Source organism: Paraburkholderia terricola, from assembly GCF_003330825.1.
GTDB classification, from domain to species: domain Bacteria; phylum Pseudomonadota; class Gammaproteobacteria; order Burkholderiales; family Burkholderiaceae; genus Paraburkholderia; species Paraburkholderia terricola.
Map to the genome: position 1 here is coordinate 1489160 of NZ_CP024941.1, position 55843 is coordinate 1545002.

Annotated in this window: 55 protein-coding genes and 1 tRNA gene (1 of these 56 only partly in view); 25 read left to right on the forward strand and 31 right to left on the reverse strand. The window is 62.9% G+C overall.

Features of this window, described 5'->3' with window-relative positions:
* Positions 1-181: 181 nt before the first annotated feature.
* The 3 genes from CUJ90_RS06655 to CUJ90_RS06665 are packed head-to-tail and all read left to right on the forward strand — an operon-like array spanning position 182 to position 2167.
* Positions 182-811, forward strand: coding sequence for a LemA family protein (locus CUJ90_RS06655; RefSeq protein ID WP_073427627.1), 630 nt, complete (start codon positions 182-184; stop codon positions 809-811).
* Complete coding sequence (locus CUJ90_RS06660; RefSeq protein WP_244219984.1) at positions 808-1668, forward strand: TPM domain-containing protein; 861 nt, start codon at positions 808-810, stop codon at positions 1666-1668. Before CUJ90_RS06655 ends, CUJ90_RS06660 begins: the two co-directional genes overlap by 4 nt.
* Before the next feature lies 1 nt (position 1669).
* Positions 1670-2167: a TPM domain-containing protein gene (locus tag CUJ90_RS06665; protein ID WP_114162244.1), complete on the forward strand. Its 498-nt coding sequence runs from the start codon at positions 1670-1672 to the stop codon at positions 2165-2167.
* Positions 2168-2251: 84 nt separating this feature from the next.
* Here CUJ90_RS06665 and CUJ90_RS06670 read toward each other — a convergent pair whose 3' ends face one another.
* Genes CUJ90_RS06670 through hyfB form a run of 7 tightly spaced genes read right to left on the reverse strand, consistent with a single transcriptional unit; the run spans position 2252 to position 9814 of the window.
* A complete protein-coding gene (locus CUJ90_RS06670) occupies positions 2252-2584 on the reverse strand; it encodes a hypothetical protein (protein ID WP_073427629.1) in 333 nt (110 codons plus the stop codon).
* Between the two features lie 55 nt (positions 2585-2639).
* Entirely contained in the window at positions 2640-3167 is a 528-nt protein-coding gene (locus CUJ90_RS06675; protein WP_114162245.1) for an NADH-quinone oxidoreductase subunit B family protein, read from the reverse strand.
* Positions 3167-4729, reverse strand: a complete 1563-nt coding sequence (locus CUJ90_RS06680; RefSeq protein WP_114162246.1) for a hydrogenase large subunit — start codon at positions 4727-4729, stop codon at positions 3167-3169. Before CUJ90_RS06680 ends, CUJ90_RS06675 begins: the two co-directional genes overlap by 1 nt.
* 4 nt (positions 4730-4733) lie before the next feature.
* On the reverse strand, positions 4734-6194 hold the full coding sequence (locus tag CUJ90_RS06685; protein WP_073427632.1) for a hydrogenase 4 subunit F: 1461 nt from the start codon (positions 6192-6194) through the stop codon (positions 4734-4736).
* Positions 6187-6846, reverse strand: a complete 660-nt coding sequence (locus CUJ90_RS06690; RefSeq protein WP_073427633.1) for a formate hydrogenlyase — start codon at positions 6844-6846, stop codon at positions 6187-6189. The genes CUJ90_RS06685 and CUJ90_RS06690 overlap by 8 nt, the downstream gene beginning before the upstream one ends.
* Positions 6846-7796, reverse strand: coding sequence for a respiratory chain complex I subunit 1 family protein (locus tag CUJ90_RS06695; RefSeq protein WP_114162247.1), 951 nt, complete (start codon positions 7794-7796; stop codon positions 6846-6848). The genes CUJ90_RS06690 and CUJ90_RS06695 overlap by 1 nt, the downstream gene beginning before the upstream one ends.
* The gene (gene hyfB / locus CUJ90_RS06700) at positions 7793-9814 is read right to left on the reverse strand and encodes a hydrogenase 4 subunit B (RefSeq protein WP_114162248.1); all 2022 of its coding nucleotides are present in this window, start codon (positions 9812-9814) and stop codon (positions 7793-7795) included. The genes CUJ90_RS06695 and hyfB overlap by 4 nt, the downstream gene beginning before the upstream one ends.
* A 418-nt stretch (positions 9815-10232) precedes the next feature.
* Between hyfB and CUJ90_RS06705 the strand changes: the two genes are divergently transcribed.
* The 7 genes from CUJ90_RS06705 to CUJ90_RS06735 all read left to right on the forward strand — a co-directional run bounded on the left by CUJ90_RS06705 (position 10233) and on the right by CUJ90_RS06735 (position 14044).
* Positions 10233-10994, forward strand: a complete 762-nt coding sequence (locus CUJ90_RS06705) for a YoaK family protein (RefSeq protein WP_083083399.1) — start codon at positions 10233-10235, stop codon at positions 10992-10994.
* A 215-nt stretch (positions 10995-11209) separates the two neighbouring features.
* Complete coding sequence (locus tag CUJ90_RS06710; RefSeq protein ID WP_208645250.1) at positions 11210-11656, forward strand: hypothetical protein; 447 nt, start codon at positions 11210-11212, stop codon at positions 11654-11656.
* A gap of 75 nt (positions 11657-11731) precedes the next feature.
* A complete protein-coding gene (locus tag CUJ90_RS06715; RefSeq protein ID WP_073427637.1) occupies positions 11732-11995 on the forward strand; it encodes an HPr family phosphocarrier protein in 264 nt (87 codons plus the stop codon).
* A 66-nt stretch (positions 11996-12061) separates the two neighbouring features.
* Positions 12062-12829: a fused MFS/spermidine synthase gene (locus tag CUJ90_RS06720; RefSeq protein WP_114162249.1), complete on the forward strand. Its 768-nt coding sequence runs from the start codon at positions 12062-12064 to the stop codon at positions 12827-12829.
* 82 nt (positions 12830-12911) lie between these two features.
* Positions 12912-13139, forward strand: coding sequence for a hypothetical protein (locus CUJ90_RS06725; protein ID WP_073427639.1), 228 nt, complete (start codon positions 12912-12914; stop codon positions 13137-13139).
* Between the two features lie 176 nt (positions 13140-13315).
* Positions 13316-13513 carry a ribbon-helix-helix protein, CopG family gene (locus tag CUJ90_RS06730; protein ID WP_073427640.1) on the forward strand — a complete coding sequence of 66 codons (198 nt, stop codon included), beginning with the start codon at positions 13316-13318 and terminating at the stop codon, positions 13511-13513.
* 183 nt (positions 13514-13696) lie between these two features.
* Positions 13697-14044 carry a hypothetical protein gene (locus tag CUJ90_RS06735; protein WP_083083401.1) on the forward strand — a complete coding sequence of 116 codons (348 nt, stop codon included), beginning with the start codon at positions 13697-13699 and terminating at the stop codon, positions 14042-14044.
* 126 nt (positions 14045-14170) lie between these two features.
* Here the strand turns inward: CUJ90_RS06735 and fabI are convergent, their stop codons facing one another.
* Positions 14171-14962 carry an enoyl-ACP reductase FabI gene (gene fabI, locus CUJ90_RS06740; RefSeq protein WP_073427642.1) on the reverse strand — a complete coding sequence of 264 codons (792 nt, stop codon included), beginning with the start codon at positions 14960-14962 and terminating at the stop codon, positions 14171-14173.
* Positions 14963-15088: 126 nt separating this feature from the next.
* Here fabI and CUJ90_RS06745 point away from each other — a divergent pair, with 126 nt between their 5' ends.
* The 5 genes from CUJ90_RS06745 (at position 15089) to CUJ90_RS06765 (ending at position 21686) form a co-directional block, all read left to right on the forward strand.
* Complete coding sequence (locus tag CUJ90_RS06745) at positions 15089-17053, forward strand: extracellular solute-binding protein (protein ID WP_114162250.1); 1965 nt, start codon at positions 15089-15091, stop codon at positions 17051-17053.
* Between the two features lie 56 nt (positions 17054-17109).
* Complete coding sequence (locus tag CUJ90_RS06750) at positions 17110-18147, forward strand: microcin C ABC transporter permease YejB (protein ID WP_073427643.1); 1038 nt, start codon at positions 17110-17112, stop codon at positions 18145-18147.
* Complete coding sequence (locus tag CUJ90_RS06755; RefSeq protein WP_073427644.1) at positions 18147-19253, forward strand: ABC transporter permease; 1107 nt, start codon at positions 18147-18149, stop codon at positions 19251-19253. The genes CUJ90_RS06750 and CUJ90_RS06755 overlap by 1 nt, the downstream gene beginning before the upstream one ends.
* Entirely contained in the window at positions 19250-20884 is a 1635-nt protein-coding gene (locus CUJ90_RS06760) for an ABC transporter ATP-binding protein (RefSeq protein ID WP_073427645.1), read from the forward strand. Before CUJ90_RS06755 ends, CUJ90_RS06760 begins: the two co-directional genes overlap by 4 nt.
* A 136-nt stretch (positions 20885-21020) precedes the next feature.
* A complete protein-coding gene (locus CUJ90_RS06765; protein WP_073427646.1) occupies positions 21021-21686 on the forward strand; it encodes a C40 family peptidase in 666 nt (221 codons plus the stop codon).
* A 183-nt stretch (positions 21687-21869) separates the two neighbouring features.
* Here CUJ90_RS06765 and CUJ90_RS06770 read toward each other — a convergent pair whose 3' ends face one another.
* Entirely contained in the window at positions 21870-22817 is a 948-nt protein-coding gene (locus tag CUJ90_RS06770) for a patatin-like phospholipase family protein (RefSeq protein ID WP_114163470.1), read from the reverse strand.
* Between the two features lie 426 nt (positions 22818-23243).
* Between CUJ90_RS06770 and gltX the strand changes: the two genes are divergently transcribed.
* Entirely contained in the window at positions 23244-24653 is a 1410-nt protein-coding gene (gltX, locus tag CUJ90_RS06775) for a glutamate--tRNA ligase (RefSeq protein ID WP_083083405.1), read from the forward strand.
* A 123-nt stretch (positions 24654-24776) separates the two neighbouring features.
* A tRNA-Ala gene (locus tag CUJ90_RS06780) sits at positions 24777-24852 on the forward strand.
* Between the two features lie 304 nt (positions 24853-25156).
* Here CUJ90_RS06780 and CUJ90_RS06785 read toward each other — a convergent pair.
* The 15 genes from CUJ90_RS06785 to CUJ90_RS06855 form a co-directional block, all read right to left on the reverse strand.
* Positions 25157-26371, reverse strand: a complete 1215-nt coding sequence (locus CUJ90_RS06785; RefSeq protein WP_416448082.1) for a M24 family metallopeptidase — start codon at positions 26369-26371, stop codon at positions 25157-25159.
* 95 nt (positions 26372-26466) lie between these two features.
* Entirely contained in the window at positions 26467-27621 is a 1155-nt protein-coding gene (locus tag CUJ90_RS06790; RefSeq protein ID WP_114162252.1) for an FAD-binding oxidoreductase, read from the reverse strand.
* A 14-nt stretch (positions 27622-27635) separates the two neighbouring features.
* Positions 27636-28892, reverse strand: coding sequence for an aromatic ring-hydroxylating oxygenase subunit alpha (locus tag CUJ90_RS06795; protein WP_114162253.1), 1257 nt, complete (start codon positions 28890-28892; stop codon positions 27636-27638).
* A gap of 108 nt (positions 28893-29000) precedes the next feature.
* On the reverse strand, positions 29001-29960 hold the full coding sequence (locus CUJ90_RS06800) for a LysR substrate-binding domain-containing protein (protein WP_114162254.1): 960 nt from the start codon (positions 29958-29960) through the stop codon (positions 29001-29003).
* A gap of 128 nt (positions 29961-30088) precedes the next feature.
* On the reverse strand, positions 30089-30508 hold the full coding sequence (locus CUJ90_RS06805; RefSeq protein WP_114162255.1) for a cupin domain-containing protein: 420 nt from the start codon (positions 30506-30508) through the stop codon (positions 30089-30091).
* Positions 30509-30624: 116 nt separating this feature from the next.
* A complete protein-coding gene (locus tag CUJ90_RS06810) occupies positions 30625-31653 on the reverse strand; it encodes a GlxA family transcriptional regulator (protein ID WP_114162256.1) in 1029 nt (342 codons plus the stop codon).
* A gap of 113 nt (positions 31654-31766) precedes the next feature.
* The gene (locus CUJ90_RS06815; protein ID WP_073427714.1) at positions 31767-32768 is read right to left on the reverse strand and encodes a LysR substrate-binding domain-containing protein; all 1002 of its coding nucleotides are present in this window, start codon (positions 32766-32768) and stop codon (positions 31767-31769) included.
* Positions 32769-33003: 235 nt separating this feature from the next.
* Positions 33004-33774: a pyrroline-5-carboxylate reductase gene (locus CUJ90_RS06820; protein ID WP_114162257.1), complete on the reverse strand. Its 771-nt coding sequence runs from the start codon at positions 33772-33774 to the stop codon at positions 33004-33006.
* A gap of 105 nt (positions 33775-33879) precedes the next feature.
* Positions 33880-35373 carry an aldehyde dehydrogenase gene (locus tag CUJ90_RS06825; RefSeq protein ID WP_114162258.1) on the reverse strand — a complete coding sequence of 498 codons (1494 nt, stop codon included), beginning with the start codon at positions 35371-35373 and terminating at the stop codon, positions 33880-33882.
* 17 nt (positions 35374-35390) lie between these two features.
* Positions 35391-36722, reverse strand: coding sequence for an NAD(P)/FAD-dependent oxidoreductase (locus CUJ90_RS06830; RefSeq protein ID WP_114162259.1), 1332 nt, complete (start codon positions 36720-36722; stop codon positions 35391-35393).
* A gap of 4 nt (positions 36723-36726) precedes the next feature.
* On the reverse strand, positions 36727-37614 hold the full coding sequence (locus CUJ90_RS06835; RefSeq protein ID WP_114162260.1) for a dihydrodipicolinate synthase family protein: 888 nt from the start codon (positions 37612-37614) through the stop codon (positions 36727-36729).
* Positions 37615-37692: 78 nt separating this feature from the next.
* Positions 37693-38988 (reverse strand): serine hydroxymethyltransferase, encoded by a 1296-nt coding sequence (glyA, locus tag CUJ90_RS06840; protein WP_114162261.1) that lies wholly within the window; start codon positions 38986-38988, stop codon positions 37693-37695.
* A gap of 91 nt (positions 38989-39079) precedes the next feature.
* Positions 39080-39961, reverse strand: coding sequence for a glycine betaine ABC transporter substrate-binding protein (locus CUJ90_RS06845; RefSeq protein ID WP_114162262.1), 882 nt, complete (start codon positions 39959-39961; stop codon positions 39080-39082).
* A gap of 139 nt (positions 39962-40100) precedes the next feature.
* Positions 40101-40994 carry an ABC transporter permease gene (locus CUJ90_RS06850; protein ID WP_073427660.1) on the reverse strand — a complete coding sequence of 298 codons (894 nt, stop codon included), beginning with the start codon at positions 40992-40994 and terminating at the stop codon, positions 40101-40103.
* Entirely contained in the window at positions 40991-42280 is a 1290-nt protein-coding gene (locus CUJ90_RS06855) for a quaternary amine ABC transporter ATP-binding protein (RefSeq protein WP_073427661.1), read from the reverse strand. The genes CUJ90_RS06850 and CUJ90_RS06855 overlap by 4 nt, the downstream gene beginning before the upstream one ends.
* A gap of 92 nt (positions 42281-42372) precedes the next feature.
* Between CUJ90_RS06855 and CUJ90_RS32320 the strand changes: the two genes are divergently transcribed.
* Positions 42373-42612 carry a hypothetical protein gene (locus CUJ90_RS32320; RefSeq protein WP_152035334.1) on the forward strand — a complete coding sequence of 80 codons (240 nt, stop codon included), beginning with the start codon at positions 42373-42375 and terminating at the stop codon, positions 42610-42612.
* Between the two features lie 163 nt (positions 42613-42775).
* On the opposite strand, the gene CUJ90_RS06860 is transcribed toward CUJ90_RS32320, so the two are convergent.
* Positions 42776-43414, reverse strand: a complete 639-nt coding sequence (locus CUJ90_RS06860) for an FMN-binding negative transcriptional regulator (protein WP_073427662.1) — start codon at positions 43412-43414, stop codon at positions 42776-42778.
* Positions 43415-43539: 125 nt separating this feature from the next.
* Here CUJ90_RS06860 and pdxR point away from each other — a divergent pair, with 125 nt between their 5' ends.
* A complete protein-coding gene (gene pdxR / locus CUJ90_RS06865) occupies positions 43540-45087 on the forward strand; it encodes a MocR-like pyridoxine biosynthesis transcription factor PdxR (RefSeq protein ID WP_114162263.1) in 1548 nt (515 codons plus the stop codon).
* A gap of 112 nt (positions 45088-45199) precedes the next feature.
* On the opposite strand, the gene ppnP is transcribed toward pdxR, so the two are convergent.
* From ppnP to CUJ90_RS06890, 5 genes are all read right to left on the reverse strand, one after another.
* A complete protein-coding gene (ppnP, locus tag CUJ90_RS06870) occupies positions 45200-45520 on the reverse strand; it encodes a pyrimidine/purine nucleoside phosphorylase (protein WP_073427715.1) in 321 nt (106 codons plus the stop codon).
* A gap of 96 nt (positions 45521-45616) precedes the next feature.
* Positions 45617-46321, reverse strand: coding sequence for a hypothetical protein (locus tag CUJ90_RS06875; RefSeq protein ID WP_114162264.1), 705 nt, complete (start codon positions 46319-46321; stop codon positions 45617-45619).
* Positions 46322-46493: 172 nt separating this feature from the next.
* A complete protein-coding gene (locus CUJ90_RS06880) occupies positions 46494-47738 on the reverse strand; it encodes an MFS transporter (protein WP_114162265.1) in 1245 nt (414 codons plus the stop codon).
* A 153-nt stretch (positions 47739-47891) separates the two neighbouring features.
* Positions 47892-48767 carry a 3,5-dioxohexanoate:acetyl-CoA acetone transferase gene (gene kce, locus CUJ90_RS06885; RefSeq protein ID WP_244220012.1) on the reverse strand — a complete coding sequence of 292 codons (876 nt, stop codon included), beginning with the start codon at positions 48765-48767 and terminating at the stop codon, positions 47892-47894.
* Positions 48768-48817: 50 nt separating this feature from the next.
* Positions 48818-49387 (reverse strand): cupin domain-containing protein, encoded by a 570-nt coding sequence (locus CUJ90_RS06890; RefSeq protein WP_114162266.1) that lies wholly within the window; start codon positions 49385-49387, stop codon positions 48818-48820.
* Positions 49388-49552: 165 nt separating this feature from the next.
* On the opposite strand from CUJ90_RS06890, the gene CUJ90_RS06895 reads away from it, so the two are divergent.
* From CUJ90_RS06895 to CUJ90_RS06905, 3 genes are all read left to right on the forward strand, one after another.
* Positions 49553-50413 (forward strand): ABC transporter substrate-binding protein, encoded by an 861-nt coding sequence (locus CUJ90_RS06895; protein ID WP_114162267.1) that lies wholly within the window; start codon positions 49553-49555, stop codon positions 50411-50413.
* 71 nt (positions 50414-50484) lie between these two features.
* Positions 50485-51405, forward strand: a complete 921-nt coding sequence (locus CUJ90_RS06900) for a fumarylacetoacetate hydrolase family protein (RefSeq protein WP_244219985.1) — start codon at positions 50485-50487, stop codon at positions 51403-51405.
* The gene (locus CUJ90_RS06905) at positions 51398-51874 is read left to right on the forward strand and encodes a PaaI family thioesterase (protein WP_073427669.1); all 477 of its coding nucleotides are present in this window, start codon (positions 51398-51400) and stop codon (positions 51872-51874) included. The genes CUJ90_RS06900 and CUJ90_RS06905 overlap by 8 nt, the downstream gene beginning before the upstream one ends.
* Before the next feature lie 2 nt (positions 51875-51876).
* Here CUJ90_RS06905 and CUJ90_RS06910 read toward each other — a convergent pair whose 3' ends face one another.
* Positions 51877-52809, reverse strand: a complete 933-nt coding sequence (locus tag CUJ90_RS06910) for a LysR family transcriptional regulator (protein WP_083084239.1) — start codon at positions 52807-52809, stop codon at positions 51877-51879.
* 109 nt (positions 52810-52918) lie between these two features.
* Between CUJ90_RS06910 and CUJ90_RS06915 the strand changes: the two genes are divergently transcribed.
* The 3 genes in view from CUJ90_RS06915 to CUJ90_RS06925 are tightly spaced (at most 3 nt apart) and all read left to right on the forward strand, a layout consistent with a single transcriptional unit that may run on beyond the window.
* Positions 52919-53971, forward strand: a complete 1053-nt coding sequence (locus CUJ90_RS06915; protein ID WP_114162269.1) for an aromatic ring-hydroxylating dioxygenase subunit alpha — start codon at positions 52919-52921, stop codon at positions 53969-53971.
* Positions 53968-54918 carry a PDR/VanB family oxidoreductase gene (locus CUJ90_RS06920; RefSeq protein WP_114162270.1) on the forward strand — a complete coding sequence of 317 codons (951 nt, stop codon included), beginning with the start codon at positions 53968-53970 and terminating at the stop codon, positions 54916-54918. Before CUJ90_RS06915 ends, CUJ90_RS06920 begins: the two co-directional genes overlap by 4 nt.
* 3 nt (positions 54919-54921) lie before the next feature.
* Positions 54922-55843 carry the 5' portion of an MFS transporter gene (locus CUJ90_RS06925; protein ID WP_114162271.1) on the forward strand. It continues 266 nt past the right edge of the window, so only the first 922 of its 1188 coding nucleotides appear in the window; the start codon lies at positions 54922-54924; the stop codon falls past the right edge of the window.

Here is a 55843-nt window from a genome sequence, read left to right on the forward strand (position 1 = left end):
GCGCAACGGGATGATCCCGGCGGCGCGGCACTGACAATTCGTTGAGCCAGGTCAAATTGCGCAGGCGGGGGCGATCGCAGCATGGAGGGTGCAAGCATCGGCCAACGCACGGCATATCCAAACCGCATGCCCCACTGTTTGGTCTATCATCGAAATGCCGACAGAACACTGGAGAGACAGAATGCGCAAGGTATGGCGGGTCCTGGCTGCGCTGCTTGCGCTAAGCCTCGCGGGTTGCGGCTACAACACGCTGCAAGTTCAGGATGAACAGATCAAGGCGAGCTGGTCGGAAGTCGTCAATCAGTATCAACGGCGTGCGGACCTGGTGCCGAATCTGGTGAACACGGTCAAGGGCTACGCGGCCCAGGAACGGGACGTGCTCATCCAGGTGACTGAAGCACGGGCTCGCGTCGGCTCGGTTCAAGCCACCGCCGAGGTGCTCAACAATCCCGAGGAATTCGCGAAATTCCAGGCCGCCCAGGGGCAACTCACTTCATCGCTCTCGCGGCTGCTGGTTGTCTCGGAGAACTATCCCCAACTGAAATCGGACGCGAATTTCCGCGATCTGCAAGCGCAACTGGAGGGCACGGAGAACCGCATCACCGTCGCCCGCAACCGGTACATCCAGGCGGTCCAGGCCTATAACGTCACCATTCGGTCGTTCCCCTCCAATCTCACGGCGAAGGCGTTCGGCTATCAGGAGAAGCCGAACTTTTCGGTCGCCAACGAGCAGGAAATCGCCAGGCCGCCGCGGGTCGACTTCAGCGCCGCGCCGGGTAAGGCTCAGCCGGCGTCGGGAGCCGCCAATTGAATGCGCTCAAAGCCCTCATGGCGTTGCTGATCGGCGTCGCGCTGTGGGGCGCCTCGGGGGCGATGGCCGAGGTCGCGGTGCCGCCCTTGACGGCACGCGTCACCGACCAGACCGGCACGCTCACCCGCGAGCAGGCAGGCGCGCTCGAACAGACATTGCAGGCCTTCGAAAGTAGAAAGGGCACGCAGATCGCGGTGCTGATCGTGCCCACCACCGAACCGGAGACCATCGAGCAATATTCGATGCGCGTGGTCGAGCAATGGAAGCTCGGGCGCAAGAAGGTGGACGACGGCGCGTTGCTGATCGTCGCGAAGAATGACCGCGCGCTGCGCATCGAGGTGGGTTATGGACTCGAAGGCGCGCTCAACGACGCGGTCAGCAATCGGATCATCAATGAAATCATCGTGCCGCGATTCCGCCAGGGCGACTTCTACGGCGGCATCAACGCGGGAGTCGATCAGATGATCCGGGTGGCCGACGGCGAGTCGTTGCCGCCCCCGCAATCCCGCAACGCGGGTGAGCCGCCCAACATCTGGCGCTATGCGCCGGTTATCTTCATGGTGGCGATCGTGTTCGGCGGCGTGCTGCGCGCCATGTTCGGACGCTTGCCCGGCGCCGCGGTCGCGGGCGTCGGCGTGGCGGTGATCGCCTGGCTGTTGGCGGCCGGCCTTCTCGCGACGATCGCGGCCGGCGTGATCGCCTTCGTGTTGACGCTCACCAGCGGCGGGATCGGAAGCTACGTCGGCGCATACGGTCTCGGGCGTCGTGGCGGCGGGTCGGGGCGCGGCGGACGCGGCGGCGGATTCGGCGGCGGCGGCGGCGGTTTTGGCGGCGGTGGCGCGTCGGGCAGGTGGTGAGATGAACATCCAGCGAACCCTCAAGCATCTCTTGACCACCCATGCGAAGGTCAACGCGGCGTTTTCTCGTGACACGCTGGCCGCGATCGAAGAGGCGATCAAGGCATGCGATGCGCAACACGCCGGCGAGGTCTGCTTCGCCATCGAAGGCGCGCTGCCGAGCCTCGCGCTCTTCAACGGGCAATCGGCGCGGGACCGTGCCGTGGAAGTGTTCTCGCAATTGCGCGTCTGGGATACCGAGCACAACAACGGCGTGTTGATTTACGTGCTGCTTGCCGACCGCGACGTCGAGATCGTCGCCGATCGCGGCGTGCATGCGAAGGTCGGTGAAGTGCAATGGCAGGCGGTTTGCCACACGATGGAAGAGGCTTTCCGCCAGGGAGCCTACCGCGACGGAGCGATCGGCGGGATTCAGGCGATCGCGCAGCTTCTGAAGCAGCACTTTCCCGCGCAGCGCGACTTCATAAACGAATTGCCGGACACGCCCGCGATATTGTGATCGCGCTGTCGCTGTCGCTGTCGCTGTCGCTGTCCCTCGCGCGGTAACGATCGGCCGCCGGCGCGGGCAGCCCGAATCAGAAAATCAGAACCGGTCGGCGCGCACCAGCGCAGCGAGCCTCGCTCGTTCCTGCGCCACGTCGGCCGTCTGCTGTTGCGGCCAGTCGAGCACCACGCCGTCGTCGAGCGATTCGCGCACCAGCGACGAATAATCCCATTTGTGCAGCTTCCCGGATTTCATTGCATCGGCGACGTCATGCCTGAGTGGCACAGGGAAGCTCGCGTAGGCCGCCGAGAGCGCCGCGTATTGACGCGCGTCGATTTCGGCGGATGAATGAAACAAGGCCCAGCTCACGACGGCGATGATCGCCATCAACGGCACTACGGTGTAACGCAGGATGAATTTGATAGGTGTCATGCGGTGATGTGTTGCGAAGCTACGGGGAAGCGACGATGTCCGACGTGCGCCTCGATCACGGCGGAACAGGCGCGCGTTGGGCACGAAGCGCAGTGAGGATGCCCCTCAGAATGTCGATGGGCGGCGGCGGACAGCCGGGGATCGTCACGTCGACGGGAAGAAGCTTCGAGAGCGGCCCGCACACCGCGTAGCTGTCCTTGAACATGCCGCCCGTGCACGCGCATTCGCCGACGGCAACGACCAGTTTCGGATGAGGCGTCGCCTCGTAGGCCTGCCATACCGCTTCCTTCATGTTGAGCGTGAGCGGACCGGTGACGAGCAGCATGTCCGCATGACGCGGGCTTGCGACGAAGCGAATGCCCAGGCCCTCGACGTTGTAATAGGGATTGTTGAGCGCGTGGATTTCGAGCTCGCAGCCGTTGCAGGAACCCGCATCGATCTCGCGGATGCACAGCGCCCGGCCGAGCACGTCGAGGATGTCCTGCTGAAGCCGCCGGCTTTCCGTGCGCCACGCGTCGTCGCCTTCGGGCACGCGCAGCGTTGGCGTGTCGGTTCTCGCCATCTGTTTGATGAGTTGCCACATTACAGGTCGTGCCCCGCGTAGTTCAGATTGAACGACTTGTTGATCAACGGGAAATCGGGAACGATGTTGCCGATGATCGCATGCTCCAGCGCGGGCCAGTTCTGCCACGACGGGTCATGGCAATGGCAGCGCGCGATGGTGCCGTCGCCGGCGGTTTCGAGTGCGACGAACACGTCGCCGCGCCAGCCTTCTATCCAGCCCACGCCACGCGCCGGCGCGGCCTCGGGTTCACATGTCGCTGCAATCTCTCCGCCCGGCAGATCGGCGAGCAGCGCATGGATGAGCCGGATCGACTCATGGATCTCGCCGAAGCGGACCATGACGCGGGCGGCCACGTCACCCGGTTCGTCGCTGATCACGCGCACCTGAACTTCATGATAGGGCGCATAGGGATGATCGGCCCGCACGTCGATCTTCCGTCCGCTGGCACGCGCGGCGAGTCCGCAGACGCTGAAGTGCTCCGCCACTTTCGCGGCAAGGATTCCCGCGCCCGCGAAGCGATCCTGCAGTCCCGATTGATCGTCGTAGATGCGCTGCATCACGCGGACCTGCGCGTCGATCTGATCGCACTGCGTTTGCAGCGCCGCGACGGCGCGTGCATCGATTTGCGCCGCGATGCCGCCGGGGACGATCTGGTCCATCAGATAGCGGTGCCCGAAGACGCGGTGGTTCAGCCGCAGCCAGTCTTCCTTCAAACGGGAGAACTGCGCGAGGCCGTATGCGAATCCGGCGTCGTTGCCGAGCGCGCCGAGATCGCCCAGATGATTGGCGATGCGCTCGCGTTCGAGCAGCAGCGCACGCAGCCATTGCGCGCGCGGCGGAATCAGCACGCCGAGCGCCCGTTCCACCGCCATGCAATACGCCCATGAGAACGCGACAGTCGAGTCGCCGGCGATCCGGCCCGCGAGACGATGCCCGAGCAACAGAGGCGTTTGCTGGAATAAACGTTCGATGCCTCGGTGCGCGTAACTCAGGCGCTCCTCCAGTCGCAGCACTTTCTCGCCGACCACGGAAAAACGGAAGTGCCCCGGCTCGATCACGCCCGCGTGGATCGGACCCACGGCGATCTCATGCACGCCGTCGCCCGCGACCGCCACGAACGGATAGTCCGCTTCGCGCGACTCGAACCGTTCGGTCCCGGAATGCAGCTTCCGCAGCGGATGATAATCGGCGGGCCAGTTGCCATGATTGAGCCACGGCCTCGCGTCCCCGGCGTTTATCGCACGCAGTCCCAGCAGATCGTGCACGGCGCGTTGCATGCGCACCGCGCACGGAAAGATCGGCGAAAGGTCCGGGTAGCCGCCCTCGATGCCGGGCGTCGATGGAAGCGGCAGTTGAACCCACAGGAGGCCGTCTTCCACTGCATAGGCCGCGGAGATCGCGAACGAGCCCGCCGCCTCCTCGGCGCCCCACAACGAAATCAGACGGCCGCCCGTTGCGCGCGCCGTCGTGGCGGTGCGGGTCCACGTGTCGGCGTCGACGCGCGCGAGAAACGCCGACGACTTGCCCGCGAACCCGGCCAGTCGGACGAGATTGGCAAGACCGAATGCCTCGATGCGCATGTGTTCACCCCGCGATCATGGCCGCCGCCTGCCGATACCACGTCGCAAGATAAGGCGGAATGTAGAGTCCCAGCATCAAGCTCATGCCGAGATGGACGAACACCGGCAGCAGCGCCGGCGGATGTTCAAGCACCTTGGCCGTGGTGTCGCCGAACACCATGCCCTGCACGCGCACGAAGATGGCCGCGAACGCCACGGCCAGTCCGAGCAGCAGGAAGGGCGTGGCCCACGGCAGCGTGCGCATCGCCGTGGTGAGAATCAGGAACTCGCTCGCGAACACGCCGAACGGCGGCATGCCGAGAATCGCGAGCGTGCCGAGCATCATGCCCCAGCCGACAGTCGGGCTCACGCGCAACAAGCCGCGGATGTCGTCGATCGCCTGGGTGCCGGCCTTTTGCGCCGCGTGTCCGACGGTAAAGAAGATCGCGGACTTCACGAGCGAATGCACCGTCATGTGCAGCAGGCCCGCGAACGTTGCGATAGGACCGCCGAGCCCGAATGCGAACGCCATCAAGCCCATGTGCTCGATCGACGAATACGAAAAGAGCCGCTTGACGTCTTTCTGCCGGAACAGCGAAAAAGCGGCGATCAGCACCGAGACCAACCCGAAGCCGACCAGCAGATGTCCCGGCAGGCCGTTCTGCAATGCGCCATCGGCCAGCACCTTGCAGCGCAGCACCGCATACAGCGCGACGTTGAGCAGCAGCCCCGACAGCACGGCCGAAATCGGCGTGGGTCCTTCGGCGTGCGCGTCGGGCAGCCAGTTGTGCATGGGCACGAGGCCGACCTTGGTGCCGTAGCCGATCAGCAGGAACACGAACGCGAGCGAAATGATGGTCGGGTCGAGACTGCTCTTGACCGCGTTCAGACTGGTCCAGAGCAGCGCGTCGCCGCCGCCCAGTTGCCGGCTCGCGGCGAGGTAGAGCAGGATCGTGCCGAACAGCGCCTGCGCGATGCCGACGCCGCACAGAATGAAGTACTTCCACGCGGCCTCGAGGCTTGCCGCGGTGCGATAGACGCTCACCAGCAGGACCGTCGCGAGCGTGGCCGCTTCCATCGCGACCCACAGAATGCCCATGTTGTTGGTGAGCAGCGCGAGCAGCATCGCGAAGATGAACAGCTGATACATGCTGTGATAAAGACGCATGCGCGGGGCCGTCATCTTGCCGCGGTCGCGCTCGATGCGCATGTACGGCCGTGAAAAGATCGACGTGGTCCAGCCGACGAAGGCCGTCAGCGCGACGAGGAACACGTTGAGCGGATCGACGAAGAACAGCTTGCCCAGCGCGAACGCCGGCCCGTGCGCCACGGTTTTCGCGGCGAGCAGCGCGGCCGCCGCGAACGTGAGGAAACTGAAGCCGACGTTGAGTTCCGCCGCGACATGATGCTGGCCCACGAGCGCAAGACAGACGCCCGCCAGAAGCGGGATGGCGAAAACCAGCAGCAGGACCCAGGCTTCAGTCATCTTTTAGTTTTTCGAGGTGGTGAATGTCCAGGCTGTCGAACTGCTCGCGAATCTGGAACATGAACACGCCGAGGATCAGGATGCCCACCAGCACGTCGAGTCCGATGCCGAGTTCGACGATCATCGGCATGCCGTTGGTCGCCGCGGCGGCGGCAAAGAACAGGCCGTTCTCCATCGATAGAAAGCCGATCACCTGAGGAATCGCCTTCGCCCGCGTGATCATCATCATGAACGACAGCAGCACGCAGGCGAGCGCGATGCCGAGCGTGCCGCGCGCCACCGACGAGGCGAGCTGGCTGACCGGCGAGGCGACGTTGAACGCGACGATCACGAGCACGATGCCGATCAGCAGCGTGGCGGGAATGTTGAGGAGCGACTCCACGTCCGTCCTGACGTTCAGGCGCTGCACGAGCCGATAGAGTATCCAGGGGATCAGGCCGACCTTGAGCACGAGCGTGAGCGCCGCGGAGATGTAGAGGTGCACGTCGGCGGTCACGTATCCGAGGATCATGTTCGCCGACACGAGCGTCACGCCCTGCAGCGTGTAGAGGTGAATCAGCGACAGGATGCGGCGTTGGCTGAGCATCGCGAACGACAGCAGCAACAGGATCGCGGCCAGGAAATTGATGATCTGCGTGGCGAATCCGTGCATCACGCCCCCAGCAGAAAGTGAACCAGCATGCCGATGACGGCCAGCAGGAACGCCGTGGCGAGAAACTCCGGCACGCGGAAAATGCGCATCTTGGCGTTGGTCGTCTCCACGATCGCGAGTGCCGCGCCGCCTATCGACAGCTTGAAGAAGAGCGTCGGTATCGCGAGCAGCAGCGCCAGCGGACTGCCGGCTTCCGCGATGCCCCAGGGAACGAACAACGCGAGGCCGATGCACGAGTACGCGAACAGCTTGAGGCTCGCGGCCCACTCCATCAGCGCGAGATGCCGGCCGGAATATTCGAGGATCAGCGCCTCGTGGATCATCGTGAGTTCGAGGTGGGTGGTCGGATTGTCGACCGGCAGGCGCGCGTTCTCCGCGAGCGACACCATCGTGAACGCGATGCCCGCGAACGCGAGGCTCGGATAGATCGCCAGTTCGCGATGGCTGAGCGTGGCGACGATGCGGGTCAGCAAGGTCGACTGCGTGATCAGCGACGCCGAGAACAGCACCATCAGCAGGGCCGGCTCGGCCAGAAAGCCGACCAGCATCTCGCGGCGCGCGCCGAGCGTGCCGAACGCGGTGCCGATGTCCATCGCCGCGAGCGAGATCGCGACGCGCGCCAGCGCGAACAGGCCCACCAGGGCGATCGCATCTGCGGCGGGCGAGAGCGGCAGATCGGTGGAAAGCGTCGGCACGATCGCGCAGGCGAGCGTCATGCAGGCCCAGACGACATACGGCGCGCCGCGGAAAATCGGGCTCGCATGTTCGGCGACGACCGACTCCTTGTTGAACAGCTTGTGAAGCATCCGGTAAGGCTGCCAGATGCTCGGCGCACGGCGGTTCTGCAAGCGCGCGCGGCAGATGTTGATCCACCCGGTCAACAGCGGCGCTGCGGCGAGCGCGAGCAGGATTTCGAGGCCCTGGGAGAGCAATCCGGAGAGCGTGATCATCGTCTCACCAGCATCAGCAGGACGATCAGCACGAGAAAGCTGTGCATCAGATAGACGGCGATGCGGCCCGTCTGAAGCAAGCCGGCCAGCGCCGCGATGCGCTTGATCAGCCGTTCGAGCGGCTCGTAAATCAGCGCCCACGCTCGATCGGTCACGCTCACGCTGTATATCGGCTGGCTGTCGAATGGCGAAGGCAGCCGCCGTTCGATCCTGAAGAGCGGCGCGAAGATTTCGCGGATCGGCTGCCCGAAGCCTTCCGCCGTGTCCTGCATGCGCGCGGTCCCGAACGGATAGCCGCAGGCCCAGGGCGCGGCCCGCCGCAGGCGCCCATGGTAGAGACGCCGCACCAGCAGCCACGCGAGCGCGCAACAGGCAAGGAAGAACAGCAGGAACACCGCCGGCATGTAGCTGGCCCGGTCCACGCTAGTGGGCGCGAGCAGCAGCCAGCCATTGCGTGCGACGGCCGGCCCGATGCCGGCGTCCACCAGCATCCGCGTGACGCGGTCCAGAACGGCCACGAATTGCACCGGCAGCAGTCCGAGCAGCACGCATATCGCGGCCAGCCATGCAAAGCCGACCCGCTCCCACGGCGTGGCGTCGCGGGCCTCGCTCAGCTTCGCCTCGCGCGGCTGGCCGAGAAAGACGATGCCGAAGAACTTGACCATGGTGTAGCCCGCGAGCGCGGCCACGAGCGCGATCAGCGCGGCGACGAGCGGCACCACCATGTTCAGGAACGGGTCCGGCAAACCCGGCGTGAACAGGAAGCTTTGCAGCAACAGCCATTCGGAGACGAAGCCGCTCAACGGCGGCAGCCCCGCGCTGGAAAGCGCGCCGACGAGGGCGGCCCATGCGGTCCAGGGCATGAAACGGATCAGGCCGCCGAGGCGCCCGAGATTGCGCTCGCCCGTGGCATGAAGCACGGAACCGGTGCCGAGAAACAGCAGACTCTTGAAGGCGGCGTGGCTCGCGATCTGATAGAGCAGGGCTGTCAACGATAAGGCGGCGAGCGCCGTCATTCCGTACGCGCGAAACAGGATCGCGAGCCCCATGCTGACGAACATCAGGCCGATGTTGTCGATCGACGAGTACGCCAGCAGGCGCTTCATGTCCGTCTGAATCGCGCTGAACACGACGCCGAAGAACGCGGAGAAGAGCCCGAGTATCAGCATGAGCACGCCCCACCAGGCAATCTGCACGTGCAGCAGATCGAACACCGTGCGCAGCACGCCGTACAGCCCCGCCTTGAGGACGAACCCGCTGAGCAGCGCCGAGACCGGCGAGGGCGCGGCCGGATGCGCCTCGGGCAGCCAGACGTGCAGCGGGACAATGCCCGCCTTCGTGCCGAAGCCGAACAGCGCCAGCACAAACGCGACCGACGCCCAGAACACGTCCAGATGCTGCGCGCGCATGTTGGCGAACGTGTAGTCGCCGGTATCGGCTTGCAACAGGCCGAAGCACAGCAGCAGCGCGAGCGCGCCGACGTGCGAGATCAGGAAGTAGAGCCAGGCCGCCCGGCGGATGTCGGCGAAGCGGTGATTGGTCATGACGAGGAAGGTGGCCGATACCGTCATGGTTTCCCATGCCACCATGAAGCAATAGGCGTCGTCGGCGAGCAGGAGGAGCGCCATGCTCGCGAGGCACACGTGATATTCGAAGCACAGCAGGCCCGGCGGCGTGCCCTCGCCCTTGCGGAAGTAGCCGGCGGAGAAGGCGCTCACGCCCGTGCTCACCACGCCGAGCACGCACAGGAAATAGGCGGACAGGCCGTCGAGCCGAAGATGGAAGGGCAGGTCCGGCAGCCCGAGCGGCAGGACGATCTGCCGGGGACCGGCAAAGACGCCCGCGAGGCCGAGCCCGCATAGCAGCAGCCCGAACACCGCGCCGGCTGGAAACAGCCCGTGCGCCACCACGCGGGTGCGGCGCAGGCTTGCCAGCCCCGCGACCCCGATGACGAGCCAGCCCGCGATCACGAGCAGCACGTAGTGGATGACCAGCGGGGTGAACTGCGCGTGTTCCATCGACGTTGTCTCCAATACCGTCAAAGGTTCTGTTCAGCGGGCAGCGTGTCTGATGAAGAGTATCCCGAAACCGCCTCCAGCCGGTGACGATCTTCCATTTCGTTGACATGGCGGCATGGCGAGCGGCTCGTGATGCGGCGCGCTGTTCACCGTCAGTGGCGCTGTTTCGCTGGAGGACATCGGGTTAGCAGTTGATGATAATTGCGTTATCATCCTAGCAGTTTTATCGTTCCAGTTCCACGCGCGATGACCCGTCGGTGCGCGCATAAAGTGCGCCGCGAGTGCGCCGCGTCGGTTCCGCGCATTGGCAATGCGACCTTGCCGCGCGCGTGGAATGTCAGAAGCTCCAGCTTGCCGCGCCGGTCCGTCTCACGCCCAATGCGCGGTTCGGACGGGCGAATCTTCGAATCGATACCCAATGCCAGCACACTATTTCCGCGCTCTGACGGGAAAGGACCGCAGCGCCGAGGCCAACAGGCAGCTCGGCTTCTCGCTCGCGTTCGTGGCTGGCGCGACCAATGCCGGTGGTTTTCTCGCGGTGAAGCAGTACACGTCGCATATGAGCGGCGTGATATCCGCGATCGCCGACCAGGCCGCGCTGGGCGACCTGTCGCTGGCGCTGGCGGGTGTCGGATCGCTGCTCTCGTTCCTGCTGGGCGCCGCCTCGTCGTCCGTGCTCGTCAATTGGGGGCGGCGCAGGCGGCTGAACAGCCAGTACGCGTCGCCCTTGCTGATCGAAGCCGTTCTGCTGTTGTGCTTCGGGCTGCTCGGCAGCCATCTGGCCGTATGGGAAACCCTGTTCGTGCCCGCGGCCGTCGTGCTGCTGTGCTTCATCATGGGGCTGCAGAACGCGATGATCACCAAGCTCTCCGGCGCGGAAATCCGCACCACTCACATGACGGGCATCGTGACGGATATCGGCATCGAGCTCGGCAAGCTGTTCTACTGGAATTCGTCGAAGGCAGGGCCGGCGGAGCCGGTCGTGCTCGCCAATCGCGCCAGGCTGAAGGTGCATCTGACCATGCTTGCGATGTTTTTTGCCGGCGGCGTGACCGGGGCGATGGGCTTCAAGCACATTGGATACGCATCCACCGTGCCGCTCGCGGGCATGCTGATCGTGCTCGCCATCGTTCCTTTCATCGACGACCTGCGCGAGCGCGTTTATCGCCTCGACCGGTAGGCGGGGCGCCGGGGGAAGCGGCGCTTTTCGTGCGCAAACGCCCTCGGAACCGCCAGCCGGCACCGGCGGACAAGCCATCGTTTCATGATAATTCCGTTATCATTGACTTATCCTGGTATGGTAACAATAATGCGACTTCGGGCGAGAGCCTTGTCGGTCCCGTTTCGGGTTTAGGTGAGACGAGGCAAATGCCTGCGTACGGCATGGGGGTGAACGTGATTAATGCAGGTGTTCCGCTGCTGTCGCACGACTACACGCATCTCTATCTGCGGGACGTCATGGGGCAGCGCGGGCTGATCGTCGTCGGCGTGGGCAAGGCCGGCGAACGTGGATTCCAGATGCTGTACCGCTTCTCCGATATCTGCGACCGCCTCGAGCAATGCGGGATCAATGTGATCTTCGTTTATCAGAAGGAGTCGGCCCGTCACGTGCAGGACGCGACTTCACTGTTCGGCGCCCGCTACCGGCAAAGACCGTGTCTGTTTCTGGACGACGACGGCAAGTTTTTTGTCGGCCCGCCGCGTCCAAAATCGCTTCGCGCGATCTATCTGGATCGGGAAATGAAGCGGCTCGGCGCGGCCGAGTTCGCGCTGCGGGACGAAACGTGGGACGCGCTACTGCAGGCGTTCTTCGCGCAGGCGGCGGCAGGGTCGATGCATTGAGCGAGGGCTTGCGGCAAGCGCGCGCCCTGGCGGCACGACACGACGCGGGTTGGAATCACATACGAGGGGGGCGGAGTGGTCGAAGCATCGGTTCAGGTAGACGGGCGCTGGGGTTTGAACGCGCACCAGTCGGCGCGGCTTGCCGTCAATGCCGCACGATTCGCCTGCGATATCGTCTGCATGGCGAACGGCCGGTCCGTCAATGCCAAGGACGTCATGTCGGTCATGTCGCTGCGGGTCAAACGGGGCGCGCATGTGCGCATTCTGGCGACGGGGCCCGATGAGATCGTCGCGCTCGAGACGCTGTCGGCCATCGTGCAGTCGCAGCAATCCTGCTGAGCGGCCGATGCAAAAGAGCGCACGCATCCCCGCCGAATGCCGCCGCGGCGAATTCCGTCCACAGTCATGAACAGAAAGAGAAAGGCCAGCAAGCCGCTGGTCATACAGAACGATCGGATCGTTTCACTGTACTTCGATGCGCGCGGCGTGCAGAGCACGATGTTTCGGCATGACCCCTATGCGCTCGCGCTCGGCTACACGCGCACCATGATGGGTTTTCTCCTGTTGCGGCCGGCCCCGCGCCGCATTTCGATGATCGGTCTGGGTGGCGGATCGCTGGCGAAATATTGCTACCGTCATTTGCCGGAGACGGCCATCACTGCCGTCGAAATCAATCCGGAGGTGATCGCGCTGCGCGACCGGTTTCATCTGCCGCCCGATGACGAACGGTTTCGCGTGGTATGTGCGGATGGCGCGCAGTTCGTCACCGGAACGGATCACCGGCCGGACGTTCTGCTGGTCGACGCTTTCAACGCCGACGGTTTGCCCGCCGAACTGGGCAGTACGACGTTCTACGAGGCCTGCCGTCGCCGTTTGAGCGATGACGGCATGATGGTGGCGAATCTCGTGACGGACGAGCCGGACTTCCAGCGCTATCTGCGCGCTCTGAGGGAAGTCTTCGCGAACGCGCTGGCTCTCGCGCCGTCGGAGGGTAGCCAACATAACGTCACCGTGTTTGCATGGAAAGGAGCCGGGCAGGTTCCATCTCTTGCCGCGATGCTCGAACGGGCGCGCGTACTCGAGCCGCGACATGCGGTCAATCTGCATGCCACGGCCACGCGCATCGAATACGGCAAGAGGTTTGACTGGAATCGATACGGGCAGCCGCGTTGAGCGTGTTCGTCCGCGAGGCTTCAACGATCGGCTCCGCTTCAATGCCCGCGTTATCGAACGGGCGCATTCTCAAGGAAAGAAGATGACAGCAGAAAGCGATAATCAAAGCAGCACCCTGACTCATGCCGCCAGTTGGGCGCTCGAGCGGCTTGCGCGGCAGCGATATGGCCGCGACGCGCCGGCGCTGAACTGGTCGGTTGCACAGGAATTGCGTAACGCGGGATATGTGTCGGTGCCGGCGAACGGGCGGGGCGCCGTGTCGATTACCGAGGCCGGCCAGAACTACCTGCGTGCCAGGGCCGTGCGCTAGCAGCGCGCAGTTTGTTTTCTCGAAGTGCTTCACGGCCGCATGATGACGGCGTATGAGCGAGTGGCCTGAGAAGCCGGCGGCGCGTGTGGCGTTGATGAGGCTTCGATGGTGGTGACTCGCATCGCGCCGTGTATTATAATCAAATTAACATATCTGAACTGGACGCCGCTCTCATCATGGAAACGAAAAGCGCTCGACTCACGATTCTGATCGACCCGGTGAAGAAGGAAGCGTTCGAGAAATTGTGTGCCGCGCAGGACCTCACGCCCTCGCAAGTGGTGCGGCAATTGATTCGCGAATACCTCGAACAGCATGGCGTGACCTACAAGACGAAGAGTGTCATCGGCGCTCGCCCACGGCGAAAGAGCGAATGAACCGGAAGGTCTCATTGCGTAATACGCGCCCCGTTCTTCACTGAAATTCTCCTGCTTGTAAGCAGACGTAACCCAGCAGGCGGCACTGCGATCTCGTGCATCAGTTATTACAAACTTGAAATACGCGGACTGCCGCCTTGCGCTATATTTCGCCCAACAACACATTCGTCAAAAGGGTGATCGATGAAGTCCGTTCGTCTTGTTCCGCTTCTGATCGGGGTTTTCGCATTGGGCGCATCGGGTGCTGCAATGGCTGGTGGGGTCAACATCGGCGTCAATATCGGCATTCCCGCTCCGGTTTATGTCGCGCCGGCTCCCGTCTACGCACCGCCGCCACCCCCGCCGCCGCCCGTCGTGTATCAGCCGGCGCCGGTGTATTACGGCGCTCCGGCGGTCGTGATCGGCTGGCATGGCGACCGCTACTGGGACGGCCGCCGCTACTGGGCACGGAACGACTGGTATCGCCATCATCCTCCGGGCCGTTACGATTATGGCCGCAACCACTACGACAATCGGCGCGGCTGGCATTGAGCGTTCAGACCGCGGTCGATGTCGCCGCGGAATCAGAAAACCGCCCGGAGCGAATCTCGCACCGGGCGGTTTTTTTTGCGCGAGCAATACCTTCGGCCATGCGCCCATGCGGCACAAGCAACAGAGTTATTCGGCCACGGCGGCCATTCCGCCCACCACCGCGCTAAAGCCGCTGTCCACGTGAACGATCTCCGCCGTCACGCCCGCCGCGAGATCCGACAGCAGGAAGGCCGCGGTATTGCCGACCTGTTCGATCGTCACGTTGCGCTTGAGCGGCGCGTTCTGCTCGACGAATTCGAGAATCTTGCCGAAGCCCTTGATGCCGCTCGCGGCCAGCGTCTTGATCGGGCCCGCTGAAATGCCGTTCACGCGCACGCCCTTCGCGCCGAGCGACACCGCCAGATAACGCACACTCGCTTCGAGCGACGCCTTGGCGAGACCCATCGTGTTGTAGTTCGGAATCGCGCGTTCGGCGCCGAGGTAGCTCAGTGTGAGCAGCGACGCATCGGGCGTGAACATGGATTGCGCGGCCTTGGCGAGCGCCGGAAAGCTGTATGCGGAGATGTCGTGCGCGATGCGGAAGTTCTCGCGCGTCATGCCGTCGAGAAAGTCGCCCGCGATCGCTTCGCGCGGTGCAAAGCCGATCGAATGGACGAGGCCGTCGAGGCCGTCCCAGCGCTCTTTCAGCGAGGCGAAGAGGGCGTCGATCTGCGCGTCGTCGGCGACGTCGCAGGGGAACACCAGGTCGCTGCCGAATTCGGTGGCGAACTCGGTGATGCGGTCCTTGAAGCGCTCGCCGACATAGGTGAACGCCAGTTCGGCGCCTTCGCGCTTGCAGGCTTGCGCGATGCCGTATGCAATCGAACGGTTCGACAGCAGGCCGGTCAGCAGGATACGTTTGCCAGCGAGGAAGCCCATGAATTCTCCTGATAAGGTCTGCGCTTCGCGCACGCGAACGTGTTGCGTTCGGAACGTGCGGATAGCGCGGGTTTATTAGGTAGAATTCTCTCACATTGCTCTTGCCCACTGACCAACAAGGCCCCTATGACAACTGGCTCGCGACGGGTTCAAACGCCTCACGCGCTTCGGCGCAGCGTGATTCACAGACTCTCGCGTGTCGGTCTACCGGTTGTGCCGCGTTTGCGGAATTCGTGGCGCGCGGCATGTGCCGTAGCGCTATCCGGCGCGTTGGCGGTAGCTGGGCTGCTTGTGGCGCCGCGGGCGCAGGCCGTTCATGCGATCGCGCAATACGGCGAGCCGAAATATCCGGCGAACTTCAAGCACTTCGACTACGTCAATCCCGATGCGCCCAAGGGCGGCACGCTCGTGCTCGCCAATCCGAGCCGGCTCACGAGCTTCGATAAATTCAATCCGTTCACGTTGCGCGGCAACACCGCGCCTGGCGTGAACGCGATGTTCGAAAGCCTGACCACCGGCAGCAGCGACGAAGTGGCGTCCGCGTACGGGCTGCTTGCAGACGATATCAACGTTGCGCCGGACGGCCTGTCCGCCACCTTTCACATCAACCCGAAAGCGCGCTTTTCGAACGGCGATCCGGTGACCGCCGAGGACGTCAAATTCTCGCTCGACACGCTGAAAAGCCCGCAAGCCGCGCCGCAATTCGCGTCGATTTTCGGCGAGATCACGCGCGCGGTGGTGGTCGATCCGCATACGATCCGCTTCGAGTTCCATCAGCGCAATCGCGAGTTACCGTTGCTCGCCGGCGGCGTGCCGGTGTTCTCGCGCAAGTGGGGCATGAAGCCCGACGGCAGCCGTATTCCATTCGATCAACTGGCGTTCGAAAAGCCGATCGGCAGCGGCCCTTATCTGATCGAACGGTACGACAACGGGCGCACGATCACGTACCGGCGCGACCCGAACTACTGGGGCGCGGCGCTGCCGGTGCGGGTCGGCACGAACAACTTCGATCGCATCGTCTACAAGCTGTATTCGGATAGCACCGTGCGGCTCGAGGCGTTCAAGGCGGGCGAGTACGACGCGATGGTCGAGTACATCGCGCGCAATTGGGTGCGGCGCGACGTCGGCAAAAAATTCGACAGCGGTGAACTGATCAAGCGCGAATTTCCGCAACATAACGGCACGGGCATGCAAGGCTTCATGCTGAACACGCGGCGCCCTTTGTTTCAGGATGTGCGCGTGCGCAAGGCGCTCGACCTCGCGCTCGACTTTCAGTGGCTGAACCGTCAACTGTTCTACAACCAGTACACGCGCATCGACAGTTTCTTTGCCAACACGGATTTGCAGGCCAAGGGGCCGCCTTCGCCGGGCGAGCTGGCGCTGCTCGAACCGTGGCGCGCGAAGCTCGATCCGGCCGTGTTCGGCCCGCCGCCGAAGCAGCCGGACACCGATCCGCCAGGCTCGCTGCGCGCCAATCTGCTGCAGGCGCGGGCGCTGCTGCAACAGGCGGGGTGGACCTATCGCGACGGCGCATTGCGCAACGAGAAGGGCGAGCCGTTCCGTTTCGAGATTCTCGACGACTCCGGTTCGTCCGCGCAAATGGAGCCGATCATCGCCACTTTCATCCGCAATCTGCGGAAGCTGGGCATCACCGCCACGTTTCGCGTATCCGATTTCGCCGTCTATCAGAAGCGTCTGGACGCATTCGATTTCGACACCACCACCATCCGCATGCCGGACGTGCAGGTGCCGGGTTCCGAGCAGATCGACCGTTTCGGCAGCAAAGCCGCGGATACCCACGGGTCGGACAACATGACCGGGCTGAAGTCGCCGGCGGTCGATGCGATTCTCAACGCGCTCGTGCATGCGCAGACGCGCGAGCAACTGGTCGACGCGACGCACGCACTCGACCGCGTGCTAATGCATGGCTACTATGTGGTGCCGCACTGGTATAGCGCGACGCATCGTGTCGCGTTTAAGCGCGGCCTCGCGTGGCCGAAAACCTTGCCTCTGTACTATGGCGCGGAGGGCTGGATCACGTCGACGTGGTGGTTCGCGCAGCCTCAGCCGCCATCGTCGTCGCAACCGTAACCGCAGCCGCGCGGAAGCGCCCATCCACTTACCGCCTCGCACCGGAATCGTCGACTATGTGGAGCTACATCCTCAAACGCCTGCTGCTGATGATCCCGACCTTGCTCGGCGTGCTGACGCTGACCTTCGCCGTGATCCAGTTCGTTCCGGGCGGCCCGGTCGAGCAGATGCAGCACGAGCTGCGCAAGGGCGCGGAGGGCGGCTCGCCGTTCGGTCTGCGTGCGCATAACGGCGTCGACGCGCAGCAGGTCGCACAATTGAAGGCGCTGTATGGCTTCGACAAGCCGCCGCTCGAACGCTACGTGCTGATGCTCAAGCGCTTCGCGACGTTCGACCTCGGGCAGAGCTATTTCCGCCATCAAAGCGTCTGGTCGCTGATCGTCTCGAAGCTGCCGGTGTCGATCAGCATCGGCTTATGGACGTTCTTTCTGACATATCTGATATCGGTGCCGCTGGGCATTGCGAAGGCGGTGCGCAACGGCTCGCGCTTCGACATCTCGACCAGTCTCGTGGTGTTGATCGGCTACGCGATTCCGGGTTTCGTGCTGGGCGTGCTGCTGCTCGTGCTGTTCGGCGGCGGCACGTTCCTGCAACTGTTTCCGCTGCGTAACCTCACCTCGGACAACTGGGCGCAACTGAGCCTCGGCGGCAAGATCGTCGACTACCTGTGGCATATCACGTTGCCGATCACCGCCTCGGTGGTGGGCAGTTTCGCGGTCGTCACCATGCTCACCAAAAACGCGTTCCTCGACGAGATCCGCAAGCAGTATGTGCTGACGGCGCGCGCCAAGGGCTTGTCGGAAAAGCGCGTGCTGTGGAAGCACGTGTTTCGCAATGCGTTGCTGCCGCTGATCGTCGGTTTTCCGGCGGCGTTCATCGGCGCGTTCTTCACCGGCAGTCTGCTGATCGAGACGCTGTTTTCCCTCGACGGCCTGGGCCTGCTGTCCTATGAATCGGTTGTGCGGCGCGACTATCCGGTGGTGCTCGGCACGCTGTATCTATTCACGCTGATCGGTCTCGCGACCAAGCTGATCTCCGACCTGTGCTATGTGTGGGTCGATCCCCGCATCCAATTCGAACAACTGGAGCGCTGATGAATCGAGCCCGCCTTTCCGCCGATGCGGCGGCGCGCACCGAACCGGCTCGCGCGTTCGTATCGCCTTCGCCCGCGCGCCGCGTGTGGCAACGTTTTCGCCAGCAGCGGCTTGGCTACTGGAGCCTGATCGTGTTCGTCGTCGCGTTCGCGGCGAGCCTCGCCGGTCCGCTGTGGTCGAACGACAAGCCGCTGGTGGTGCGCTACGACGGCCATCTGTATTTCCCGATGTTCAAGACCTATGCCGAGACCACCTTCGGCGGCGATTTCCCCACGCCCGCCGATTATCTCGATCCGTATATCAAGCAGCGCTTCGACACGCCCGGCAACTTCGCGTTGTATCCGCCGAACCGCTACTACTACGACACGCTGAACTACTTTTCGAAGGCGCCGAACCCCGCGCCGCCCTCGCGTGAAAACTGGCTCGGCACCGACGACCGCGGCCGCGATCTGTTCGCGCGCTTGCTGTACGGCTTTCGCGTGTCGGTGGAATTCGCGCTGGTGCTCACGCTGATCGGCACGGTCATCGGTATCGCGGCCGGCGCGGTGCAGGGTTTCTTTGGAGGGCGTGTCGATATCGTTGGGCAGAGGCTGATCGAAATCTGGAGCGCATTGCCGGAGCTTTATCTGTTGATTATTTTTTCGTCGATCTTCGAGCCCGGATTCATTTTGCTGATCGTGCTGCTGTCGCTGTTCGGCTGGATCGGTTTGTCCGATTACGTGCGCGCGGAGTTTCTGCGTAACCGCAACCAGGACTATGTGCGTGCCGCGCGAGCAATGGGGCTGTCGAACTGGCAGATCATGTGGCGGCACGTATTGCCCAACAGCCTGACGCCGGTCATCACGTTCCTGCCGTTTCGCATGAGCGGCGCCATTCTGGCGCTCACGAGCCTCGACTTTCTCGGCCTCGGCGTGCCGTCGCCGACCCCGAGCCTCGGTGAACTGCTCGCGCAAGGCAAGGCGAATCTCGACGCGTGGTGGATTTCCTTGTCCACCTTCGGCGTGCTGGTCGCGATGCTGTTGCTGCTGACCTTCATGGGCGACGCGCTGCGCAACGCGCTCGACACCCGCATCTCCGATGCGATGCGCGCCGGAGGCAACCAGTGAGCGCCACGGTCGATAACAGCGCAAAAGAGGCCGTCACGCGGCCGCTGCTCGAACTCGAGCATCTGCACGTGACGTTCGGCGACACGGTCGCGGTGAACGACGTGACGCTCGCGATCCAGCGCGGCGAGCGCGTGGCGCTGGTCGGCGAATCGGGCTCGGGCAAGAGCGTGACCGCGCTGTCGATCCTGCGCCTGCTGAACGACGCGCAAGTGAGCGGGTCGATCCGTTTCGACGGCGAGGACCTGCTCGCCAAAAGCGAGCGCGAGATGCGCGGCATGCGCGGCTCGGACATCGCAATGATCTTCCAGGAGCCGATGACGGCGCTCAACCCGCTTTACACGGTCGGCGATCAGATTGCGGAGACCGTCGTCGTGCACGACGGCGTGGCGGCGGGCGAGGCGCGCAAACGCGCGGTCGCGCTGCTGGGGCGCACCGGCATCGCGGAGCCGGGCAAGCGCGTGAACAGCTATCCGCATCAACTCTCGGGCGGCCAGCGGCAGCGCGCGATGATCGCGATGGCGCTCGCCTGCCGGCCGCGCCTGCTGCTGGCCGACGAACCGACCACCGCGCTCGACGTGACGATCCGCGCGCAGATTGTCGACCTGCTGCTCGAATTGCAACGTGACGAAGCCGAAAAACGCGGCATGGCCGTGCTGCTGATCACGCACGATCTGAACCTCGTGCGCCACTTCGCGCACCGCATCGCGGTGATGGAGCGGGGCGTGCTGGTGGAAAGCGGGCCGGTCGAGCGCGTGTTCGAGTCGCCGCAGCATCCGTACACGCAGCGTCTGCTGGCCAGTCGGCCGCAGCGCACGGTGGTGCCGGTGCTGCCGATTTCGCCGGTGCTGCTCGAAGCGCGCGAGGTGTCGGTCGATTTCAAAACGAAGCTGCCGGGTTTGAGCGGCTGGTTCCGTTCGGGGAGTTTTCGCGCGGTGGCGGATGCGACTGTGTCCGTGCGCCAGGGCGAGACCTTGGGGATCGTCGGCGAATCGGGTTCCGGCAAATCGACGCTCGCGATGGCCTTGCTCGGCTTGCAACGCACCGCGCACGGCGAGATCGAATTTCAGGGCAGGGCGCTCGGCAGCTATCGCGGCGCCGAGCAGACCGCCTTGCGCTCGAACATGCAAGTCGTTTTCCAGGACCCGTTCAGTTCGCTTTCGCCGCGCCACACCATCGAGCGGATCGTCGGCGAGGGGCTCGCGCTGCACCGCCCGCAAATGACGCCGCAGGCGCGCCGCGACAAGGTGGTTTCGGTGCTGCGCGAAGTCGGCCTCGACCGGACGGTGCTGTGGCGCTATCCGCATGAATTCTCCGGCGGCCAGCGTCAACGGATCGCGATTGCCCGCGCTCTGGTGCTGGAGCCGCGCATCCTGGTCCTCGACGAACCCACCAGCGCGCTCGACGTTTCCATCCAGCAGCAAGTGCTGAAACTACTCGCCGGATTGCAACAGAAGTACAACCTCGGCTTTGTATTCATCAGCCACGATTTGGCCGTGATTGGAGCGATGGCGCACCGCGTCGCGGTGATGCAAAACGGTTCGATCGTCGAAAGCGGCGCCGTTGAGCAGATTTTTGCGACGCCCGCGCATCCTTACACTCGAAAGCTGCTGAAAGCGGCGCTTGACCATTGATTTTGCACTCTTTCACCAATTGGGTGCGTGTCTCGATTGTATTTTTCTATTTGTTTTGACACGTGAATACTTACTGGCTAGTATCGACCAAACTTTTTCCGTAGACCCTTGTTTTTTAGGCAATAAATACCGACCAATGCAGCACAGAAACCTGACCCAGGCTTGCACGCGCGTCGTCGCCGGGATGTTCATTGGCGTCTTGATGGCAGCAGCTCCCGGCGCTTTCGCCGACGAAGTAAGCAGTTTCAATCAGAATGCCTCATATTCGACCCTCAACGGGTCGAATTCGTTATCTTCCCCGAATTCGCGTGCGGCCGCTCCCGGGAGCGACAGCGGCGCCAAGTCGTTCCTTTCCGGCATGGCCGGCAAGGCGGGCGACGTGGTCGTCGGCGCGCTGAACATGATCGGCGTGCGCTACCGCTGGGGTGGCAATACTCCCGATTCGGGACTCGATTGCAGCGGTTTCGTCCGCTACGTGTTCCAGGACACGCTTGGCATGGCGCTGCCGCGCCGCGCCGAGGAAATGAGCCGGGTCGGCGAGAAGGTGCGCGTGAGCGACCTGAAGCCGGGCGATCTCGTGTTCTTCAACACGATGCGCCGCACGTTCTCGCACGTGGGCATCTACATCGGCGACAACAAGTTCGTGCATTCGCCTTCCACGGGCAGCACGATCCGCGTCGACGACATGGATAGCGGCTACTGGGAAAAGCGCTTTACCGGTGCACGCCGGATCGAGACGTCCTATCAGGACGGTCAGGATCTGCGCACGCGCGTGAACGCGGCGATCGGCGGCAATAACTGATTTTGATCTGTTGCGCCGGCGGTTCTGGCGCGACAACAAAAAGCCTGCTTCGTTTGAAGCAGGCTTTTTTACGTCTGGAGGGCAGGGGTTTTTTGACCGTATCGTGTCGGCTCGGGCCTTGCATGCCGCGCAGTCCGGCGGTAGCCGCCGCGCGCCGCCGGTGGTGCCTGGCCCAGGCACCGCCTACACCGCCGCGCGGCTCACCGCCAGCTTACGCTGCAACTCCGGCATCATCTTCGCCACGGCTTCCTCGCCGGCCAGAATCGCGGCGTTGCGTTGCGAGAAATCGCTGCCGCTCATGGCGGCCAGATTCGGCCGGATCACGACGTCGGCGTACTTGTCCAGTTCATAGGCCTTGATCGTCTGTCCCATGATCGTGAAGGTCTGCATCAGCACGTCGAAGGAACTCGCGGTCAGGCCGCTTTCCGGACGCTGCGAGATGTCCACGGCGATCACGAAGTCCGCGCCCATCTTGCGCGCGAACGAGGCGGGCACCGGGCTCACCAGGCCGCCGTCGACGTATTCGTGGCCGCCGATCTTCACCGGCTCGAAAATCGACGGCACGCTGCACGACGCGCGCACGGCGATGCCGGTATTGCCCCGCTGGAACAGGATCGGCTGGCCGGTTCTCAGATCGGTGGCGACCACGCCGAGCGGCTTCACCATCTTTTCAATCGGACGGTTGTTGAGCGTCGTGTTCAGGTAGTTCTGCAGCGCGATGCCTTGCAGGAAACCTCGCGTGCGAAACGGCATGGCCCAGTCGCTGATCGACGCTTCGTCCATGGTCAGCGCCAGCTTGTTCAGCGCGAAGCCGTTCATGCCCGACGCGTACAGCGCGCCGACCACCGAGCCCGCGCTCGTGCCGGCCACCAGATCGACCTGGATGTTGCGCGCCTCAAGCGCCTTGATCACGCCGATGTGCGCGAAGCCGCGCGCGGCGCCACCGCCTAGCGCGAGCCCGACGCGAATCGGCCGCTGCGGTTTGTCGAGCGGCGGCGTGGTCGCCGCGGGCGTGCCGGCGACCGGGGTGCGGTCGGTTTTGCCGCCGGTTGTGCCGCACGCGGCCAGCACCGTGGCGGCCGCCGCCAATGTGAAATGGCGACGGGCGAGGCGAGGGGATGACGGTTTCAACGAGTTCTCCAGCAACGGCACGGGCGGCGCGCTCAGCGTGAACCCGTGCCGCGATCAGGCGGGTAGTCAACATACGAGGATCGCCGGCGGCGATGCCATGCGCGGCGGTTCTATCCCCGGCCGCGGCGCGCGCACATCATAAATCAAAGCGCCCGATGCGCGGCGACCCGGTAATGAAACGTTGCAGAGGAAGCGCTCGGGTGCCGTGAATTGCGTCGCGCATGCCGCTTGCGCGCTGGTTCCACCGTCTCGTTGGCCATTCGGACGAGGGCGGGCAACCCGCTAGCCGCAGGTATAATTCGCCTCTCGCATTTATTTCCTTCGTGTCCGTGCGCGGCGTTTTTCTGCCGCATGGGCGCGGTCCGCTGCCGCGCCTGGCTGGCGATGTTTGCCGAGGCGCCGGCGCCCGTCTTCCGAGTAACGCTAATGACCACCTCCGTTCGTACCCGTTTCGCACCGAGTCCCACCGGCTTCATCCACCTCGGCAACATTCGCTCCGCGCTCTATCCGTGGGCGTTCGCGCGCAAGATGAAAGGGACCTTCGTGCTGCGGATCGAGGATACCGACGTCGAGCGCTCCACCTCCGAATCCGTCGACGCCATTCTCCAGGGCATGGAATGGCTTGGCCTCGATTTCGACGAAGGCCCGTTCTACCAGATGCAGCGCATGGACCGCTATCGCGAAGTGCTCAAGCAGATGCAGGACGCGGGGCTCGTGTATCCGTGCTACATGTCGACGGAAGAACTGGACGCGCTGCGCGAGCGTCAACGCGAAGCCGGCGAAAAGCCGCGCTACGACGGCACGTGGCGCCCCGAGCCGGGCAAGGTCCTGCCGCAGCCGCCGGCGGGCGTGGAGCCCGTGCTGCGCTTCCGTAACCCGCTTACCGGCGTGGTGGCGTGGGACGACGCGGTGAAGGGCCGCATCGAGATCTCGAACGAAGAACTCGACGACCTCGTGATCGCTCGCCCGGACGGCACGCCCACCTACAACTTCTGCGTGGTGGTGGACGATCTGGACATGCGCATCACGCACGTGATTCGGGGCGACGATCACGTGAACAACACGCCGCGTCAGATCAACATCCTGCGCGCGCTGGGCGCCGAGCCGCCGGTGTACGCGCATCTTCCGACCGTGCTGAACGAGCAGGGCGAGAAGATGAGCAAGCGCCACGGTGCGATGAGCGTGATGGGTTATCGCGACGCAGGCTATCTGCCGGAAGCGGTCGTCAATTATCTGGCGCGTCTGGGCTGGTCGCATGGCGACGCGGAAATTTTCTCGCGCGAGCAGTTCGTCGAATGGTTCGATCTCGAGCACCTCGGCAAGTCGCCGGCTCAGTACGACCACGACAAGCTGAACTGGCTGAACGCGCACTACATCAAGGAAGCGGACAACGCGCGCCTCGCCGGGCTTGCCAAGCCATTCTTCGCGCAGTTGGGCATCGATGAGGCCGCCGTCGCGCAAGGCGCGGATCTGGCTGCGGTGGTGGGCTTGCTGAAGGATCGCGCGTCCACGGTGAAGGAAATCGCAGAGAACGCCGCCATGTTTTATCGCGCGCCGGCGCCGGAGGCCGACGCATTGGCGCAGCACGTCACCGACGCGGTGCGTCCGGCGCTTGCCGATCTGGCTGCCGCGCTCAAGACGGTGGAGTGGACCAAGGAAGCGATCGCCGCCGCATTGAAGGCGACGCTAGGCGCGCACAAGCTGAAGATGCCGCAACTGGCGATGCCGGTTCGTCTGCTGGTGGCGGGCACCACGCATACGCCGTCGATCGACAGCGTGCTGCTGCTGTTCGGGCGCGATGTCGTCGTGGGCCGTATCGAAAGCGCGCTGGCCTGAAGCGCGTTCAGGCCGTGCATCGAAAGGCCTTGCATGCGGCTCCTGAAAAAAACGCACGCAATTGCTCAAAGGGTATTTACAAAGCGAAGATTGGCCTCTAGAATTTCGTTTCTGTTCTGCAAGGGGGGTATAGCTCAGCTGGGAGAGCGCTTGCATGGCATGCAAGAGGTCAGCGGTTCGATCCCGCTTACCTCCACCATCAGAACATTGCCAACATGCTGTACAGCATCAGAAGTTCGAAAGCCCTGAGAAATCGGGGCTTTATTTTTTTCTGAGGTCGGTAGGAACATATAACAGGCCGCAAAAGGGCACGGGTTCCCGCCAAGACTCCTGCCGCGCCAGCATTCGCTGAGAGCGCCGAAAATTCACCGTTGCGCCAGCCTCCCGACCGATCACCAAGCAGACGAGAAGATGCCGCCGGCACGGCTCATGAATCGCCATGCGAGCCCATGTTTTCTGGTGCCACGACATCCGTGTCCGAACCGGCGCCGCTCCCGCCGACCTCAAAGCCAGCCGGTTTCAAAGCTGCACGAGGTGAGCGGCACACAACCGCTGTCAGTGACGACCACCTGCTGCTCGAGCTTCACGCCTTGATTTCCTCCTTCCGCGCCGATATAGCTTTCGACGCAAAGCGTCATGCCGGTTTCGAACTGACCGTCGTAGCCAGCGCTTCCCCAATCGACCTGATGCGCGATGGACGGATACTCGTCGACCATGCCGATGCCGTGCGCCACGCAGCTATATCTGTTCTTCAGATATAGCGCCGGGATCTTCCAGGCCCGTTCCGAGAACTCCCGGAATGTCATGCCTGGGCGCAACAGGTCCATGTTGAAATGAACTTGTGAATAGGCCGCCTCATAAAGCTTGCGCTGTTCGTCGGACGGCCGGGTATGACCTACCGTCCATGTCCGGGAGATATCCGAGCAGTAGCCATTCGGTCCGACCATGTCGGTATCGAACGCCAACAACTCGCCGTGTACAAGAATCCTCGAGGAGCATTCGTGCATCCACGGATTGGTCCGGTCTCCGGATGCGAGAAGACGCGTTTCGATCCATTCGCCGCCATGCCGGATGTTCTCGTGGTGAAGGTTTGCCCAGAGATCCTGTTCGCTCATGCCGGGCCGAAGCTCGCGATGCATGCGCTCGATCCCTTTCTCGCACGCGCGTAGGGACTCGTTCATGAGCACGAGTTCGCCCGACGACTTAACCGTCCGGGCCATCTCCATCATGGCCTGTCCGTCCAGAAGAGTCAGCCCGTGCTTCGTCAGGCAGGCTGCGCCGATGGGGTCGAGCCGGTCGACCGCCAGTCGGCGCTCGTTCGGCGCACGGCTGCCAAGCGCATCGACAATCTCGGCGCCCCACGCGTTAGCGCGGCGCTCGGCTTCCGTGCCCGCGCTGAAGAAGGTCCAGCCGACCGCGCTGCGCATTTCGAGGTCCAGACTCAGGCCATCCCACACATGCTCGCAACTGTGAAACTCCCAGGCGATGACACGACCGTCGGCGAATACCATCACGTATCGCGACGGGTTGCGCCCCGTCCAGATTTGCATGTTCGACGTGTCCGTTGCGTAGCGGATATTCACCGGGTCGTACAACAATATCGCGGGGCAGTGGTTCTTATGCAGTTGTTCCCGCACCCGGGCCAGCCTGTAGGCCCTGACGTCGATCAAGGTATTGTTCGTTCGTTTCAGACCGGCGGGCGTACTCGCATCGATCATCTCGCTGCAAGGCATGGGGACTCGCTTTATCGGAGTGCAACGGTCGCCGCGGAACATTCAGCATGCGACGTTGCGCGCTTCATGGGAGGGGCCAATCAGAGTTCCAGCACCAGATCGGAGGTCGGACGGCTGCAACACAGAAGGCGAAAACCCTTCTGGACTTCCCTGTCGCGAATCCCGCCGTTGTGATGCATATCCACCGTGCCTTCGAGTACCCTGGTTTTGCAGGTACCGCACATACCCTGGCTGCAAGAGGATGCGATTGCAACCCCTGCTTTTTTTGCAGCGGCAAGCACGGTTTCCGACGGGCTCATCGTGAACGTTCTGGAGGAGCGGGCCAGCTTGACCGTGACGGTTTCCCGAATCGCATCGCTCTCTTGCAGGGCAGACGCAGGGGCAGACGCAGCGGCGGACACCGGTGCGGCACCTGCTGAGATATCGAAACTTTCCTGGTGATAACGCGCCGGGTCGTGACCGCCTTCGCGCAGCAGATTCCTTACCGCACCCATGTAGCCCGCCGGACCGCAAGTGAACACCTCGCGCTCCGCGTAGTCAGGAAGCCATTCCGCGAGGAGCTGAAGGCTCAATCGGCCCGTCGCGCCGGCCCAGGCCTCGTCGTTGCCGATTCCTTCGCATACGAAAAAGAGGCGAAGCCGAGGGGAGAGTTTCGCGAGTCTTTGCAGTTCCTCGCGAAACACGATATCGGCAGGCGTTCTTGCGCTGTGCACGAACGCGATATCGCGGTCGAGCCCGAGGTCGATGCTCGCGCGCGTCATCGACATCAGCGGCGTGACGCCGGAACCCGCCGACAGGTACAACGACTTCGAGGCACGCGACGCGGTAGGCGTGAAAGTGCCGGACGGACCATACGCTTTCAACGGACTTCCCGGCTTCATATTGTCATGAAGCCAGTTGGACATGATTCCCCCCGGAACCCGCTTTACCGTAATGGAAAGCAGATAAGGACGCGTGGGCGGTGAGGAAATCGTGTAGCAACGTTCGACCGATCGTCCTTGCACATTCGCCGCGACTGTCATGAACTGACCAGGCTCGAAACGCACGGGCAAACCATCGCTCGCGCGAAACTCGAAGCTCTTGACGTCGTGCGTTTCGTCGACGACGCGGCAGCACGTCAGCGTCTGCTGCTCGCTACTGGGCCAGAGCCTGCCGCCACTCTCCCACGTGTCGGGATGAGACAGTCTGTCGGCGGCCGCGGGTTCGGCGTCAAGAATGCTTTCAACGGAGTTCATAGCGCTCATTCCGCTCAGATGCCGTGTGCGCTCAATCGGGCTGCATACCAGCGCGAGAACTGCTCCACGTAGGTTTCCGTGAAAGGCGAGAACAAGCCCGGCGAATAGGCGGGATCCTGAGTGCCTTCGTGCGTGATTTCGACGAGGTGTTTATCCTGCATGTTTGTTGCAACCCATACTTCGGTGAGATCCGGGACCTTGTAGTCCACGCCCTCGACGGCATCCGCGTGAACCAGCCACTTCGAGCGCACCAGCGTCTTGTCCGGCGCGAGAGGAATGATGTAGCTGATCACGGCATGATCGCTCATGACATGCGTCCACGAATTGTGTGTCCAGAGGTGCGTATCGCCGAGATCGCGCCGCTCGAGATTTCCCAACAGCCTGGTGCTGGCGACCTTCGTGCTGATGGTCTGTGATTCACCGTTACCGGCGATGACGAGTTGCTGCGTTCTGAACTGGGTGACCGCATCTTCGTCCAGCCGCTCGACACTGGCGCTGGTGAATCCGTCTCGCTCCCAGCTTGCCTGACATGCCGCGTTGCGTGCCTTGTACGCTTCCAGCGCACGCAGCGATTCTTCGCTGAGATTCTCGGCACAGAAGCCGAAGTCTTCCGGCAGGAACGATGCCGTCAATTCCGGATGAGTGGCCTGGCAGTGGTAGCACTCGCGATTGTTTTCCATCACGAGTTTCCAGTTGCCGTTCTCGATGATTTCCTGCTCGAAGGCAATCCTGGTGTTTTGCAGGTCATACGGTGCGAAACGCGGTGTCATGGTCTCTTCGAGCTTCGAGATGTCCTCGGGCGCATGCTCGTCGAGACAAACGAAGATGTGCGTGCCGACAATCCTCGTATGAACCGGCATCAGGCCACGGCAGCTCGGGTCGAAGTCCTTTCCCATGTGGGTAGCGTGGCGCAGGCTTCCGTCGAGATCGTACGTCCACTGATGATACGGGCACACCAGCATGCCGACCGTCGACTTCCCGGCCTCTTTCAGACGTGCGCCGCGATGGCGGCAGATGTTGCGATAGCTTCGGACGTTTTCGTCGTCGTCGCGCACGATGATGATCGAGGCCTTGCCAATATCCACGGCCGACACGTCGCCCGGCTCCGGCACATCCACCGTGACGCCGACCAGAATCCAGTGCTTGTGGAAAAAGATCTCGACGTCCGTTTCGAAAACGTCGTCGCGGCCAAAGAGTTCGCCGGGCATGCCGTGACCGGGCTGACGGCTCCGGATCAACTCACCATGGGTTTTGAATCGCACTTCGGACATCGCCTTTCTCCAACGTTCAGGTATGTCGGGACTTCGATTGTTCCCGCTATGACTTGAGTATTGGATTGCCGAAAAACAGCGTCAATGCGCTTTATTTTCGGCCTGGCATTACTTTGGATTATGCGAAAGCCCGGCCGCTTCGCGCTGGATGGAATCCTGCCGAAGCCAGTCGATGAGACCTTCGATTGCAGGGGTGAGGGTGCGCCCATGCGGCACCACGACGTAATATGAATCGCTCACCTTGAACGAGGCGACCGGCAATCGGATCAGCTCACCTGCCTCGATAAGATCGTGGACCAATCTTCCCCAGCCAAGGGCGATGCCCTGCCCGTAGCGCGCGGCCTCGATGGCGTCCGTATAAAGGCTGCAGCGTAGGGCAAAGTTCAATCGCACCGGCCCGAAGCCCAGCGCGTGAAACCACGCTTCCCATCCCATCCAGCCTTCCGAGGTGGAATCCGACTCGATGAGAGCGGCGTTGGCGAGTTCTTGCAGCGACGCTGGCGCGCCCCGCGATTCCACCCACTCGCGCGAACAGACGGGGAAGACTTCCTCGTCAAAAAGCAGGGTTGCGGAGCCGTCGCCCCAACGTCCGTTTCCGAACCGAACGGCGACATCGATCTCCCTGGGGCGGAGGTCAGCGTTGAACATCTGCGTCGAGATGCGGAGTTGAATATCCGGTTGAGTCTTCTTGAGCGAAGCCAGCCGCGGCAAGAGGCGAAAGTGTGAAAACGCTGACGTTGCCGCAAGCACCAGTTCCTGCTGGACCGGTCCGCTCGACAACCGGTCGAACACACCGGCGATTTTCTGCATCGACTCGGCGACCACGAGATACAGAGCTTCGCCTTCCTGAGTGAGCTCGATGGAACGATGCAGACGATTGAAGAGCCGAGTCCCGAGCGTTTCTTCAAGAAATTTGACCTGCCGGCTTACCGCTGCTTGCGTCACTCCGAGTTCATCGGCAGCCAGAGTAAAGCTGCCATGACGCGCGACCGCCTCGAACTCGACGAGCGCCGTCACGGAGGGAATCAGCCGCCGGTATCCCTTGGTCCGTGCGCCTGTCGGTTTCATTTCGGCCCCTCCAGTCAAAAAAACAGGGCAGCACTGTCTGATTACTTTCGCAAAGGCATGACGAGCGGCTTTGACGATTTTCGCCCAGCGTGCCGCCCGCCGCCTATGATCGCCATGGTTCGCGTGACTCAGGCGCGCGTCGCTGGCGATGGAGAAACTATCGTCGACCCCGTATGAGCAACGACCAGTACCGTACAGCCCGCTTGCGAGGACGTACTATGCCGCGAGCCGGCCGCGTAGCATACGGTCTGTCCCGGCAGGAAATCCGTGCCGTCGTCATCGGTGAATACGCCGTCGAGAACAAGGATCAACTCGGTCGAGTCGTGCCGGTGTTCGAACGAGCGCGCTCCGGGTTGCAGACGCATCCAGTAACTGCTCCAGGCGCCATTCTCATCATCGGCGACAGGAATCCACAGAAAGCCGGGCAGCACTGTTGCGCCGATTTTCATAGGCTGCCAGTCGCGCTCGTCAATGGAGTAACAGCGTCGCCCATTCTTGACGTTCAAGCCGAAAAGAACTGTTTCATCGTGCGCGTGCCCGGTAATCATGTTCTGCCGTATCCATTGTCCGTCAAAGGGGACCTCCTGCCTGTCGCGCCTCGACGGCGCGCTGTCGGGGAAGTCGGTGCACCTGCATTCCACGTTCACAAGCCCAACTGGCCGCGCTACCCGGAGTCCAGCGCTAGCGCCTCGCTCTGCGGTCGAGCCACCCGATAGGCATTCGGCGATTGGCCATATTCTTTGCGGAACTCGCGGCCAAGATGCGAGGCGTCGGAGAAGCCGCAGGACGTCGCAATATCGGCCACGGTTCGGTCGGAACTCGTCAGCAGCCAGGACGCCGTCCGTATACGAATCTGTCGCCCGTACGCGTGCGGCGATTTACCCGTTTCCGCGGCAAACAGCCGCTCGAGCTGTCGGACGGACATCTCGAGACGCCGGGCAAGTTCTCCCAGGCTCAACGGCTGACCCATGTGCTGTTCCATCAACAGGATCGCGCGCCTTACCTTGTGGTGCGTCGCGGGTTCGAGTCCCGGAGGGTGCGGCTGCGGAGCATTGCCTTTCTGCGCATCGTCCACAAGCATGATGCGCAGCGCCTTCTGCACGACCGTGGCCTCGACGTGCCGCAGCAGTATGGCCGCTGCCACGTCAATCGAGGCCCGTCCGCCTGAGCAGGTAATCCGCCGTCTGTCGATGACGAACAGCCGGTCCGCAACGAGATTGCGTTCGTCAACGCCGGGAAAGCGCTCGACGAAATCCCAGTAGTGGAACCAGCTCACGCACAGGCGGTATCCGTCCATCACCTCGGCACGCATCAAGGCGAACACCCCTGTGCAAATGCCGACCAGGGTGGCGGACGTTCGCGCTGCGTCACGAATGAACTGGAGCGTGGCTTTGCTTGCGGACGGCCCCGAGTGCAGCAGGCCGCCGACGATCACGACGTAATCGAAGGACCCGGCTTCCTCGAAGGTTGTCCACGGCGCGACCTGGATTCCGCAGCTTGCCCTGACGGGAGTAAAAGACTCGCCGACGATGCTCCACGAACAGCGGACCGGCCTGCTCATGTCACCTTCGTCGCTTGCCAGCCTGAGAAGGTCGACGAAACCGGAAAATGCGGTCAACGTGAAATTGGGCAACAGCACGATTCCAAAGCGAAGCGGCCGGACGGTTCCGGGATGAGTGGGGTCGCTGAACATGGGACTGCCTGCATTAATGCTCTGGAAGCGCTCTAGATGTGCTCTGGAATCCGGCCAGGAGAATCGTCTTTCGACGGACCTGCTCATGCTGTTCGAACGGTTGCGAGCGAAAGCTACCTGGTAGTCTCCGCTTCGACGCCTCGCCATTCGCGCATCATCGCGCCGACTTCCTCGCCGAGCCATTCGCGGAACTGCAAAGACTCTGGTCGAAGCTTCGCGTTCTTATGCGTGATCAGGTAGTGGTGACGGTCGTGGAACTCGAGCGCGTCCCGCACCGGCCGAATCAGACGGCCCTGTTCGACCTGGCGATGGACAAGATGATGCCAGCCGAGCAGGGTGCCTTCGCCCGCTTCGGCCTGGGCGACGAGGAGTCGATAGTCGTTACTCTCGAAGTGCTCGTTTTCCGTGAGCCTGTCCGAGCCATCACCTTGCTGAAACCAGTTTCGCCACACGCGCCAGTCGACGTGTTCACACACCTGGGCCCGTCCCAGCAGCGAGAGGTTCAACGTGGGCTGCGACAGCAGATCGAGCGGCTTCAACGACTGTCCGCGGAAGTGTTTCTCGAAGAACGGCTGACTACAGACGGGATACACCACGTCGTGGAAGAGCGGCTCGACTTCGTACTCCGGTTCGCGCGGCGGATTCTTGGTAATGATGACGTCAGGTTGCATGAGTTCATCCAGTTCCATGAAATGCTCGGTCACCATCACGAGCAATCTGATGTCCGGGAACCGTCTGCGGAACTCGGGCAGCCTGAACGACAGCCACAAAGCCGAGAACGTATGCGAGACGCAAATGGTCAGCGCGCGCTTGTCCGAGCGACGCACCGCCTCGGCTGCTTCCGCGATATTCATGATCGACAGATACGACGCGTTGTAGAGAATGCGGCCCGCATCGGTGAGCGCGATGTGCCGCCCGGTGCGCTCAAACAGGGCCACATCTAGCGAATCCTCGAGTTCCTTGATTTGCCTGCTGATTGCGGCCTGCGTGACGCATAGCACTTCCGCCGCCTGTGTGAAGCTTTCGTAGCGCGCCGCGGTGACGAAGCATCGCAGTGCCCGTAACGACGGCATCTGGGCGAGGAGTCGGTCCGCGAATAAATGCTTCTGTTGCATCGTTATCACCTTTTTCACGCGCAAGCGCGGTGCTGTCTGAAGACGGTGGATCTACGCCGCTCTATTTTTTCTCGGTGCAAGGCGGCCATCCGTCATGAGGCAGGAGCATCTCGATCGGAATAGTTTGCGAGTCTCCCTGCTCGTTGGCAAGAGAGGTCAACCCGAGGTCAGGCCTCTCCTCAGGCGGCGTTCTGTGTGGCGAAAACGTGGCGAAAAACGTGGCGAGAACGTGACGTTATGCGCGGCCTTGGATCCTCATCAAAACCCGGTCGAGGGCGTCGGCGAAATGTGCATACGTACCGCGTTTCGAGAGCTCGTCGTGAACCTGTTCGTTGATGCCACCCGGCGTCATGGAGTGCTCGATCAGCTCAGTAAACGATCTTTCGCCTCGCGTTGTGTCGTGCGCGAGGCCGACAGAATAGCCCGACAGAAATGAGCGAGCGGCATCGTCACTGAGCCCTTGGCGGACCAGCCACGACGCCTGAGCGTCCAGCACCGCATAGAAGCTCGCCATCGTCGCGGTGACGGCCAACAGTGCGTCGAACCTGGCTTCGTCGTCGACTTCGACCGCCTGCCCCAACGCCGAGAACAAGGACTTCGCAACGTGGTCCGCGGGACAGATCGCCGTGCTTCCCTTGCCCTCGGCAACTGCCGGCAGCGGTATCGCGCGAACGACCTTGCCCTGCGCGCGGACGAGCCTGCGCATCTCATCGATTGAAATGCCGGCGATGAAGCTGACGACATGATGGCGCGCATCAAAATGCAGTTCGCTCAACACGTCGGCAGCGATTTGCGGCACGACGGCAAGACAGACGACGTCGGATGCTTCCAGCACGTCCTGATTGCTTTCGCATACCTGCACTCGCTTATCGAGAGCGGCAAGCGCCGCTGCGGTCTGCGCATTGCGGGGCGACAGCGAAATGCGCTCGAGCGGAAAGTCTAACCGAAGCAATCCGGTAACGACTGCCTGCGTGATGGCGCCGGTCCCGATGAATCCAAGTCGCATGAAGTCTCACATAGCGTTGAAGCGCGGCAGCGTCAAACGCCGTCGCGCCCGGAAAATCAACACCCCGGCGTGACAGGCCGGGGCTCCCGATCGAGTCGAATTGCTTTAGTCCAGCTTCAGCCAGGTGGTTTTCAGCTCGCAATACTGATCGTGCGCGTAGACCGATTTATCACGGCCGCCGAAGCCCGATTGCTTGAATCCACCGAATGGCGTGGACAGGTCGCCCTCGCCGAAACAGTTCACCGTGACCGTACCCGCCCTGATGCGGGCGGCAATCTTGTGAGCGTTGTTGACGTTGTCGGTCCATAGCGATGCGGCGAGTCCATAGCAGGTGTCGTTGGCGATCCGGACAGCCTCGTCGATGTCGGCGTATTCGATGAAGCAGACGACGGGACCAAAGACTTCCTCGCGGGCGATGCCCATCTCTGGCGTGACATGGTCGAAGATGGTCGGCTCGACGAACCACCCGCCGGTCTCGGTCAATGTGGCTTTGCCGCCGCACACGAGGCGCGCGCCTTCCGCTTTCGCTTTCTCGATGTGGGCGAGTACTTTTTGACAGTGCTTCTCTTCGATCAGGGAACCAAGCTTGACCTCGGGGTCGAGCGGGTCGCCCGTCCTCCATCCCGCCAGAACGGCCAGGACTTTTTCGAGCAACTCGGTTTTTGTTGTCGACGGAACCAGAATACGGGAGCCCGCGCTGCAGTTCTCGCCCATGTTCCAGAACGCGGCAGCGACTGCCTGCTCCGCGACGGCATCCAGGTTCGCGACGTCGGGCAGAACGACTTGAGGGTTCTTACCGCCACATTCCAGCACGACTCGCTTCAGGTTCGTGTCCGCCGAGTAATGGAGGAACCGCTTGCCGGTTTCCGTCGAGCCCGTGAAAGCAATCAGGTCGACGTCGGCATGGCGGCCCAGGGCCTGGCCCGCGCTTTCGCCAAAGCCGGTGACGACGCTGAAGACACCTTCGGGCACGCCGGCTTCCCTTGCCAGGTCGGCGATGCGCAGAGTGGAAAGCGATGTCTGCTCGGCGGGTTTCACAATGACGCTGTTGCCGACGGAGAGCGCTGGACCGATTTTCCAGGCAAGCATGAGCGCCGGGAAGTTCCACGGCAGGACTGCGCCCACGATACCAATCGGCTCGCGCGTAATCATGCTCACGACGCTCGCGCCCGACGGCGACAGCGCGTCGTACCGCTTGTCGGTGACTTCCGCGTGCCAGCGGATACAGGCCGCCGATTCGGGGATGTCCAGTGCCATGCACTCGCTGATCGGCTTGCCCGCTTCGAGTGCTTCGAGCAGCGCCAGTTCCTCGGCGTTTTCCTCGATGAGTTGCGCGAGCCGCAGAAGCACCGACTTTCGTTGGGCAGGCGCGGCCTTCGACCACACGCCGGACACGAACGCATTCCTTGCCGCCGCCACCGCCCGGTCGACGTCTTTCGCATCGCACTTTGCAATATCGGCCAGTACTTTTCCCGTCGAAGGATTGAGTGTCTGGAACGTTTCGTTCGCCGCCGCCGGACACCGTTGCCCGGCGATAAACGCTCTGCCATCGACTGAGAGGGTTTCAGCTTTCTGCCGCCATTCCTGATAAGTCGTCATGTTCTGTCCTCGCAAATTTAAAGCTCGGCTCCCGCCGAAAATTCCTTCATCCAGATAGCCGCTGAAACCGCTACGTCCGCGATCGGGCGGACCGGCAGCGAGCGCGGATGCGGCTGGTTCAAAAGCTGGCGAACGAGTTCATTGGATTGGCCGAGTGCGTATTCGGCGATGAGTTTCCCGGATGCCGACCCTCTGCTCAGACCGAGGCCATTGCATCCGATCGCCTGGAAGACGCCATCGTCCCTGCATCCGAACAGCGCGCCGTTGTTCGCGGACAGACACAAGGGGCCGCCCCATGTGTATTCCAGTTCGACGTCTTTCAGCATCGGAAAGCGACGATCGAACGACCGTTGATGCATGGTCTTCGCCTTCGCCAGGTCAGCCTGCGAAAGTTCCAGGCCAGGTCGAAAGGCGAAGTGGTTGCGAACGCAGATACGGTCGGTAATCAGACGGCGAACGGTCGAGCCCATCGGATCGGCGGGAATCAGTGCCCATGACCGCGTGCCGCCGAGTCGCCCGACTTCTTCCGGGTTCATTACCCGTGTCATGGACGCAAACGTATAAACAGGCAGCAGACCGTTCGGATGCCCGCCGAAGGTCGCCGCATACGCGTTGGTGCATAGAATCACGCGCCTCGCGACGATCTTGCCGCTGTCGAAGCGCAGTACTTTCGATAGCCCCTGGTCTTCGATGCCCTTGACCGCGCTCAGCTCGAAGACCTTCGCGTTCTCCGGCAACGTTGCCGCGAGACCGCGCATGAGCGCTGCCGGCTGAACCGTGCTGCAACCCGGCGTAAAGAGCGCGCCCTGATAAAAGTTCGTGCCGGTCACTTTAGCGATGGCGGTCTCGTCCAGCCATTGAAAGGCTTCGTCGATGCGAGCAAGTCCTTCTGCAAAGTGGGTCAGTGCGGCGTGGCCTTTCCTGTTCACCGCCGCATGAAACTTGCCGTCGTCCCGCCAGTCGCAATCGATGTTGTATTGCTTGACCGTCGAGCGCACATAGTCAATGCCGTGACGTTGAAACCGGACATCGGCCTTATCGGTTTCCACACTGCGCGAATAGCTTTCACTGCTGATGTCGTGTGGCAAATCGATGAAGAACCCGGAATTTCGTCCCGCCGTGGTGCGCCCGATGCGGTCCGCTTCGACCACCGCTATCGTGGCGTCAGGCGCAAGCTCCGCCAGACGCCGCGCGGCGCACAGCCCCGTAATACCGCCGCCGACGACGACCCAGTCATATCGATGCCCGGAAGACACCGTATTGGCGGGAGAGGGCGGCGGCAGACTTTCCCACCAGCCGTTCACGCCATCTGGCGCCGGGAACCGCACGAATTCCAGTTTCGAGGCCATGCGTTTACTGCGCGTTGCGCAACATGGGTTGAACGAGCTTCGCAAAATCGCCGCGCTCTTCTTCAGTGAGCGTGCCGAGCGGCGCGCGCGCGATACCGACTGGCGTGCCGGCGAGTTCACAGCCGTAGCGAACGTATTGAATGAATTTGCCGCTGCGCTCCAGCAATTCGAGTACGGGCAGCAGTTGCGCCATCAGCTTGCGGCCCGTTACGAAGTCAGCTTGCTCGACGCATGCGTCGAAGAGCGCGGTATGCGCTTCGGGCAGGAAGTTGGAAGCACCCCCGACCCAGCTCCTCGCTCCCCATGCGAAGAACTCGAGCGCCTGATCGTCCATGCCGCAGCTCAGTACCAGCTTGTCGCGGAAATGCGTGGCAAGGTGATGCAGACGCGAGATGTCGCCGGTGCTTTCCTTCATCGCGATGAAGTTTGGCCGTTCGAGCAGCGTTGCCAGAACGCCGTTGCTGATTTCGGTCCCGGTGCGCGCCGGAAAGTTGTACAGCATGATCGGCATGTCGAGACTGTCGTCCACCTTCAACATGTGGCTCAGCAGTTCTTCCTGCGTCGGCTGCGCATAGTACGGAGCGGCAAGCAGCAACGCGGACAGGCCGGCCCGCCTGGCTTCCTGACCCAGGCGAATGACTTCCTTCGTCGTGGTCGCATTGATGCCGGCGGTCAGGTACGTCTTGCCGCCTGCCGCTTGCGCCACGGTGTTGAAGGTCCGAACCCGTTCTTCGAAACTCAACGCGTAGTACTCGCCCGTGGTCCCGCCGACTCCAAGGCCCGAAACCCGGCCTGCGAGATTGGCGGCATGTTTGCCGAGTAGATCATGGTCGATCTCGCCGTCCGCCTTGAACGGTGTGACTAGCGGTGTATGTACGCCCTCGAAGCTCATTTTGAATTCTCTCTTGAATAAAAGATGCAAAGCGCTGCCCGGATAGCCGGCAAGAATCGCAGGCGTATCGTGGGCCGGCTACACAAGTGCCTCGGCATGCGAGTAAATCGGAAACTGGTTGCACAGATCTCGTACGCGGCTGCGGACCGCGCGTTCGACCTGATCATCTCCGTCGGGCTCCCGTTCGAGCGCCGACAGCACCTCCAGAATCATCTGGCCGACCTGCTCGAACTGATCGGTACCGAAGCCTCGGGTCGTTGCAGCGGGCGTGCCGAGGCGGATTCCCGAGGTGACAGTCGGGCTTTGTGTATCGAACGGAATCCCGTTCTTGTTGCAGGTGATGCCCGCGCGTTCCAGCGCCTTTTCAGCCTGGGTGCCGGTGAGCCGCTTGCCGCGCAAATCGACCAGCAACAGATGGTTGTCGGTTCCGCCAGTGACGAGACTCAGGCCGCCCGAGGTCAGGACGTTGCCGAGCGCCTGGGCGTTACGCAGCACCTGGTCGATATACGCCGTGAAATCCGGACGAAGCGCTTCACCGAATGCGACCGCCTTGCCCGCTATGACGTGCATGAGCGGGCCGCCCTGCAGGCCGGGGAATACAGCCGAGTTGATTTTCTTGGCTATGTCGCCGTTATTCGTGAGAATGAAGCCGCCGCGCGGCCCACGAAGCGTCTTGTGCGTCGTGGACGTCACCACGTCGGCGAATCGAACCGGGTTCTCGTGCCTGCCTGCCGCGACGACCCCGGCAATGTGCGCCATGTCGACCATCAACAATGCGCCCACGCTATCGGCGATTTCGCGGAACGCGGCAAAATCCAGCGCGCGCGGGTAGGCCGAATAACCTGCGATGATGAGCTTGGGGCGATGCTCGTCGGCAAGCCGACGGACCTGCTCGTAGTCGATGCGATACGTTTCGGGATTCACGCCGTACTGGACCGCGTTGAACCATTTGCCGGAAAGCGCGGGACGCGCGCCGTGCGTCAGATGTCCGCCGGCGTCGAGCGACATGCCCATCACCGTGTCGCCCGGTTTGGCCAGCGCGAGCATCACCGCGCCATTTGCCTGGGCGCCCGAATGGGGTTGCACGTTCGCGTATTCGGCATCGAACAGCGCTTTCACGCGGTCAATGGCGAGCGCCTCGATCCTATCCACGTGCTCGCAACCGCCGTAATACCGCTTTGACGGATACCCTTCCGCATATTTGTTGGTCAGCACGGTGCCTTGCGCTTCCATTACCGCAGCCGAGACAATGTTCTCGGAAGCAATCAATTCGATCTGGGTTTGCTGGCGACGCAACTCCAACGCAATCTCCGATGCGATGACGGGGTCACGGCTCTGGAGAGTTTCAGCAAAAAAGCGTGAGTTCTCGTTCACGTGGTCACTCCGGAATTAAATCGTGTAAGACAAGTCATGCAACGCCGCGAGCGGCAATGAACCCTTCCGCTCACGGCGAGAACAACGTGATCTATTGCTGCAACCAGGCCTTCAACTTTTCCGGATGCGCGTCGACGAATTTCCTCGCTGCCGTCGCATAGTCGTTCGTGGCGTTGCCCTCGAACTCGATGGCCTCGACGTCAGCAAGAGTCAGCTTGAAATGCTTGAAGAAGACGTCCGCCCGCGGAAACTTGCTTGCGAACTGTTTGGATGCGAAGGCGTGAACCTGCTCCTCGCCGCCCAGCGTACCCTTGGGGTCCTTGAGATAACGCATCTGCCACTTCTGGAACAGCCAATGAGGGCTCCAGACCGTGGCGACGATCCATTGCTTCGACTGGTAAGCTCGCTGCACGCCTGCGAGCATGCCTGCTTCGCTCGACGATTGCAGGTTGTAGCCATTCAGGTCATAGGCCTTGATGGTTTTCTCGGACGCCTGCATCAGGCCGCCGCCGGGCTCGATACCCTGCACGGTGCCATTCAGCTTGCTCTTGACGTCGGCTTTTTCCAAATCGGCAATCGACGAGAGCTGGGCCTCGGGAATGTATGCCGGCACCGCCCAACCGTTCTTGCCGCCGGTATAGACGATGCCGACGTCGTCCATATCGTTCTTGTATTTTGTGTAATACGCTGCGTGCGTCACCGGCAGCCAGCCACCCACCATGATGTCGAGGTCGCCGCGGGCGACGCCCTGGTACTGAATGCCGATATCGGCCTGAACAAACTGCACCGGCTGCTTGAGGTTCGTCTCCAGAGCGTACTTGGCGACATTGGCGACGGCCAGTACATCCGCCCAGTTCGTAACCGCCATCTTCAGCGGTTCGGCCGCGACTGCCGGCCCCGCACCGGCAGCCAGGGCAACGACCGCCGACACCGCCAGTTTCATAACGAGCGACTTCAATACATTGCTGTTCATGCGCTACTCCTACGTGATGATGAAATCTTCTTGAAAATTCGACTGCCGCTGCAATAGCGTGTCGGGTCTCCAAACTCGCTAATACCCAATACCTGATGTCTCTGGCGATCGCATCGCATGCGCGATGCGATGCTGCCGGTCAAGTGCGCGCCGCGGCATGTGTGCCGGCCTTTGCCGCTCCCGTGCCGGGCGTGACTCGTTTGACTTTCTTCTTCGCCTTCACGCCAAAGCTCTCCGTCAAGCGGTCGAGTACGATGGCGAGCAATACGACACCGAGTCCGCCTTCGAAGCCGATCCCGATGTCGAGACGCTGAATACCGCTCAGCACGTATTCGCCCAGCCCGCCGGCGCCAATCATCGACGCCACCACGACCATCGAGAGCGCCATCATGATGGTCTGATTCACGCCGGCCATGATTGAAGGCAGTGCATTCGGCAACTGGATTTTCCAGAGAAGCTGCATGTCGGTACTGCCGAAGGCGCGGCCCGCCTCCAGCAATTCCTCGCGCACCTGCCGGATACCCAGGGTCGTGAGCCGCACGACTGGCGGCATGGCAAACACGATGGTGGCGATCACCGCCGGCACGCGTCCCAAGCCAAACAGGATGACCGCGGGGATCAGGTAGACGAAGGCGGGCATCGTCTGCATGAAGTCGAGCAACGAGCGCAAGATCATTTCCACCCGTTTGTTGCGCGCTCCCCAGATGCCGAGTGGCACGCCCACTACCAGGCTGAAGAAGGTCGCTGCGATGACGAGTGCCAGGGTCGAGACGGTTTGAGCCCACAGACCCATGTAATGAATCGCGAGAAGCGCAAGGCCGACGAAGACCGAAAACACCACACCGCGTCGCCACAACGCAAAGGCCACGAGAATGACGAGCATCGCAACGAAGGGAATCGCGGCCAGTCCGTCCTGCAATAGCTTGATGACCGCGCCCAATGAGGCGGAGAAAGCGTCGAAACCGCCCCGGAAATGCTGAAAGAGAAAATTGACGCCGTCTTCTGCGAATTTCCCGATGACTGACGAGTTCATGCTGCTCTCCGTTCCATAACCTGCTTGAGTATCGTCCGGCAGGACACCACGCCCGCGAGCTTTCCGGCCGTGTCGGTGACGGGTACGTCGTGCTCCTGGCTCAATGCAATCGCGGCCAGTTGATGCAAATCCGCATCCAGCGAAACCGCATTCACATCCCGGAGCAAGGCGTCGCGCACGGGGCGCGTACCGCTCTTATGCAACGAGGCCGGCGTGACGCAGCCTTGGTATCGACCCGATTCGTCGCAGACATAGCCGCATTCGACGCCGCTATCGATAAGCTGATTGAGGTAACGTTCCGAGGATGTGCCGACGTCGCAGGAAATGAGACCCCGGTCCACCTTTGTCATCAGGCTGGAGGCCTTGAGGAAGCGGGATACGTCGACATTGCGGAAGAAGTCCCGCACGTAAGCGTCCGCGGGCGACTGGATAAGTTCAGCAGGCGTGCCGACCTGGATCAGGCAGCCATCCTTCATGATGCCGATCCGGCCGCCAATCTTGATGGCTTCTTCGATGTCGTGTGAAATGAAGACGATTGTCCGCTGCTCTTCTTTCTGAAGCCGCAGAAGTTCGCATTGCATTTCGAAGCGGATCAGCGGGTCCAGCGCCGAGAATGCTTCATCCATCAGAAGCACGGCGGGATTCACGGCAAGCGCACGCGCGAGGCCTACCCGCTGCTGCATGCCGCCGGACAGTTCGCTGGGAAGCAGTTTTTCGTACGAGCCGAGGCCGACTCGCGTGAGCGCGGTACGCGCGATTTCGTAGCGCTGCGCCTTCTTGATGCCGGCCACTTCCAGTCCATACGCGATGTTGTCGAGGACCGTGCGGTTCGGCAGAAGCGCGAATGACTGAAACACCATCGCCATCTTCTTGCGGCGCACATCACGTAATTCCAACGTGGACATGGGCGCAATGTCGTGGCCTTCGAGAATGACCTGGCCCGACGTCGGCTCGATCAGCCGGTTGAGCAGTCGAACCAGCGTCGACTTGCCGGAACCCGAGAGGCCCATGACGACAAAAATCTCGCCCGCCTTAACGCTGAGGCTGACGTCGTTGACAGCGACCATGTTGCCGGTTTGCTCGAAAATCTCGTTGCGGCCAAGGCCTTGCTTGATCAGATCGGCGGCACGCTCGGGCTTCGGCCCGAAGATTTTCGACAGGTTTTTAACCGTAAGAATGTCGGTCCCGGAAACCGCGACATGTTTGGCAGCCGCTGCAACGTCTTCCGCTTCCATTGTGCCCGGGCTCAACACATCTCCCGGCGCAAATGTCAGGTTAGGGTTCATTCTGTCTTCCCAACTGGCGAGTTCAAGAAATCAAGCCCGCGACCTATGAAAGTTGCAAGGCAGCCGGGCGAACAGCAAACACGATTCGTCGAATGAAAAGAAGCACTATGTCGACCGTGCGCTGCCACCTCTGCTTGATGGATGAATCGCAGCGTATTCAAGCCAATTTGATCGATCCAGCTACATTTTCTGCGGGCTTTTCCCTACTTTTGGTAATGCAAGTGGAGCCGGCAGTGCTGGTGAAAGAGGAGCCTCAGACGGGGCGGGCCCGTGCAGCTTCATTGAAGGGTTTGCGCAGAAAGCGGAGTGCCGGCCCGGCCTTTGATTATTGAACGCGGAACCCTGTCGTACGGGAATGTCCTGGGGTTCGGCGACTGCTTTGCATAACCGAAGGTAGGGCAAAGCATGAAGAAAGCGTGATGGGATAGGGCGGTTTGGTTTCGCCATAAACCATTGCCCGGCTTATGCCGGGCAATTCGACAGCGGCGGAGCGGGTTACTCCGGCTTCCTGGCGGCCTCGGCCAGCATGGCATCGCCGATCTGAAAGTTCTCGCGCGCCCTGAGCGCTTCGCCAGCACCTCGAATATCGCGTGCGTCCTTGTTCTGGGCAAGCTTGCTCTTGCCGACCAGTCGCGTGATGTCGATCCGCAGGCCGACGATCGACTTGAGCAGGGTATCGATGTAGTCCCTCGGCGCGTCGGCCATCTTCCAGGGTTTGGGTTGCGAAGCCTCATGCGTGCGGGTCAGCCGGGCGACGACGCCGCGCACGTATTGCTCGTCATCGTGAACGGCGATGCGTCCATACGCATGGACGACGACGTAATTCCAGGTGGGAACCTGCCGGTGAAACTCGTGTTTGCTCGGATACCAGGTCGGGGAAATATAAGCGTCTCCCGCACGAAAGACGACGAGCACTTCATCGCCGTTCGCGACGTCCTGCCATACGGGGTTGGCCCGCGCGACGTGCGCGCGCAGGACGCCCAGCTCGCCTTCGGCCGCCGCCAGTTCGAATGGAAGATGGTTGGCGTCGAGCCCACTGTTTCCATGCGTAATCAGCGTTCCGAACGGATGTTGCGCGATGTGCGCGTGCAGAATCTCGGTGCGAGGTTCATTGAAATCGGCGGGTATGTACATGTCGGTTCCACTAGCTGGCGGAGGTGTTCGAAGGCCATCGGATCGAAAGCCGTGTGGACGCATTATGTTGAAAAACTGGTTTATCCTACAGATCCAGTTTAGATCGATTTCATAGGACCAGAATCATGGCGAGAACGGCGCGGGCCGCGGAAATTCCGTCGATCGGCACCCTGGACCGCGCGGCGGGCAGCCTCAGCCGTCAGGTCGCGCAGGCGTTGCGAGAGGCGGTGCGCACGGGGAATATCCAGCCCGGCGATGCGTTGCCGTCCACGCGATTGCTGGCGGCTTCGCTGCAAGTCTCGCGCGGCACGGTGATCGGGGCTTACGAGCAACTGATCGCCGAGGGCTTTCTGGAATCGAAGGGGGGCGCCGGCACGTGCGTCGCGCAAGCACTCGCCGAGCCGCGACAGGCGATCGAACCGCGTGCGGCCCGCCGACGTATCGCGCGGACCAGCCTGCCTGAGCCCGCCGCGGCGTTTGCGCGGATCGCGCAGGAATTCAGGCCGCTGCCGCCGGTGCCGTTCGCGATTTCCGTACCTGTCGGTTTGACCGCGCCCGCCGACATCTGGCGCCGGCTCGGCAACCGTCTGCGTGCCAGGGGAGCCGGCGCGCCGGCTGGGTACTCCGATCCGCTTGGGGCCCTACCGCTGCGTGAAGCGATTGCCGACTACGTGCGCAAGTCCCGCTCCGTGCGCTGCGAACCGGGTCAGGTCATCGTTACCAGCGGTACCCAGCAGGGACTTTTTCTCGCGAGCCAGGTGTTGCTGGGTCCGCGCGATCAGGTCTGGGTGGAGAACCCGGCCTACCGTGGCGTTACCGCGATACTCGAAAGTACGGGGCATGGCGATGCGATGATTCGCATACCGGTCGACGCCGAGGGCATCGATGTCGAAGCGGGGATACGGGCGGCGCCTCACGCGCGGGCCGCGTTCGTCACGCCGTCGCATCAGTATCCGCTGGGCATGCCGATGAGCATGGCTCGGCGCAGCGCCTTGCTGGCCTGGGCGCGTGCAAACCACGCATGGGTCGTCGAGGACGACTACGATAGCGAGCTTCGCTACCAGGGCTATCCGTTTCCGTCACTTCAGGGACTGGACCCCGACCGGGTGATTTATCTCGGCACGTTTAGCAAGGTCCTGTTTCCGTCGTTGCGCTCGGGTTATGTGATCGTCCCCGACGATCTGGTCGATGCTTTCTGCGGTGCGCGTGTGCTGATGGACCGTCATCCGCCGAACGCCGATCAGCATGTGCTGGCGGCCTTCATGGCCGAGGGCCATCTGGAGCGCCACATCCGCAGAGTTCGCAACGTCTATTCAGACCACCGGGCCCAGTTGATCGAGACGCTGAACGCGCTGCTTCCGAATGATCTGGCATGGCTGGAGCCGGGCGACCAGGGCATGCATGTGGTCCTGTGGCTGGCGCAAGGCATGGATGACCGCAAGGTGGTCGAGCTGGCCGCGCGGGCCGGAGTCGCCGTGCGGGCCGTATCGCCGATGTTCGCGCCGGGAACGGCGCGGCCCGGCCTGGTGCTTGGATTCGGCGGATTCAGCAACGCGCAAATGAAGGCGGCTGCGCAACGTCTTGCCGAGGTGATTATCGGCGTGACGAAGCCACTCAAACGAAAACACGCCGCCCTACGAAAAGCAGCCACGCGAAGTGGCCCAAGTCGATAGAAAGCGCAGCCATTAGGCTTACGCGCTGCGTGGTCGGAGCGGGCTTCTTTCGTGGCCCCGGCGCATGCCTATGAAGCCGCCTGCATCGCCGCGCGTCATGCGCCCATTCGATCTACAGATAGCTGCAGACGTAGTCGAGGGTTTCGATCACGTCGATATCGAAGCGGCTCTTGCCGGGCACCGAGAATGACTCGCCCGCGCCGTACGTCCGCCACTCGTCGGTGCCTTCGAGGCGAATGCGGCATTGGCCCGCCTGCACCTCCATGATCTCCGGCGCGTCGGTGCCGAAGTTGAGCACGCCCGGCAAGATAACGCCTAGCGTCTTGCGCGTGCCGTCGGCGAACAGAACGGTGTGCGACACGCACTTGCCGTCGAAGTAGACATTGGCGCGTTTGACGATGGAAACCTGATCGAATTGCGTTGCGGCCGTCATGGCGGTCTTCCTTTGGGTGTGGATGAATGCGTTGCGCCGCGCGTGCCAGGCGTCGGCGAAAGCCGCCATCATACAGACGGTCGGCGACCCCGACGTCTAGTCCACCTGGAACCAGCGACCGGAATTCGGGCACACGTCGGCTCGTTCGCCATCGAGCCGGACTTGCTCTTCGTCCGGTTGCGGCGAAACAGGAGGGGCGATATCGAATGCAATGTTGAGCGCCTGCCCGACATGAGCCTCTTCGACAGGAAGCTCCCAGGTCAGGAATATCTGGAGCCAGTCCTGGTCCGGCGGGAAGTCGGCGGCATCGAAGCCCGTGCGGCCGCGCCGAATGACGCCATGAGGCTGGCCAGTGTCGAATATCACGGCCGTGCCGCGGGTCAGGGGAATGCGCAGGTCCAACGCGGGAAAATGCAGATCCAGCCCCTTGTCCTCGCTCATGAAGAGATTGCAAAAGGCTGCTCCGCCATATTGCGCGGCGTCATGGTGATAGCGCGCGCCGCGGCAGGCCATGAGGGCGATGTCGCTGGAAGCGAGCACCTCGGGCAGCCCTAGCGCGAACGTCCAGTCGGACATGGCCTCGACGCAGCGCGCGTAGTCGGGCCAGCGCATCCGCGCTCGCGCCAAAGGCATGGGCTCGACGTCGCCGGGGTCCAACCGCATGTGCGTCGACGTCTCTCTTTGCCAATCCGCCAGCAGACGCGCCGGGGGGGCGGGCACGTCGATCGTGTCCGTTAACACGATATCGCTCACGCGCCGGCTGCGGATGGCGTCGCCGCTCCGGAAATAAGAGGTCAACATGTGTCGCACACGATGCGGTTGAAGGGAACGCGTTTTTGCACGGGCTATTGTAACGAGTCGAAGGGCTCGCTTGAGCCGTCTCCATGCCATGCGTCGGTGTCGCCTTGTTCATGGCACGAAGGACGTCGACGCGGCGACTGCCGGCGCAGTCGCAGACGTGTGATCGAAGCGGTCAGCCGAGCGGAACGCGGTTCACCTGCGCCGCATGCACCGATCCGCTGGGTCCGCGTTTCGCCAGTGTCAAGATCAGGACCGCGACCGCCGTGCCGGCGCAGGCCACCGCCAGCCACGCGACCGCCTGGATGAGTCCGCCGGCGAACCTGGCGACTGATTCGACGATGAGCGGGCTCAGGAAATTGCCGAGGAAAAACGATCCCATATACCCGCCGGTCGCTCGACCGCTTTGCGCGAACGGCACGCGCGCCAGCGTCCACGTACCGAGTAGCGGCAGCGCCATGCCCGCGCCCGCCGCGGCGAGAAAAGCGCCCGCGACCGTCGCGTTTGCGCCCGTGCACGATGCGATGACAAAAAAACCCAGCGCGAGCAGCCCGAAGGCGATGACTAGAAGCCGGTTGATAGGCCAGCGGGCGAGCCGGTGAAACGCAAACGAACCCACCGGAATGCCCGCATTGGCGATGGCGCCGCCGAACCCGAGAATCGCCGGCGCCGTGACGCCGCGCTCGCTGAGCAAAAAGCTGATCTGCACCGGCACGACGAAAAACATGACCGACGCGAACAGGATCAGCAAACAGAGAAGGCCGATCTCGCGCCACGGAAACGGCAACTTCTGCACGGGAGCATGCTCGACGTGCGTTTTTTCGCCGGGTTCCCAGATCATCACCGCGATAAACGGAAGGAACAGGATCGCGCATCCATAGACCAGGAACGGCGTGCGCCAGCCCGCCGCCAGGCTGCCGAGCCCGCCGCCCACGGCGAACATCAAGGCGGCCACGACGGAGGCCGACGCGTGCTGCATCGTCAGCCACTTCTGTCGCCGCATACCGGAGAAATAATTGGCGACGAGCGCGGTGGCGATCGTGACGATCGCGGCTTCCGCGAGACCGATCACCGCGCGCGCGGCGACGATCGCGTAGAGGCTCGTCAGCCAGAACGGCAGGACGCCGGCCACCGCGTAGATCGCGACCGCGGCCAGATAAAGGCGCTTGCGTCCGAACGCGTCCACCAGCGAGCCGACCAGCGGACTGAACAACGCGATCATCAGCGCGGGAATGACCAGCACGATCAGCGTCAGCACGTCCGCATGCGGGACGCCCGCATAGTCGTGCCGCATCTGCGGAAGCACGGGGGCGATCAACACGGCGCCGGTCGAAGAGAGCCAGCAACTGGCCATCAGGAGCCAGCCGTGCCGCGCACCGGCGACGCGTGCCGGCCGGGCTTCAGGGGAAAGATGAGTCATGTTCGTCTCCAACGTTCTTGTATTGGCTGCTCCTGACGCAGGGCGTCGGGCAATGTGTCGCCGTCCGCGGACGGAACGACGGACATCGAACGCCGGATCGGGATCGCTGCCGGTTTCACGCCGGCGACCGGGGGCGGTCCCTGTCCGGTATGGCTAGAAGGCCACCTGGTCGTGGCCCTTCAGATCGAGCATCCGTCTCGCTTCGTCCGGCGAGGCGATCTCGATGCCCAGTTCGCCGAGAATCCGGCGAATCTTGCGCACCTGGTCGGCGTTGCTTCGAGCCAGCTCGCCGCGGCCGATATACAGGCTGTCTTCGAGGCCGACCCGGACGTTGCCGCCCATCAGGCTCGCCATCGTCGCGACAGGCATCTGATGCTTGCCGGCCGCCAGCACGGACCAGTGGTAGTCGTTGCCGAACAGCCGGTCGGCGGTGCGCTTCTGATGCAGCAGGTCCTCGGCGTGGGCGCCCATCGCGCCGCGCAGGCCGAACACGGTCTGCACGAAAAGCGGCGGCTTCACGAGACCCTTTTCCAGGAAGTACTGCAGCGTGTACAGATGGCCGACGTCGTAGCACTCGAATTCGAAGCGCGTGCCGCCGGCTTTTCCGACATGCTCGAGAATCCACGCGATGTCGTCGTAGGTATTGCGGAAGATCAGCCCGCGCGTGCCCTTCAGGAACGGCACTTCCCAGTCATGCCGCCATTCGCGCTCGCGTTCGGCCATCTCCGACAGCACGAGGTTGAGCGAGCCCATATTGAGCGAGCACATCTCGGGCTTGAGCGCCCGGCCCGCCGCCGTGCGCTCCTCGATGGGCATGTTCGGACCGCCGCCGCCCGTCGAAATGTTGATGACGGCGTTCGTCGATAACTTGATGGCCGTGACGAAGCGCCTGAAGATTTCAGGGTCGCCGGAGGGGCGGCCGTCCTCGGGATCGCGGGCATGCAGATGAATGATCGAGGCGCCGGCCTCGGCGGCCGCGATGGATTCGGCTGCGATCTGCTCCGGCGTGACCGGCAGAAACCGCGACATCGAGGGTGTATGAGCGCCACCCGTCACCGCGCAGGTAATGATCGCCTTGCTCACAGCGGCTCTCCTTCGACGAGATCGAGCAGCACGAACGCCATCCGGCACGGCTTGTCCGAGCGGTTCGCCCAACTGTGACTGGTCGCGCGCTGGATCAGCACGTCTCCAGCGCGCATGAGCGTTTCGCCTTCGTCGAGTAGCGCCCAGATTTCGCCTTCGAGCACGATTGCGTAGTCGAGCGACTCCGTCTTGTGAAACCAGAAATGCCGTGCGTCGGATTTGCCGCGCACGCCGCTATCGTCGAGGAATTGCTTGAGCTGCGCTTCGTCGTAGTTGTTGTCGGGCGGAAAATCGACGACGCGTAGCAACGAGCCGCCCTTCGAATGGAACGCGAACGCGCGACCGGCCGGCGCGGGATCGTCGCCGGGTGCGCGCGCTTCGCCGGTTGCCCACACGACGTGCGCAAGCGGCAACCCCGGCCGGTTCGTCCGGTTCGGCGTCGGTCCATCCGACAGGAAGCAGGACTGGCCCCGCGTATTGGTGCCCGTGACGATCCGCCTGACCGGGCGATACGTGTCCGTGTCCGTCTGCTGCTGCAAGCCCTGATTGTTGACCAGCGTCTCCATGTTCTCTCCATTAACGAGTCGTATCGTATCGTTAATGAGCCGGAGTTGCCTGTCAATAGGGAAAAGGATTAGGGATAGTTAGCGGTTTTTGGCTAGGTTTGAGCTTGACAAATATGAACGGTCCGTTTTGTAATTGGGGCAATCAAATGACAACAGCCGGGATTCATGGAGACAGAGAAAATTCGCGTGATGTGGTTCGTGCCGCCGCTGCTTGCGCTTGTCGCGAGTCACGACGAGCTGGCCATCGCGGTTCACGCCGATCGCAACCGTTCGTCGGATGAGCAATTCGACGCGCTCGTGGCCGGAAGCGTGGATGCGGTCGTGACTTCGATGGACAACGTCATCGGCTGGAACGGCCGCGCGGGTCCGCGAGACTTTCGCGTCGTCGCGCAGATCGAGCGAACCACGCCGTTGACGGTGCTCGCGAGGCCGCAACTGCGCAATCTGCGGGATCTGCACGGTGCGAACCTGCTGGTCGATGCGCCGGACAACGGCTTCGTCGTTGCGCTCAGGGCCATGCTGCGCGATGCGGGCGTGCCGTCCGATGCGGTGCGCCTGACGCCCGCGGGCGGCGTCAAGGAGCGCTTCGACGCGCTCGTGGCGGGACAGGGCGACGCAACCTTGCTAGGGCCGCCATTCGATTCGATGGCGCAAGCGGCGGGGCTTGCCTGCATCGCGAGCGTGCAGGACACGTACGCCGGTTTTCCCGGGCAGGGCGTCGTCGTGCGCCGGGGCGGCGCGGCGAACGCCAGCGTTGCCGCGTGGCTGCGAGCGCTGGAACGCGCGCGCCGGCGCGTTGGCGAGCGCGCGGAATTTGCGAGGCAGGCAGTGCTGGCGGCCGGTTTTCCGGACGCGGTTGCCGCCGCGATGATCGCGCAGAACCCGGATTCGCTGCGTCCATCGGCAGAGGGCGTCGCGCTACTCGTCGCGCACCGTCGCTCGCTCGGTCTGGTGGGTGCGGACAATGACTATTCGACCATCGTCGACGATTCGATGGTCGAGCAATACGCGGGAGGACGGAAGTGAAGCGATACGCGCTTGGAACGTTTTCGGTGGGGGACGCTGCCCGGTTTGTGGGCTTCGTCGTGAATGATCGCGTGGCTTCGCTTGCCGAACTGGCAGCGCGTCATGGCGAACGCGATCTGGCAAACGCGCGTGGCGTGCTCGCGCTTCTCGACGCCTGGTCGGCGAGCGAGCCCGCATTGGGCCGCCTCGCCGCGCAGGTCTCGGCGGAAGAGGGCCGCTGGTATGCGCTGTCCGATTTGCAGGCTCACCCGGCCATCGATCTGCCGCGTCAGATTTTTTGCACGGGCGCGAATTACCGCAAGCATGTGGTCGATCTGACGGTGGATGCGAAGGTCGGTCCAGAAGGCCTCGACGAGGCCGGCCTTCGGCGCTGGGCGGAAGCCATGATGGATGAGCGGCTCGCGAACGGCGAGCCTTACGCATTCACAAAGCCGGTCTCCGCGGTCTCGGGGGCGTTCGATCCGCTGGTGCTGCCGGTCACGACAGTGAAGCCCGACTGGGAGCTGGAGCTGGCCGTCGTCATCGGTCGCGGCGGCTATCGGATTCCCCGCGAGCAGGCGTTGGACCACGTGGCGGGTTACACCATCGCCAACGACATCTCCGCGCGCGATCTGATTCCACGCACCGACTACAAGATGCTGGGCACCGACTGGCTGCGCTCGAAGGGACAGCCGGGCTTTCTGCCGCTCGGACCGTATCTGGTGCCTAAGGCATTCGTTCCCGACCCGCATCGTCTGCGAATGCGGCTCACGGTGTCGGGGCAAGTCATGCAGGACGAGACGACCGCCGACATGCTGTTCGGTATTGAGCGGCAGATCGAATACATTTCGCGCTATTCGCGGCTGTTGCCCGGCGACGTCATCTGCACCGGCTCGCCGGCCGGCAACGGCACGCACTACAACCGTTTCCTGCGCGACGGCGATGTGATGGAAGCCGAGATCGAGGGACTGGGCCGTCAACGACAAGTTTGCGTCGCGCAACGACATGGCTGACGTGATCGAACCGACGCTACGTCGAGACAATCCCGATCGCGCCTTGCTTCACGAGCTTCTGTCCGCGCAAGCGAGCAACGTCACGCTCGACATGAATCCCGCGTTGACCTCGCTGCGCGCCACCTTGCTGGCGGGCAGCGCGGAGGGGCTGTCGCTCCGCTTCACCGCGCCGGACCACTCGGTGCAAGGCAATGGCGTGGTATCGGGCGGGACGCTCGCCTCGATGCTCGATCTCGCGATGGCCCTGGCGCTGCTCGCCAGGCTGCCGCACGGCCGCACGTGCGCAACGATCAGTCTCACGGTCGACATGATCGAGCCGGGATACGTGGGCGACTTTATCGCCGACGCCCGCGTCAAACGTCTGGGCGGGCGCGTCTCGTTCGTGGAAGCCGACCTTTACGATGCGACGGGAACGCGCCGCGTCGCAAGCGCCACCGCGCCGTTTGCGGTGTTCGATGTGCGGGGCTGATTTCAGGCCTCGTCGTCCGCGATATCCGGATAGCGGTCGAACGTTTCCTTGATGAGATGGCGTAGCCAGATATTGGCGGGATCGTCGTGGAATCGCGGGTGCCAATGCTGGCGGAGGGCGAACGGCGGCAACGACACCGGCGGCGGCACCATCCTGATCGTGCCGAGCCGCGCGAACACGTTGCCGAGTTCGAGCGGCACCGTGGCGATCAGATCCGGCTGCGCGTCGATCAGATGCGGCACGACCAGAAAGTGCGGCGTGGTCAGATAGACGTTGCGCTTGATGCCGTATTCGTCGAATGCGCTGTCGTAGGCAGCGCTCGCCCGGCCGGTCAGCGAGACGACGATCTGAGGCATGCGCTCGAACTGCGCGCGGCTGATCGTTTTGCCGACCGCCTTGTTGCGCACGCTGACCATCGTGACGAAGGTGTGCAAGAACAGGCGTTGCTGGAATAGTCCATCGGGCGCCGCGCGCACGGAGCCGAGCGCGAGATCCGCCTCGCCGGCCGCGAGCGTCGCCTCGATCTGTTCGAGCGGCACCTGCACGGACCGCACCGCACAGTTAGGCGCAATCTTGCGCAAGCGGCGGATCAGCGGCGGCAGAAAAACCAGTTCGCCCATGTCGGTCATGCTGAGCACGAACGTGCGGCGAGCGCTGGCCGGATCGAAGCGCGCCTGCGAAACGACGCGCTGCCTCAATGCCGTCATGACCTCGGTAATCGTCGCGCCGAGCAGCAAGCCTTTCTCAGTCGGCTGCATGCCGGCCGACGTCTTGATGAATAACGGGTCTTCGAAAAACGTTCTGAGCCGGTTGAGCCCGTGACTCATCGCGCCTTGCGACAGCCCGACTTCGGCGGCGGCGCGCGTGACGCTGCGCTCCCTCAGCAGGGCGTCGAACAGCACCAACAGGTTGAGATCGAGGTCGCGGATATGCATGGCGTGCATTCAGGGAATTAGTCCCATTAGGTTGACGCATGATCCGGGCAAACCTATCGTGGCGTCAAGCGTTGAACAAGACGCGCTATAACGAATCAGGAGACAAGCGATGTTCATCAGGAACACCTGGTATGTGGCCGCCTGGTCGCATGAGGTCGAGGGCGCCGAACTGTTCTCGCGCACCATCATCGGCACGCCCGTTCTGCTGTATCGGAAGGAAGGCGGCGAGGTCGTCGCGCTGATGGATCGCTGCTGTCATCGCGGCGCGCCGTTGTCGGTCGGCCGGCGTGAAGGCGATTGCGTTCGTTGCATGTATCACGGCCTCAAATTCGACAGCAACGGAGCCTGTGTCGAAGCTCCGGCCCAGGAGAGAATTCCGCCGCAGGCCAGGGTCAGGCAGTTTCCGGTCGTGGAGCGTTACCGCTGGATCTGGATCTGGATGGGCGATCCCGCGCTGGCCGATCCGGCCACGATTCCCGACACGCATTGGGTCGACGATCCAGCATGGCGCTCGCTGCCCGGCTACATTCACTACGACGTCAACTACCTGCTCATCTGCGACAACCTGCTGGACTTTTCGCATCTCCCATTCGTTCATCCGACCACGCTGGGCGGAGGCGAGGACTATGCCGCCAGCCAGCCGAAAGTCGAGCGACTCGAAGACGGTGTGCGCATCACGCGGTGGACACTCGACACCGAGCCGCCGCCGTTCGCCAAAGCCGTTCGGGCGTGGCCGGGCAAGGTCGACCGCTGGAACATCTACGACTTCACGGTGCCGGCGGTTCTGCGCATGGATTCGGGCATGGCGCCAACGGGTACCGGTGCGCCCGAGGGCGTTCGTGTCGGCGCGGTCGAGTTTCGCGGTTGCCAGGCCCTGACGCCTGAAACCGAAAACTCGACGCACTATTTCTTTGCTCATCCGCACAATTTCTCGCTCGATCAGCCCGACGTGACGCGTTCGATTCATCAGGCGGTGGTCGACGCGTTCGACGAGGACCGCGACATCGTGACGGCCCAGCATCGGAATCTCACGCTCGATCCCGGCTTCAGGATGATGGCGTTCGGCATCGACGCGGCCCTCTCGCAGTTTCGTTGGGCCGTGAACAAACGGATCGAGGAAGAAGGCGCCGCAGCCGCACGGAAGAGCGAGGCCACGTCGTGATCGAAGTCGTCGTCGAGAAAATCGCGCGTGCGGCCGAGGGCATACTCGACATCGAATTGCGCAGACCGGATGGGACGAACCTGCCGGCATTCGATCCGGGGGCGCACGTCGACGTTCACTTGCGCGACGGGCTCGTGCGTCAGTATTCGCTGTGCAATGACCCGATCGATCCGACACGCTACCGCCTCGGCGTCAGCCGAAGTGCGGCGTCGCGGGGCGGATCGGCTTACCTGCACGATGCGCTGCGGGCCGGCGACACGCTGCGCATCAGTGAGCCGCGCTCGCTCTTTGCGCTCTCGGCCGAAGCGACCTGTCATCGCTTCATCGCCGGCGGCATTGGCATCACGCCGATCCTCAGCATGATCCGCTGGTGTGAGCGTCATGCGCTGCCGTGGCAATTGAGCTACTGCGTACGCTCGAGAGCACACGCGGGGTTCCTGGACGAGTTGCTCGCGCTGGGCGGTGACATTCGTCTCCATGCCGACGACGAGGCAGCGTTGCCGCACGACGTGAGCGGCATGCTCGCTGGCGTGAAACCCGCCGAGCATGTGTACTGTTGCGGACCAGGCGGGCTCATGGACGCAGTCGCGGCGCGCGCTCGCGACCTGGGCATCGGTGCGAATCGCGTTCATTTCGAGCGATTCGCGGCTTCAACGGACGAGCGGGAGCGCGGCGGCGAGAAGCTGTTTACCGTCACTCTTGCGCGGAGCGGCGCGCGGTACACGGTAGAGCCCGACGAATCGATTCTCGATTGCCTCGAACGGCATGGTCTGACGCCTGCGTTTTCCTGCCGGGAAGGGCTTTGCAGAAGTTGCGAGACGGCGATCGTGTCGGGGAAGGTCGATCATCGCGACTATGTACTGAGCGCCGAGGAGCAGCGCGAGGGCAAGTCGCTCATGATTTGCGTGTCGAGAGCGACGACCGAGGAGCTGGTGATCGATCTCTGAGCCATGACCGGAACCCGCGATAACGCGCAATGGCCGCTTTATATCTGCTGCTTTGGCAGCATGGCCTCCATGCGCATGTGCGATTCGATGCTGCCCGTTCTTGCGACGGCGTTCGCGGTCGGCGCCGATCGCGCCGCGCAGACCATAGCGTCGTTCGCGCTTGCTTACGGAATCTGTCAGCTAGGCTCGGGGCCGCTCGGCGACCGGCTCGGAAAAATGCGCGTGATCGCGCTCGCGGCGGTGGTTTGCGCACTCGGCAACCTTGGCGCGTGCCTTGCCGGCAACCTGGACGAACTGCTCGCGGCGCGGTTTTTTTCGGGTGCGGCGGCGGCAGGCATCGTTCCGTTGACGATGGCGTGGATCGGCGATCACAGCGCGGACGGCGAGCGCCAGGCGGCGCTCGCGCGTCTGCTCGGCGCTACCGTGCTCGGCATGATCGCGGGGCAATGGGGCGGCGCGGCGCTGGCTTCCTCATGGGGGTGGCGTACTCCGTTCGTGTCGATCGCGGCGGTGTTCGCGCTCGGCTGGCTGGCGGTGCGAAGCGTGTCGCCGCCCATCGCGCGAGACACCCCGGCGAAACAACCGGCGTTCGCGCGCCGGACGATCGGGATGCTCGGCGCAAGCCGGGTTCGCATCGTCTTGCTGGTGACCTTCGTTGAAGGCGCCTTTGCGTACAGCGCATTGGCATTCTTGCCGACCTACCTCAACACGTCGTTTGGGCTGTCTTCGTCCACGGCGGGATTGATCGCCTCGAGCTACGGCGTGGGAGGGCTGCTCTTCAGTCTGAGCTCGAAGCGCGTGATACGGCGTTTCAGGGATGCGCGGCTTGCGCGAGTGGGCGGGCTGCTGCTCGCAATCTCGCTGGTCGCGCTTGCGGTCTCGCCGTTCTGGTGGCTTTCCGTCCCAGCCTGCATGCTCGCCGGAT

Excerpts from the sequence above, each read along its gene's own strand:
- CUJ90_RS06655 (WP_073427627.1), top strand. The coding sequence starts at position 182 with ATGCGCAAGGTATGGCGGGTCCTGGCTGCGCTGCTTGCGCTAAGCCTC.
- CUJ90_RS06665 (WP_114162244.1), top strand. The coding sequence starts at position 1,670 with ATGAACATCCAGCGAACCCTCAAGCATCTCTTGACCACCCATGCGAAG.
- CUJ90_RS06670 (WP_073427629.1), bottom strand. The coding sequence starts at position 2,584 with ATGACACCTATCAAATTCATCCTGCGTTACACCGTAGTGCCGTTGATG.
- CUJ90_RS06675 (WP_114162245.1), bottom strand. The coding sequence starts at position 3,167 with ATGTGGCAACTCATCAAACAGATGGCGAGAACCGACACGCCAACGCTG.
- CUJ90_RS06680 (WP_114162246.1), bottom strand. The coding sequence starts at position 4,729 with ATGCGCATCGAGGCATTCGGTCTTGCCAATCTCGTCCGACTGGCCGGG.
- CUJ90_RS06685 (WP_073427632.1), bottom strand. The coding sequence starts at position 6,194 with ATGACTGAAGCCTGGGTCCTGCTGCTGGTTTTCGCCATCCCGCTTCTG.
- CUJ90_RS06690 (WP_073427633.1), bottom strand. The coding sequence starts at position 6,846 with ATGCACGGATTCGCCACGCAGATCATCAATTTCCTGGCCGCGATCCTG.
- CUJ90_RS06695 (WP_114162247.1), bottom strand. The coding sequence starts at position 7,796 with ATGATCACGCTCTCCGGATTGCTCTCCCAGGGCCTCGAAATCCTGCTC.
- hyfB (WP_114162248.1), bottom strand. The coding sequence starts at position 9,814 with ATGGAACACGCGCAGTTCACCCCGCTGGTCATCCACTACGTGCTGCTC.
- CUJ90_RS06705 (WP_083083399.1), top strand. The coding sequence starts at position 10,233 with ATGCCAGCACACTATTTCCGCGCTCTGACGGGAAAGGACCGCAGCGCC.
- CUJ90_RS06720 (WP_114162249.1), top strand. The coding sequence starts at position 12,062 with ATGAACAGAAAGAGAAAGGCCAGCAAGCCGCTGGTCATACAGAACGAT.
- CUJ90_RS06725 (WP_073427639.1), top strand. The coding sequence starts at position 12,912 with ATGACAGCAGAAAGCGATAATCAAAGCAGCACCCTGACTCATGCCGCC.
- CUJ90_RS06730 (WP_073427640.1), top strand. The coding sequence starts at position 13,316 with ATGGAAACGAAAAGCGCTCGACTCACGATTCTGATCGACCCGGTGAAG.
- CUJ90_RS06735 (WP_083083401.1), top strand. The coding sequence starts at position 13,697 with ATGAAGTCCGTTCGTCTTGTTCCGCTTCTGATCGGGGTTTTCGCATTG.
- fabI (WP_073427642.1), bottom strand. The coding sequence starts at position 14,962 with ATGGGCTTCCTCGCTGGCAAACGTATCCTGCTGACCGGCCTGCTGTCG.
- CUJ90_RS06745 (WP_114162250.1), top strand. The coding sequence starts at position 15,089 with ATGACAACTGGCTCGCGACGGGTTCAAACGCCTCACGCGCTTCGGCGC.
- CUJ90_RS06750 (WP_073427643.1), top strand. The coding sequence starts at position 17,110 with ATGTGGAGCTACATCCTCAAACGCCTGCTGCTGATGATCCCGACCTTG.
- CUJ90_RS06755 (WP_073427644.1), top strand. The coding sequence starts at position 18,147 with ATGAATCGAGCCCGCCTTTCCGCCGATGCGGCGGCGCGCACCGAACCG.
- CUJ90_RS06765 (WP_073427646.1), top strand. The coding sequence starts at position 21,021 with ATGCAGCACAGAAACCTGACCCAGGCTTGCACGCGCGTCGTCGCCGGG.
- gltX (WP_083083405.1), top strand. The coding sequence starts at position 23,244 with ATGACCACCTCCGTTCGTACCCGTTTCGCACCGAGTCCCACCGGCTTC.
- CUJ90_RS06785 (WP_416448082.1), bottom strand. The coding sequence starts at position 26,371 with ATGATCGATGCGAGTACGCCCGCCGGTCTGAAACGAACGAACAATACC.
- CUJ90_RS06790 (WP_114162252.1), bottom strand. The coding sequence starts at position 27,621 with ATGAACTCCGTTGAAAGCATTCTTGACGCCGAACCCGCGGCCGCCGAC.
- CUJ90_RS06795 (WP_114162253.1), bottom strand. The coding sequence starts at position 28,892 with ATGTCCGAAGTGCGATTCAAAACCCATGGTGAGTTGATCCGGAGCCGT.
- CUJ90_RS06800 (WP_114162254.1), bottom strand. The coding sequence starts at position 29,960 with ATGAAACCGACAGGCGCACGGACCAAGGGATACCGGCGGCTGATTCCC.
- CUJ90_RS06805 (WP_114162255.1), bottom strand. The coding sequence starts at position 30,508 with ATGATTACCGGGCACGCGCACGATGAAACAGTTCTTTTCGGCTTGAAC.
- CUJ90_RS06810 (WP_114162256.1), bottom strand. The coding sequence starts at position 31,653 with ATGTTCAGCGACCCCACTCATCCCGGAACCGTCCGGCCGCTTCGCTTT.
- CUJ90_RS06815 (WP_073427714.1), bottom strand. The coding sequence starts at position 32,768 with ATGCAACAGAAGCATTTATTCGCGGACCGACTCCTCGCCCAGATGCCG.
- CUJ90_RS06820 (WP_114162257.1), bottom strand. The coding sequence starts at position 33,774 with ATGCGACTTGGATTCATCGGGACCGGCGCCATCACGCAGGCAGTCGTT.
- CUJ90_RS06825 (WP_114162258.1), bottom strand. The coding sequence starts at position 35,373 with ATGACGACTTATCAGGAATGGCGGCAGAAAGCTGAAACCCTCTCAGTC.
- CUJ90_RS06830 (WP_114162259.1), bottom strand. The coding sequence starts at position 36,722 with ATGGCCTCGAAACTGGAATTCGTGCGGTTCCCGGCGCCAGATGGCGTG.
- CUJ90_RS06835 (WP_114162260.1), bottom strand. The coding sequence starts at position 37,614 with ATGAGCTTCGAGGGCGTACATACACCGCTAGTCACACCGTTCAAGGCG.
- CUJ90_RS06845 (WP_114162262.1), bottom strand. The coding sequence starts at position 39,961 with ATGAACAGCAATGTATTGAAGTCGCTCGTTATGAAACTGGCGGTGTCG.
- CUJ90_RS06850 (WP_073427660.1), bottom strand. The coding sequence starts at position 40,994 with ATGAACTCGTCAGTCATCGGGAAATTCGCAGAAGACGGCGTCAATTTT.
- CUJ90_RS06855 (WP_073427661.1), bottom strand. The coding sequence starts at position 42,280 with ATGAACCCTAACCTGACATTTGCGCCGGGAGATGTGTTGAGCCCGGGC.
- CUJ90_RS32320 (WP_152035334.1), top strand. The coding sequence starts at position 42,373 with ATGAAAAGAAGCACTATGTCGACCGTGCGCTGCCACCTCTGCTTGATG.
- CUJ90_RS06860 (WP_073427662.1), bottom strand. The coding sequence starts at position 43,414 with ATGTACATACCCGCCGATTTCAATGAACCTCGCACCGAGATTCTGCAC.
- pdxR (WP_114162263.1), top strand. The coding sequence starts at position 43,540 with ATGGCGAGAACGGCGCGGGCCGCGGAAATTCCGTCGATCGGCACCCTG.
- ppnP (WP_073427715.1), bottom strand. The coding sequence starts at position 45,520 with ATGACGGCCGCAACGCAATTCGATCAGGTTTCCATCGTCAAACGCGCC.
- CUJ90_RS06875 (WP_114162264.1), bottom strand. The coding sequence starts at position 46,321 with ATGTTGACCTCTTATTTCCGGAGCGGCGACGCCATCCGCAGCCGGCGC.
- CUJ90_RS06880 (WP_114162265.1), bottom strand. The coding sequence starts at position 47,738 with ATGACTCATCTTTCCCCTGAAGCCCGGCCGGCACGCGTCGCCGGTGCG.
- kce (WP_244220012.1), bottom strand. The coding sequence starts at position 48,767 with ATGTCGCGGTTTCTGCCGGTCACGCCGGAGCAGATCGCAGCCGAATCC.
- CUJ90_RS06890 (WP_114162266.1), bottom strand. The coding sequence starts at position 49,387 with ATGGAGACGCTGGTCAACAATCAGGGCTTGCAGCAGCAGACGGACACG.
- CUJ90_RS06895 (WP_114162267.1), top strand. The coding sequence starts at position 49,553 with ATGGAGACAGAGAAAATTCGCGTGATGTGGTTCGTGCCGCCGCTGCTT.
- CUJ90_RS06905 (WP_073427669.1), top strand. The coding sequence starts at position 51,398 with ATGGCTGACGTGATCGAACCGACGCTACGTCGAGACAATCCCGATCGC.
- CUJ90_RS06910 (WP_083084239.1), bottom strand. The coding sequence starts at position 52,809 with ATGCATATCCGCGACCTCGATCTCAACCTGTTGGTGCTGTTCGACGCC.
- CUJ90_RS06915 (WP_114162269.1), top strand. The coding sequence starts at position 52,919 with ATGTTCATCAGGAACACCTGGTATGTGGCCGCCTGGTCGCATGAGGTC.